The 55,712-nt window shown below is 74.5% G+C and carries 50 protein-coding genes; 22 read left to right on the top strand and 28 right to left on the bottom strand.

Features of this window, described 5'->3' with window-relative positions; translation table 11 throughout:
• Nucleotides 1-125 precede the first annotated feature (125 nt).
• The 3 genes from ACFWPT_RS28170 to ACFWPT_RS28160 form a co-directional block, all read right to left on the bottom strand.
• Nucleotides 126-800 carry a nitroreductase family protein gene (locus tag ACFWPT_RS28170; RefSeq protein ID WP_380346220.1) on the bottom strand — a complete coding sequence of 225 codons (675 nt, stop codon included), beginning with the start codon at nt 798-800 and terminating at the stop codon, nt 126-128.
• A 134-nt stretch (nt 801-934) separates the two neighbouring features.
• Nucleotides 935-2,572 (bottom strand): ABC-F family ATP-binding cassette domain-containing protein, encoded by a 1,638-nt coding sequence (locus ACFWPT_RS28165; RefSeq protein WP_380485167.1) that lies wholly within the window; start codon nt 2,570-2,572, stop codon nt 935-937.
• Nucleotides 2,573-2,765: 193 nt separating this feature from the next.
• The gene (locus ACFWPT_RS28160) at nt 2,766-3,998 is read right to left on the bottom strand and encodes a trypsin-like serine peptidase (RefSeq protein WP_380485165.1); all 1,233 of its coding nucleotides are present in this window, start codon (nt 3,996-3,998) and stop codon (nt 2,766-2,768) included.
• Nucleotides 3,999-4,527: 529 nt separating this feature from the next.
• Here ACFWPT_RS28160 and ACFWPT_RS28155 point away from each other — a divergent pair.
• Entirely contained in the window at nt 4,528-6,135 is a 1,608-nt protein-coding gene (locus ACFWPT_RS28155; protein ID WP_380374748.1) for an ABC-F family ATP-binding cassette domain-containing protein, read from the top strand.
• A gap of 38 nt (nt 6,136-6,173) precedes the next feature.
• On the opposite strand, the gene ACFWPT_RS28150 is transcribed toward ACFWPT_RS28155, so the two are convergent.
• Nucleotides 6,174-7,592: a S41 family peptidase gene (locus ACFWPT_RS28150; RefSeq protein WP_380485163.1), complete on the bottom strand. Its 1,419-nt coding sequence runs from the start codon at nt 7,590-7,592 to the stop codon at nt 6,174-6,176.
• Nucleotides 7,593-7,927: 335 nt separating this feature from the next.
• Between ACFWPT_RS28150 and ACFWPT_RS28145 the strand changes: the two genes are divergently transcribed.
• Nucleotides 7,928-8,140, top strand: coding sequence for a hypothetical protein (locus ACFWPT_RS28145; protein WP_063351004.1), 213 nt, complete (start codon nt 7,928-7,930; stop codon nt 8,138-8,140).
• 25 nt (nt 8,141-8,165) lie between these two features.
• A complete protein-coding gene (locus ACFWPT_RS28140) occupies nt 8,166-8,537 on the top strand; it encodes a toxin Doc (RefSeq protein WP_363371486.1) in 372 nt (123 codons plus the stop codon).
• Between the two features lie 116 nt (nt 8,538-8,653).
• Here ACFWPT_RS28140 and ACFWPT_RS28135 read toward each other — a convergent pair whose 3' ends face one another.
• The 3 genes from ACFWPT_RS28135 to ACFWPT_RS28125 form a co-directional block, all read right to left on the bottom strand.
• Complete coding sequence (locus ACFWPT_RS28135) at nt 8,654-9,301, bottom strand: Pr6Pr family membrane protein (RefSeq protein ID WP_363371201.1); 648 nt, start codon at nt 9,299-9,301, stop codon at nt 8,654-8,656.
• Between the two features lie 133 nt (nt 9,302-9,434).
• Nucleotides 9,435-9,980 (bottom strand): GNAT family N-acetyltransferase, encoded by a 546-nt coding sequence (locus ACFWPT_RS28130; RefSeq protein WP_380485161.1) that lies wholly within the window; start codon nt 9,978-9,980, stop codon nt 9,435-9,437.
• Nucleotides 9,981-10,071: 91 nt separating this feature from the next.
• Entirely contained in the window at nt 10,072-10,227 is a 156-nt protein-coding gene (locus ACFWPT_RS28125; protein WP_380374751.1) for a hypothetical protein, read from the bottom strand.
• A gap of 48 nt (nt 10,228-10,275) precedes the next feature.
• Between ACFWPT_RS28125 and ACFWPT_RS28120 the strand changes: the two genes are divergently transcribed.
• The 4 genes from ACFWPT_RS28120 to ACFWPT_RS28105 are packed head-to-tail and all read left to right on the top strand — an operon-like array spanning nt 10,276 to nt 16,094.
• Nucleotides 10,276-11,448 (top strand): CaiB/BaiF CoA transferase family protein, encoded by a 1,173-nt coding sequence (locus ACFWPT_RS28120; protein WP_380485159.1) that lies wholly within the window; start codon nt 10,276-10,278, stop codon nt 11,446-11,448.
• Nucleotides 11,449-11,450: 2 nt separating this feature from the next.
• The gene (locus tag ACFWPT_RS28115) at nt 11,451-12,593 is read left to right on the top strand and encodes an acyl-CoA dehydrogenase family protein (protein ID WP_380485157.1); all 1,143 of its coding nucleotides are present in this window, start codon (nt 11,451-11,453) and stop codon (nt 12,591-12,593) included.
• Between the two features lie 40 nt (nt 12,594-12,633).
• Nucleotides 12,634-13,848, top strand: coding sequence for an acetyl-CoA C-acetyltransferase (locus tag ACFWPT_RS28110; RefSeq protein WP_380485155.1), 1,215 nt, complete (start codon nt 12,634-12,636; stop codon nt 13,846-13,848).
• A gap of 38 nt (nt 13,849-13,886) precedes the next feature.
• Nucleotides 13,887-16,094 (top strand): 3-hydroxyacyl-CoA dehydrogenase NAD-binding domain-containing protein, encoded by a 2,208-nt coding sequence (locus tag ACFWPT_RS28105; RefSeq protein ID WP_380485153.1) that lies wholly within the window; start codon nt 13,887-13,889, stop codon nt 16,092-16,094.
• Nucleotides 16,095-16,200: 106 nt separating this feature from the next.
• Here ACFWPT_RS28105 and ACFWPT_RS28100 read toward each other — a convergent pair whose 3' ends face one another.
• The 4 genes from ACFWPT_RS28100 to ACFWPT_RS28085 form a co-directional block, all read right to left on the bottom strand.
• On the bottom strand, nt 16,201-16,956 hold the full coding sequence (locus tag ACFWPT_RS28100) for a MerR family transcriptional regulator (protein ID WP_063347004.1): 756 nt from the start codon (nt 16,954-16,956) through the stop codon (nt 16,201-16,203).
• A gap of 283 nt (nt 16,957-17,239) precedes the next feature.
• On the bottom strand, nt 17,240-18,271 hold the full coding sequence (locus ACFWPT_RS28095) for an isopenicillin N synthase family dioxygenase (protein WP_380485151.1): 1,032 nt from the start codon (nt 18,269-18,271) through the stop codon (nt 17,240-17,242).
• Nucleotides 18,272-18,616: 345 nt separating this feature from the next.
• Nucleotides 18,617-19,264 carry a response regulator transcription factor gene (locus ACFWPT_RS28090; protein WP_063347002.1) on the bottom strand — a complete coding sequence of 216 codons (648 nt, stop codon included), beginning with the start codon at nt 19,262-19,264 and terminating at the stop codon, nt 18,617-18,619.
• Nucleotides 19,216-20,667, bottom strand: a complete 1,452-nt coding sequence (locus ACFWPT_RS28085; RefSeq protein ID WP_380485149.1) for a sensor domain-containing protein — start codon at nt 20,665-20,667, stop codon at nt 19,216-19,218. The genes ACFWPT_RS28090 and ACFWPT_RS28085 overlap by 49 nt, the downstream gene beginning before the upstream one ends.
• Before the next feature lie 233 nt (nt 20,668-20,900).
• Between ACFWPT_RS28085 and ACFWPT_RS28080 the strand changes: the two genes are divergently transcribed.
• Nucleotides 20,901-21,614: an ABC transporter ATP-binding protein gene (locus tag ACFWPT_RS28080; protein ID WP_244293320.1), complete on the top strand. Its 714-nt coding sequence runs from the start codon at nt 20,901-20,903 to the stop codon at nt 21,612-21,614.
• A gap of 118 nt (nt 21,615-21,732) precedes the next feature.
• Complete coding sequence (locus ACFWPT_RS28075; protein WP_380485147.1) at nt 21,733-24,198, top strand: FtsX-like permease family protein; 2,466 nt, start codon at nt 21,733-21,735, stop codon at nt 24,196-24,198.
• A gap of 87 nt (nt 24,199-24,285) precedes the next feature.
• On the opposite strand, the gene ACFWPT_RS28070 is transcribed toward ACFWPT_RS28075, so the two are convergent.
• The 3 genes from ACFWPT_RS28070 to ACFWPT_RS28060 form a co-directional block, all read right to left on the bottom strand.
• Entirely contained in the window at nt 24,286-25,053 is a 768-nt protein-coding gene (locus ACFWPT_RS28070; RefSeq protein WP_380485145.1) for a MerR family transcriptional regulator, read from the bottom strand.
• 88 nt (nt 25,054-25,141) lie between these two features.
• Nucleotides 25,142-26,182 carry a DUF2332 domain-containing protein gene (locus ACFWPT_RS28065; protein WP_380485143.1) on the bottom strand — a complete coding sequence of 347 codons (1,041 nt, stop codon included), beginning with the start codon at nt 26,180-26,182 and terminating at the stop codon, nt 25,142-25,144.
• Nucleotides 26,183-26,361: 179 nt separating this feature from the next.
• Nucleotides 26,362-27,234 carry a LysR family transcriptional regulator gene (locus tag ACFWPT_RS28060; RefSeq protein ID WP_380485192.1) on the bottom strand — a complete coding sequence of 291 codons (873 nt, stop codon included), beginning with the start codon at nt 27,232-27,234 and terminating at the stop codon, nt 26,362-26,364.
• A 259-nt stretch (nt 27,235-27,493) separates the two neighbouring features.
• On the opposite strand from ACFWPT_RS28060, the gene ACFWPT_RS28055 reads away from it, so the two are divergent.
• The gene (locus ACFWPT_RS28055) at nt 27,494-28,411 is read left to right on the top strand and encodes a DMT family transporter (RefSeq protein ID WP_380485190.1); all 918 of its coding nucleotides are present in this window, start codon (nt 27,494-27,496) and stop codon (nt 28,409-28,411) included.
• A gap of 7 nt (nt 28,412-28,418) precedes the next feature.
• On the top strand, nt 28,419-29,756 hold the full coding sequence (locus ACFWPT_RS28050; RefSeq protein WP_380485141.1) for an MFS transporter: 1,338 nt from the start codon (nt 28,419-28,421) through the stop codon (nt 29,754-29,756).
• A 4-nt stretch (nt 29,757-29,760) separates the two neighbouring features.
• On the opposite strand, the gene ACFWPT_RS28045 is transcribed toward ACFWPT_RS28050, so the two are convergent.
• From ACFWPT_RS28045 to ACFWPT_RS28035, 3 genes are all read right to left on the bottom strand, one after another.
• Entirely contained in the window at nt 29,761-30,135 is a 375-nt protein-coding gene (locus ACFWPT_RS28045) for a hypothetical protein (protein WP_159398386.1), read from the bottom strand.
• A gap of 41 nt (nt 30,136-30,176) precedes the next feature.
• Entirely contained in the window at nt 30,177-31,340 is a 1,164-nt protein-coding gene (locus tag ACFWPT_RS28040; RefSeq protein ID WP_380485139.1) for an SUKH-4 family immunity protein, read from the bottom strand.
• 115 nt (nt 31,341-31,455) lie between these two features.
• Nucleotides 31,456-32,058, bottom strand: a complete 603-nt coding sequence (locus tag ACFWPT_RS28035) for a DinB family protein (protein WP_380485137.1) — start codon at nt 32,056-32,058, stop codon at nt 31,456-31,458.
• A 201-nt stretch (nt 32,059-32,259) separates the two neighbouring features.
• Between ACFWPT_RS28035 and ACFWPT_RS28030 the strand changes: the two genes are divergently transcribed.
• From ACFWPT_RS28030 to ACFWPT_RS28020, 3 genes are all read left to right on the top strand, one after another.
• Nucleotides 32,260-33,000: a hypothetical protein gene (locus ACFWPT_RS28030; RefSeq protein WP_380485134.1), complete on the top strand. Its 741-nt coding sequence runs from the start codon at nt 32,260-32,262 to the stop codon at nt 32,998-33,000.
• A gap of 3 nt (nt 33,001-33,003) precedes the next feature.
• Nucleotides 33,004-34,662: a DNA polymerase Y family protein gene (locus tag ACFWPT_RS28025; protein ID WP_380485132.1), complete on the top strand. Its 1,659-nt coding sequence runs from the start codon at nt 33,004-33,006 to the stop codon at nt 34,660-34,662.
• 80 nt (nt 34,663-34,742) lie between these two features.
• The gene (locus ACFWPT_RS28020; protein ID WP_380485130.1) at nt 34,743-37,985 is read left to right on the top strand and encodes an error-prone DNA polymerase; all 3,243 of its coding nucleotides are present in this window, start codon (nt 34,743-34,745) and stop codon (nt 37,983-37,985) included.
• 66 nt (nt 37,986-38,051) lie between these two features.
• On the opposite strand, the gene ACFWPT_RS28015 is transcribed toward ACFWPT_RS28020, so the two are convergent.
• Nucleotides 38,052-38,879 carry a TIGR03084 family metal-binding protein gene (locus ACFWPT_RS28015; RefSeq protein WP_380485128.1) on the bottom strand — a complete coding sequence of 276 codons (828 nt, stop codon included), beginning with the start codon at nt 38,877-38,879 and terminating at the stop codon, nt 38,052-38,054.
• Between the two features lie 159 nt (nt 38,880-39,038).
• Here ACFWPT_RS28015 and ACFWPT_RS28010 point away from each other — a divergent pair, with 159 nt between their 5' ends.
• Nucleotides 39,039-39,821, top strand: a complete 783-nt coding sequence (locus ACFWPT_RS28010) for a LuxR C-terminal-related transcriptional regulator (protein ID WP_363371233.1) — start codon at nt 39,039-39,041, stop codon at nt 39,819-39,821.
• 51 nt (nt 39,822-39,872) lie between these two features.
• Here the strand turns inward: ACFWPT_RS28010 and ACFWPT_RS28005 are convergent, their stop codons facing one another.
• The gene (locus tag ACFWPT_RS28005) at nt 39,873-41,408 is read right to left on the bottom strand and encodes an AMP-binding protein (RefSeq protein WP_380485127.1); all 1,536 of its coding nucleotides are present in this window, start codon (nt 41,406-41,408) and stop codon (nt 39,873-39,875) included.
• Between the two features lie 241 nt (nt 41,409-41,649).
• On the opposite strand from ACFWPT_RS28005, the gene ACFWPT_RS28000 reads away from it, so the two are divergent.
• The 3 genes from ACFWPT_RS28000 (at nt 41,650) to ACFWPT_RS27990 (ending at nt 43,209) form a co-directional block, all read left to right on the top strand.
• On the top strand, nt 41,650-42,216 hold the full coding sequence (locus tag ACFWPT_RS28000; RefSeq protein ID WP_380485125.1) for a GNAT family N-acetyltransferase: 567 nt from the start codon (nt 41,650-41,652) through the stop codon (nt 42,214-42,216).
• 4 nt (nt 42,217-42,220) lie between these two features.
• Nucleotides 42,221-42,340, top strand: coding sequence for a VOC family protein (locus ACFWPT_RS27995; protein WP_380374777.1), 120 nt, complete (start codon nt 42,221-42,223; stop codon nt 42,338-42,340).
• Nucleotides 42,341-42,561: 221 nt separating this feature from the next.
• Complete coding sequence (locus ACFWPT_RS27990; protein WP_380374779.1) at nt 42,562-43,209, top strand: NAD(P)-dependent oxidoreductase; 648 nt, start codon at nt 42,562-42,564, stop codon at nt 43,207-43,209.
• 22 nt (nt 43,210-43,231) lie between these two features.
• Here ACFWPT_RS27990 and ACFWPT_RS27985 read toward each other — a convergent pair whose 3' ends face one another.
• The gene (locus tag ACFWPT_RS27985) at nt 43,232-44,014 is read right to left on the bottom strand and encodes a dioxygenase (RefSeq protein WP_380485123.1); all 783 of its coding nucleotides are present in this window, start codon (nt 44,012-44,014) and stop codon (nt 43,232-43,234) included.
• Between the two features lie 129 nt (nt 44,015-44,143).
• On the opposite strand from ACFWPT_RS27985, the gene ACFWPT_RS27980 reads away from it, so the two are divergent.
• Entirely contained in the window at nt 44,144-44,611 is a 468-nt protein-coding gene (locus ACFWPT_RS27980; protein WP_380374797.1) for a MarR family winged helix-turn-helix transcriptional regulator, read from the top strand.
• 55 nt (nt 44,612-44,666) lie between these two features.
• Here ACFWPT_RS27980 and ACFWPT_RS27975 read toward each other — a convergent pair whose 3' ends face one another.
• Nucleotides 44,667-46,268, bottom strand: coding sequence for a PucR family transcriptional regulator (locus tag ACFWPT_RS27975; protein ID WP_380485121.1), 1,602 nt, complete (start codon nt 46,266-46,268; stop codon nt 44,667-44,669).
• 419 nt (nt 46,269-46,687) lie between these two features.
• Here ACFWPT_RS27975 and ACFWPT_RS27970 point away from each other — a divergent pair, with 419 nt between their 5' ends.
• Nucleotides 46,688-47,140 (top strand): molybdopterin-dependent oxidoreductase, encoded by a 453-nt coding sequence (locus ACFWPT_RS27970; protein WP_063346982.1) that lies wholly within the window; start codon nt 46,688-46,690, stop codon nt 47,138-47,140.
• Nucleotides 47,141-47,298: 158 nt separating this feature from the next.
• Complete coding sequence (locus tag ACFWPT_RS27965) at nt 47,299-47,811, top strand: GNAT family N-acetyltransferase (RefSeq protein ID WP_079135490.1); 513 nt, start codon at nt 47,299-47,301, stop codon at nt 47,809-47,811.
• A gap of 91 nt (nt 47,812-47,902) precedes the next feature.
• Here ACFWPT_RS27965 and ACFWPT_RS27960 read toward each other — a convergent pair whose 3' ends face one another.
• Nucleotides 47,903-48,949 carry a LacI family DNA-binding transcriptional regulator gene (locus ACFWPT_RS27960; RefSeq protein ID WP_380374783.1) on the bottom strand — a complete coding sequence of 349 codons (1,047 nt, stop codon included), beginning with the start codon at nt 48,947-48,949 and terminating at the stop codon, nt 47,903-47,905.
• A gap of 66 nt (nt 48,950-49,015) precedes the next feature.
• A complete protein-coding gene (locus ACFWPT_RS27955; protein WP_063346979.1) occupies nt 49,016-49,885 on the bottom strand; it encodes a MurR/RpiR family transcriptional regulator in 870 nt (289 codons plus the stop codon).
• A gap of 74 nt (nt 49,886-49,959) precedes the next feature.
• On the opposite strand from ACFWPT_RS27955, the gene ACFWPT_RS27950 reads away from it, so the two are divergent.
• Nucleotides 49,960-50,817 (top strand): EamA family transporter, encoded by an 858-nt coding sequence (locus ACFWPT_RS27950; RefSeq protein WP_380485118.1) that lies wholly within the window; start codon nt 49,960-49,962, stop codon nt 50,815-50,817.
• 71 nt (nt 50,818-50,888) lie between these two features.
• On the opposite strand, the gene ACFWPT_RS27945 is transcribed toward ACFWPT_RS27950, so the two are convergent.
• The 5 genes from ACFWPT_RS27945 to ACFWPT_RS27925 form a co-directional block, all read right to left on the bottom strand.
• A complete protein-coding gene (locus ACFWPT_RS27945) occupies nt 50,889-51,650 on the bottom strand; it encodes a GNAT family N-acetyltransferase (protein WP_380485116.1) in 762 nt (253 codons plus the stop codon).
• 73 nt (nt 51,651-51,723) lie between these two features.
• Nucleotides 51,724-52,818: a WD40/YVTN/BNR-like repeat-containing protein gene (locus ACFWPT_RS27940; protein ID WP_380485113.1), complete on the bottom strand. Its 1,095-nt coding sequence runs from the start codon at nt 52,816-52,818 to the stop codon at nt 51,724-51,726.
• A gap of 138 nt (nt 52,819-52,956) precedes the next feature.
• Nucleotides 52,957-54,399 carry a dihydrolipoyl dehydrogenase family protein gene (locus ACFWPT_RS27935; RefSeq protein ID WP_380485111.1) on the bottom strand — a complete coding sequence of 481 codons (1,443 nt, stop codon included), beginning with the start codon at nt 54,397-54,399 and terminating at the stop codon, nt 52,957-52,959.
• Nucleotides 54,396-54,626 (bottom strand): hypothetical protein, encoded by a 231-nt coding sequence (locus ACFWPT_RS27930; RefSeq protein ID WP_380485109.1) that lies wholly within the window; start codon nt 54,624-54,626, stop codon nt 54,396-54,398. Before ACFWPT_RS27930 ends, ACFWPT_RS27935 begins: the two co-directional genes overlap by 4 nt.
• 152 nt (nt 54,627-54,778) lie before the next feature.
• Nucleotides 54,779-55,513, bottom strand: a complete 735-nt coding sequence (locus ACFWPT_RS27925) for an alpha/beta fold hydrolase (RefSeq protein ID WP_380374792.1) — start codon at nt 55,511-55,513, stop codon at nt 54,779-54,781.
• Nucleotides 55,514-55,712 lie beyond the last annotated feature (199 nt).

The raw sequence follows: 55,712 nt of genomic DNA, 5'->3' as shown, positions 1-55,712 counted from the left end.
CTTGGCCGGGACCTGTCACCAATGAATTCCGGACGGCCTCCCACCAGGCCTCTCGCCAGTCCCCGCCACACCCCGGCGCGCCCGGCCGCACTCCCGGCGCACCGGGGCTCGCACACGCCCGGCGGTCAGAGCCTGATCAGCACCTCGTCCAGCTCCTTGCGCCGCAGATCCGGCACCCGCGCCCCCTCGGCCGGGTAGCCGACCGGGATGACGTACGCGGCGCGCTCCTCCAACGGGCGCTCGCAGACCTCGTTGAGGAACTTCATCGGGCTCGGCGTGTGGGTCAGCGTCGCCAGCCCGGCCTGGTGCAGCGAGGCCAGCAGCAGTCCGACCGCGATCCCCACCGACTCCTTGGTGTAGTAAGGGCGCGGCGAATCGGGCCCCTTGTGCACCTCGAACACCACGATCACCGCCGGCGCGTCCTCCAGGAACGGCTTGCGCCAGTCGGTGCCGATCGGCGCCAGCGCGGCCAGCCATTCCTCCGACGCCCGGTGCGCGTAGAACTCGCGCTCCTCGGCCTCGGCGGCCTCGCGCAGCCGCCGCTTGCGCTCCGGGTCGGTGATCACCACGAACCGCCAGGGTTGGACGTGCGCGCCGCTGGGCGCGGTGTTGGCGGTCCGGATCGCCCACTCGACGACCCCGTCCGGGATCGGGCGGGTCGCGTAGTCGCGGACGGTCCGGCGCTGCGCCATCACGTCGTGGAAGGACCTGCTGCGGGCCTCGGCCTCGTGGGCCGGCACCGTCATCGGGGTGAGGGGGACGGTCGGGTAGGGCGTCCCTGCCACTGCACTGTCAACCATGGCCGACAGCACAGCACATGACGGCCGCGCCGGGAAGAGGTCGAGACCAATCCGCAGATCAGGTCCATCCGGCAGGGCCGCCCGGCGGGTCCATCCGGCAGGGCCGCCCGGCAGGGCCGCCCTGCCGGACGGGACTACAGCTCGTGCACCCGCCCGTCCCGGACCTCGATCCGCCGGTTCACCGTGACGGTGTCCAGCATCCGCCGGTCGTGGGTGACCAGCAGCAGGGTCCCGGTGTACGAGCCGAGCGCCGCCTCCAGCTGCTCGATCGCCGGCAGGTCCAGGTGGTTGGTGGGCTCGTCCAGCACCAGCAGGTTGACCCCGCGCGCCTGGAGCAGCGCCAGCGCGGCCCGGGTGCGCTCGCCGGGGGAGAGGGTGCCGGCCGGGCGCTTCACGTGCACCGCCTTGAGGCCGAACTTGGCCAGCAGGGTGCGCACCTCCTCCGGCGTGAACTCCGGGACGGCGGCGGCGAAGGCGTCCGCCAGCGGCTCGCCGCCGAGGAACAGCCCGCGCGCCTGGTCCACCTCGCCGACCACCACGCCGGAGCCCAACGAGGCGCTGCCGCCGTCGAGTTCGAGCCGGCCGAGCAGGGCGGCCAGCAGCGTCGACTTGCCCGCGCCGTTGGCGCCGGTGATGGCGACCCGGTCCGCCCAGTCGATCTGGAGGTCCACCGGGCCGAAGGAGAAGTCGCCGCGGCGGGCGACGGCCGCGCGCAGGGTGGCGACCACCGAGCCGGAGCGCGGCGCGGTGGCGATCTCCATCCGCAGCTCCCACTCCTTGCGCGGCTCCTCGACCACGTCCAGCCGCTCGATCATCCGCTGGGTCTGCCGGGCCTTGGAGGCCTGCTTCTCGGTGGACTCGGCGCGCTGCGCCTTTCCGATCTTGTCGTTGTCGGAGGACTTGCGGCGGGCGTTGCGCACGCCGTGCTCCATCCAGCCGCGCTGCATCCGGGCCCGGGCCTCCAGCCCGGACTTGGTGTCGGCGTACTCGTCGTACTCCTCGCGGGCGTGCCGGCGGGCCACCGCGCGCTCCTCCAGGTACGCCTCGTAGCCGCCGCCGTACAGGTTGACCTGCTGCTGGTGCAGGTCCAGCTCCAGCACCTTGGTGACGGTGCGGGCCAGGAACTCGCGGTCGTGGCTGATCAGCACGGTGCCCGCGCGCAGGCCCTTGACGAAGGCCTCCAGCCGCTCCAGGCCGTCGAGGTCGAGGTCGTTGGTGGGCTCGTCGAGCAGGAAGACGTCGTAGCGGGAGAGCAGCAGCGAGGCGAGGCCGGCCCGGGCGGCCTGGCCGCCGGACAGCGCCGTCATCGGCAGGTCGAGCGAGACCTTCAGACCGAGCGAGTCGGCGACCTCCTCGGCGCGCTCCTCCAGGTCGGCGCCGCCCAGCTCCAGCCAGCGGTCCAGGCTCGCCGCGTACGCGTCGTCGGCGCCCGGGCGGCCCTCGACCAGGCCCTCGGTGGCCTCGTCCAGCGCGGTCTGCGCGGACGCCACGCCGGTGCGGCGGGCCAGGAAGTCGCGCACCGACTCGCCTTCGCGCCGCTCCGGCTCCTGTGGCAGGTGGCCGATGTTGGCGGTCGCCGGGCTGAGCCGCAGCGAACCGCCCTCGGGGGTGTCCAGCCCGGCCAGCAGCCGCAGCAGCGTCGACTTGCCGGCGCCGTTCACGCCGACCAGGCCGATCACGTCACCGGGGGCGACGACCAGGTCCAGGCCGGAGAAGAGGGTGCGTTCGCCGTGACCGGCGGCGAGGTCCTTGACTACGAGTGTGGCGCTCATGATGAGCCCGATTGTAGGAGGAGCGGGCCGGGTGGCGGAAAAGCCCGGGGCCGCGGCGCGGCTGCCGCGGCCCCGGGGACCGGCCACGCGGGCCGGTCAGGACCTACCGGACCCGGGAGGTCACCCGGGCCTCGGCGGTGCTCCGGGCCTCAGTGGGGCCCCGGGCCTCAGTGGTGCCCCGGGGCCTCGGTGGTCACTTCGACTTCTTCGAGAAGTAGTCGAACATCCGGGCCGCCACGTCGTCCAGGTACGGGCCGGCCTCCCAGGTGCTGGCGCCGTTGCCGATCGAGGTGTCGCTGACCAGGGCCGGCTTGCCGTCCTTGGTCGCGACCCAGCCGCCGCCGCTGCTGCCGCCGGTCATGTTGCAGCCGATCATCAGCATCGCCGGGCGGCTCGGGTCGCCGGTCTTCTTCACCGGCTTCCCGCTGTCGCAGTGGTCCAGCTCGACGCCGTCGAACGGCTTGCCGGCCGGGTAGCCGTAGGCGCTGACGCTGTTGAACTGCTCACGCGGGGCGTTGAACCAGATCGGCACGGAGCCGCCGACGGTCTCCTCCAGCGACTTGCCGTTGCCGCTCGGGTTGGCGACCTTGATGATCCCGAAGTCGTACTGGCTCCACGGGCCGCCGTGCTCCGGGTCGGCCTCGGCCGACCACTGCGGCGAGACCATGCCGGCGGTCGCGCCCCACTCGCCGTACGGCTCGGCGTCGGTCTCGTTGGCCTGCTTGCCGCCGCTCAGCAGGCCGTTGCTGTTGTAGGCCGGGGCGAAGGAGATGTTGGTGTAGTACTGGCCGCCCTTGCCGCCGTTCAGGCAGTGGCTGGCGGTCCAGACCAGGTTGCTCTTGCCGGGGTTGGCCGGGTCGGAGACGACGGTGCCGGAGCACACGTAGTCCTCGTTCCCGTCCTTGAAGAAGAGCTTGCCGTTGACGTGCAGGTTCTTCGCGAACGGGTGCTGGGTCGGCTTGGCCTCGATGACGGTGGGCAGCGCGTCGCCGGTGCTCGGGGGCTGGGCGGTGGTGGGCTGCGCCGGGACCGGGGTGGCCGGCTTCGAGGTCGGCTGGGCCGGGGCCGCGCCGGTCGGCTGGGCCGGCGGCTGCGTCGGGTCGGGCTGCGGCTGCGGCATCGGCTTGGGCTTGGCGTTCAGGATCCGCTGCAGGGTCCAGTAGCCCTTGACCGCCGGAGTGATCACGTTCTGCTGGGCCCACTTGTCCCAGTCCTCGAACTTCCAGGTCTTCAGCTCTTCGGCGGTCGGCAGCTTGATCGGTGCTGCGCCCGGCTTGCCGGTGGCGCCGGCCGCGACCGTCGGAGCCGTGGTCCGGGCCACGACCGGGTCGCTGTTGTCCGGGCCGCACGCGGTCGCGGCCAGCACGGTCAGCGCGGCGACGGAGGCGCCCAGGACGGCACGGTTCGGCCGGTACATCGGTGACATGAGTTCAAATCCCCCTGTGAATAACCGCCATGCGACCCCTTCCTCGGGTACGGCTCCGGGGAGCCGCAGGCATGGCAGGGGAGGAGTCTGCCATGCGGATAAAGGCCTCCTTGCGTACACCCCCGGACTGGGGCGGGGTCGTCACCGGATGGGCACCGGACCGGCACCCGCCCTCCTCCGGGCGCCCGGAATCCGGTCGGGCGGCCGCTTCCCGGTGCGTGTCCAGGGGTGCTTCCCGGTGTGCCGAAATTCGGTTGTCCGCGTCCGGCGCCGTGCGTAGCGTGGACGGAGTCACCAGCCAGACAAGGAGAAGGCCGTTGCTCTACTGAGGTCCCGAGACACCGCCCCCGCCGCGCAGGCCCTTCGCCGCGCGGTGTGCGAGTGTGCGACCTCAGTCACGGCCCCGTGGCGAGCCCGATCCGGCTGATCCGGATCCGCCCCGCCCTCCCCCCGGCCGTACCGGCCCGCACCCGCGGTGTCTCCCCGTGTTGCTCATCGTTCCCTTCGGCAACCACCCGGGAGGCCCTCCATGGCACAACCCACCACCGCCGTCCTCTGCACCGATCTCACCTTCGAGTGGCCCGACGGCAAGCCCGTCCTGGACGGCTTCCACCTCGCCGTCGGCCCCGGCCGCACCGGCCTGATCGGGCTCAACGGCGCCGGCAAGTCCACCCTGCTGCGGCTGATCGCCGGCGAGCTGACCCCGACCGGCGGCACCGTCCGGGTCGACGGCGAACTCGGATACCTGCCCCAGGGGTTGACGCTGGACACCACCGTGCGGGTGGACGAGGCGCTCGGCATCCGGGCCACCCGCGAGGCCCTGCACGCCATCGAGTCAGGGGACTCCGACCAGCGCCACTTCGATGCCGTCGGCGACGACTGGGACGTCGAGGAGCGCGCCCGCGCCACCCTCGACCGGCTCGGCCTGCACCGCCTCGGCCTCGACCGCACCACCGGGGAGCTCTCCGGCGGCGAGGCCGTCCTGCTGCGCCTCGCCGCCCTGCTGCTGCGCCGCCCCGACGTCCTGCTGCTCGACGAGCCCACCAACAACCTGGACCGGACGGCCCGGGAGCGGCTCTACGAGACGGTCGCCGGCTGGCACGGCGTCATGCTGATCGTCAGCCACGACCGCGAACTGCTCCAGCACGTCGACCAGATCGCCGACCTGCGGGACGGCGCGGTCACCTGGTACGGCGGCAACTTCGCCGAGTACGAGCGCACCCTCGCCGCCCAGCAGGAGACCGCCGAGCGGCTTCTGCGCAACGCCGAGGCCGACGTCGAGCGCCAGAAACGGGACTTGACCGAGGCCCGCACCCGGCTGGACCGCAGCGCCAGCTACGGCAAGAAGCGCTCGGTCACCCGCAACGACCCGCACATCTTCGCGGGCAAGCTCAAACGCCAGGGCCAGGAGACGGCCGGGCGGCTCCAGGGCATGCACACCGAGCGGCTGGAGGAGGCCCGGCAGCGGCTCACCGCCGCCGAGGAGGCGGTGCGCGACGATGCCGAGATCCGGATCGACCTGCCGCGCACGGCCGTCCCGGTCGGGCGCACCGTGCTCACCCTGCAGAAGGTCCGGCTGCCCTACGGCACCACCGCCGACCTCGACCTGCGCGGCCCCGAGCGGATCGCCCTGGTCGGCCGCAACGGCTCCGGCAAGACCACCCTGCTGCGCACCATCGCGGGCGAACTCGCCCCGCTGGAGGGCGAGGTCAGCACCCCGGTGCCGTTGCGCCACCTGCCGCAGCGGCTCGACCTGCTGGACGACAAGCTGACCGTGGCGGAGAACGTCAAGCTGTTCGCCCCCGCCGCCGGGGACAACGCGATCCGTGCCCGGCTGGCCCGCTTCCTGTTCCGCGGCGGCCGGGCCGACCAGACCGCCGCGACCCTCTCCGGCGGCGAGCGGTTCCGGGCCACCCTGGCCGCGCTGCTGCTGGCCGACCCGCCGCCGCAGCTGCTGCTGCTCGACGAGCCGACCAACAATCTGGACCTCGCCAGCGTCCGCCAGCTCACCCAGGCGCTCGCCGCCTACCAGGGCGCGCTGATCGTGGCCAGCCACGACGTGCCGTTCCTGCGCGGTCTGGGCCTCACCCGGTGGCTGGAGCTGGACGGCGAACTGCGGGGGGTGGATCCGATGTAGCCGGTACGGCGCGGGCGGCCTCGCCCGCGATGCGGCCGCTACTGCTCGCCGAGGACGCGGCGGGCCGTGCTCAGGGCGGAGTCCTTGAGCCCGGCCGGCTCGTCGTCGGTGAACACCGGCGTGCGGATGTCCGGCGGGATGCCGGGGCCGTCGAAGGTGCTGCCGTCGGGCGTGAGGTACTTCTCGTTCGGCAGCACCACCATGAAGTCCGGCGAGAGGGTCTTGATCAGCACGTCGGAGAAGACGCCCTGGGTGTTCTCGCCGATCCGGACGACGTGCGGGGAGCGGCCCATCAGGGTCTGGGTGAAGGTCTCGGCGGCGCTGATCGACAGCGAGGAGGTGAGCAGGGCGACGGGGCCGGTGAAGTGCTCGGTGTGCGCGGGCCGCACCACGACCGGCTGCGGCCGGGTGAACTTCGTGGGGTCGGCCGGGTCGTCGCGGGCCACCTTGCGGTAGGCGACGTACGGGCGGTCGGTGAGCCGGGCGGCGATCTGCTGCCCGAGCGCGTCCGAGCCGCCGCCGTTCAGCCGGACGTCGATCACCAGGCCGTTGAGCCGGTCGGGGTCGGCGAGCAGGGCGTCCAGCGCCCGGTCGAGCTCCTTGGCCTGGGCGGCGAACCCGCCGGTCGCGTAGCCGTCGAAGCCGCTCACCCGCAGGTAGCCGACGCCGTCCGGGAGCCGGCCCACGCCCAGCCGGCTCACCCCCTGCTCGTTGACGGCGAACTCCTGTTCAGGGCCGATCAGTTGTGCGTCGACGGCCTTGCGGGCCGTGTCCCGCAGGGCGGGCGTCGACTTCAACGAGCCGTCGCGCCGGCCGGAGTAGACGCCGGTCGGGCCGGTGCCGGTCACCCGGGCCAGACCGGTGTGCGCGTCCTTGAGCGGGGTCAGCAGGTCGATGAAGATCTGCTGGAGCTGGTCGGTGGTGGTCGCCGGAGTGATCTTCGCGCGCTGCTCGTCGCGGGCCGCGTGCCAGTCGATCCCCTTGGCGGCGAAGAAGGGGTAGTTCTCCTCGAAGGTCTCCCAGAACCGGTCGAAGACCGCGAGCGGGTCGTTGGGGGCGGGCCGGGTGCACAGCGCCGGCAGCGCGTCCAGGCGGCGCAGCGTCTTGGTGCCCGTCCCGCCCTCCTCGGCGTCGATCGCCCGGCGCCCGCCCGGCTGCGGGGTGAGGGTGAGGGCGTTGTCGCCCAGGACGTACCGGATGGTGCCGTCCCGGCCGGGGGCGCCGTCCTGCGTCCCGGTGACCCACCCCGGCATGCAGCTGTGCGTCGTCACGTCGTAGGTGACCAGGCTGCTCCCGGAGACCACGGCCACCAGGCCGTACCCGTCCATCTGCCAGACCCCCTGGAGGGACCTGCCCCGTCTGTCCTGGCCGTCGGCCTGCGTCGCGGCCACCCCCGGCGCCGCCACCGCGACCGTCGTCGCGAGCGCCACCGCCGTGGCCGCCACCGTCCTGCCCACTGCCGCTCTGCCCACTGCCGCCCCGCTCGCCGCAGTCCTGCTCGCCGCGGCCCTGCCCACTGCGGTCCTGCCCACTGCCCTGCGCGTCATCTCCGGCCTCCGCCGAACCGCCCGGCCTCCCCCGCGGAACCGCTCCGCCGCCTTGCCCCCGACGCTACGGCGGCCCCCACCGCCCCGGCGTCATCCCGCGCGCCCGACCCCCGCCCGACTTGGGGGCTACCCGCGGCTGCGCCGAAACCACTCCGCGGGGGTATCGACAGCAAACCCTTTTGACGGCGGGTGAAAATCCTCCGTTGATGGTCCCAACTCCGGTGCGCTCCAGTACCATCGGCGCCATGCCTGCGCTCAACATCGAGTACACGGAGCACGAGCTCGCCGCGATCCGCGAGGCCGCCGCCGCGGACGGCAAGAGCATCAAGGCGTACATCCACGACCTGAGCGTGCGGGAGCAGCAGCGGCGGGTGTTCGTGGACCACGCGGTGGCGTTCTGGAAGTCGCACCGGGCGGAGTTCGACGCCGCGTTCCCGGAGGACGCGCCGGCGGCGTGAACGGCGCGGCGGGGGTGCGGGGATGATGCTGTTCCACGTCGACCTGCGCTGGCTGCTCGACGTGCAGGAACTGGCCTCGCCGGAGGACCTCAGCGTGCGGGACTACTCCGCGCTCCAGGCCGCCGTCGCCCGGCACCGGGTGAACACCGCGCAACTCGGCCACGACGCCGACGCCGCCTGGTGCGCGGCCACCCTGATGCACACCATCGTGCTGCTGCGCCCCTTGCCGGTGCGCAACAACCTGTACGCCTGCATGACGACGGCCGCGTACATGCACGCGGCCAAGGAGGGCGTCGACCCGCCGTACGGGGCGCTGGTCGAGCTGGCCCGCGACATCGCGGCGGGCGGGGCGGACGTGTTCGCGGCGGCCGACCGGATCCGCTCCTGGCGGATCTGAGGCCGGCCGCCGCGCGGACGGTCACCCGGGAAAGGGCGTCCCCGGAAAGCGCCTCTGTGAAAGGGCGCCCTGGGGAAGAGGCGCCCCCGGGGAGGCCGTCATCCGTGCCCGGGCATTCAGGACTTGGCGGACCTCAGCTTGCCCGCGACCAGCGTTCCCAGCCGGTCCAGCCCGACCACGGCGGCGGCCAGCACCACGAACTCGACCGTCAGCAGGGCTATCTGGCCCCAGACGTAGCCGTAGCCCTTGGTGGTGGGGTCGAAGAAGAAGTAGGGGTAGGGCGTCGGGTAGTCGTCGAACAGCGCGTTCCGGGCGAGCACGATCGCCGCGTAGCCGAGCGGGAAGGCCAGCCAGAGCGGGATGTCCTTCCAGGCCGCCGCGTTGCGCGGCTTCAGCACCAGCCAGTCGGCGATCACCATCACCGGCGTCACGTAGTGCAGGAAGAACGACGACCAGTGCGCGAGCTTGTCCGGCCCGCTGACCAGCCCGGGCAGCGGGTTGGCGCCGTGCTGGAGCAGGACGTGCGAGACCAGACCGGTGATCAGGATGTACAGGGTGGCGGCGCCGCGCAGCCGGGGTGCGGGCGCGTCCACGGTGTCGCGCTTGAGCATCCAGTACACGGCGCCGATGAAGTAGCCGAGCACGATGACGTTGCTCTGCACGGTGAAGAACACCAGCGGCGCGGTTCCGAGGGTCAGGCCGAGGCCCGCCGAGAGCACGATGCCCATGCGCCACCACAGCGCGGGGCGGGTCCGGACTGTCATGCGGCCACCAGTTCGTTTCAGGCGATACGGGAGGTATCGGACGGCTAAGGGGGAACGTCGCACTCTACTCGCAGGTAGCAGCGGGACGGAAGAAACGGTCCTGCTCAGGGCGGTGGCCAGGTCGGCCCCCGGCTCAGGCCATCCGGTGGATCAGCCGGTCCTCGTCGTCGGTGCGGCCGTCCGGGTCCGGGAGCAGCCCGAGCCGCTCGGCGAGCCGGCGGGACGGCACGTTGTCCGGGTGGATCAGGGCGACCACCGGCACGCCGGGGAAGCGCGGCAGCGCCTCCGCCATCGCCGCCCGGGCCGCCTCGGCGGCGTAGCCCAGGCCCCAGGCGGACGGCCGGAAGCGGTAGTAGAGGTTGAACACCCGCTCGCCGTCCAGCGTGTGCAGGTAGAGCCCGGAGAACCCGATGACCACCTCCGGCTCCTCCCGGGTGGACACGGTGCAGTACCCCACCCCGTCCCGCGCCCAGTCGGCGACGAAGCCGTCCAGCATCTCCCGGCTCGCCGCCCGGTCGCGGTGGGGCCCGTTGGGGTTGTACCGGTTGGTCTCCGGATCCCCGTGGATCGCGAACACCGCCTCCACGTCCCCCTCCTGGGGCCGTCCGAGCACCAGCCGCTCGGAGGCGGTGACGATCGTGCGGGTGGCGTGTCCGGTGGCGTGTCCGGTGGTGGTCATGGCGCTTCCCCCGTGTCGTTCGTAATAGGTCTACCGCACCATAGGCCATTACCCTGACAGTCGCCCGACCATTTCCGCCCACCCGCCCCGGCTACGGGATCGGCTCACGCTCGATCGCCTTGCCCCCGGCGGTGAGGAACCGGCGCAGTCGCTCGGGCGGCAGGCGGCAGGCGGCGGCGAAGTCCTCGGCGGCGGTGTTCATGGTGGGGGAGGAGGTCTTGTTACCGGCGGGTCGCTTCTCTATCATCGCGGGTGTTACAGCTTTACTGTCAAACCCAGAAGGGTTCTGCAGCCAGTGCGTGACACGAGCAGTCCGCCGGGCGCCACAGCCACCGGCCCCGGCCCGTTGGCGGGGGTGCGGGTGGTCGAGCTCGCGGGGATCGGGCCGGGGCCGTTCGCGGCGATGCTGCTGGCCGACCTGGGCGCCGACGTGGTGCGGGTGGACCGGCCGGATCCGTCGCCGCTGGGCATCGATCCGGCGTACGACGTGACCAACCGGAACAAGCGGTCGGTGCTGGTCGACCTCAAGTCCCCGGCGGGGCCCGGCCTGGTGCTGGACCTGGTCGAGCGGGCGGACCTGCTGATCGAGGGCTACCGGCCCGGGGTCGCGGAGCGGCTCGGGGTCGGGCCGCAGGACTGCCTGGCCCGCAACCCGGCGCTGGTGTACGGGCGGATGACCGGGTGGGGGCAGCAGGGGCCGCGCGCCGCCAGTGCCGGGCACGACCTCGGGTACGCGGCGGTGGCCGGGGTGCTCGGCCTGGTCGCGGGGCCGGGCGGGCCCGAGGAGGCGCCCGGCATCCCGGCCAACCTGCTGGGCGACTACGCGGGCGGCTCGCTCTACCTGGTCGTCGGCCTGCTCGCCGGGCTGCACCACGCCAGGAGCACCGGCGCCGGCCAGGTCGTCGACGCCGCGATCGTGGACGGCGCGGCGCACCTGTCCAGCATGCTGTGGGGACTGCTCGCGGCCGGCCACTGGCAGGACCGCCGGGGCGCCAACCTGCTGGACGGCGGCGCGCCGTTCTACGCGGTCTACCGGGCGGCCGACGGCGGACACCTGGCCGTGGGGGCGCTGGAGCCGCAGTTCTACGCCGAGTTCGCCCGGCTGCTGGAACTCGGCCCGCAGGCGCCCGGGCAGTACGACCTGGCCCGCTGGCCCGAACTGCGGGCCCTGATCGCCGACCGCTTCGCCACCCGGACCAGGGCCGATTGGGAGGCCGTCTTCGCCGGTTCCGACGCCTGCGTGGAGCCCGTGCTGACGATGCATCAGGCGGCCCGGGAGGAGCACCTGTTGGCGCGCGGCACCTACGTCGAGGCGGGCGGCTTCACCCAGCCCGCCCCCGCCCCGCGCTTCTCCGCCACCCCCGGCGCGCTGCGCCGCCCGCCGGCCCGGCCGGGTGCGGACACCGTCGAGGTGGCCCGCGACTGGGCCGTTCCGTCCCTCAACTCCGATGCAGGACAAGGAGCGTAGCGTTGCAGCGCGAGATCTTCACCGAGCAGCACGAGGACTTCCGGGCCGCCGTGCGGGCCTTCCTCGCCAAGGAGGTGCTGCCGCACTACGACCGCTGGGAGAAGGCCGGCATCGTCGACCGATCCGCCTGGCTGGCGGCCGGCCGCCAGGGCCTGCTCGGGATGGCCGTCCCCGAGGAGTACGGCGGCGGGGGCGCCCCGGACTTCCGCTACGCCGCCGTGCTGGCCGAGGAGTTCGCCCGGGCCGGCGCCTCCGGGCTGGCGATCGGCCTGCACAACGACATCATCGGCCCCTACCTCACCTCGCTCGCCACCGAGGAGCAGAAGCGCCGCTGGCTGCCCGGCTTCTGCAGCGGCGAGCTGATCACCGCGATCGCGATGACCGAGCCCGGCACCGGCTCCGACCTCCAGGGCATCCGCACCCAGGCCGTCGACCGGGGCGACCACTACCTGCTCAACGGCGCCAAGACCTTCATCTCCAACGGCATCCTCGCCGACCTGGTGGTCGTGGTCGCCCGCACCACCCCCGAGGGCGGCGCGCACGGGCTGAGCCTGCTGGTGGTCGAGCGCGGCGCGCCCGGCTTCGAGCGCGGCCGCAACCTGGACAAGATCGGCCAGAAGGCCCAGGACACCGCCGAGTTGTTCTTCGAGGACGTCCGGGTGCCGAAGGCGAACCTGCTCGGCGAGCTCAACGGCGGCTTCGTCCACCTGATGCAGAACCTCGCCCAGGAGCGGCTGACCATCGCGGCCGCGGCGATCGCCGGCGCCGAGTACCTGGTCGAGATCACCACCGACTACGTCAAGCAGCGCGAGGCCTTCGGCCGCCCGCTGGCCAAGCTCCAGCACGTGCGCTTCGAGATCGCCGAACTCGCCACCGAGTGCGCCGTCACCCGGGCCTTCGTCGACCGCTGCATCACCGAGCACAACCGCTACGCGCTCACCCCGGCGGACGCCTCGATGGCCAAGTGGTGGGCCACCGAACTACAGAAGCGCACCGCCGACCGCTGCCTCCAACTGCACGGCGGCTACGGGTACATGAGCGAGTTCCCGGTCGCCCGGGCGTTCACCGACGGCCGGATCCAGACCATCTACGGCGGCACCACCGAGATCATGAAGGAGATCGTCGGCCGGTCCGTCCTCGGCTGAGGCCTCCCGCGAAACCCCCTGCCCCGAAAGGCGTTTGACCGTGACCACCGAAGCGTACGTCTACGACGCGATCCGCACCCCGCGCGGCCGGGGCAAGGCCACCGGCTCGCTGCACGGCACCAAGCCGATCGACCTCGTCGTCGGCCTGATCCACGAACTGCGCAACCGGCACCCCGAGCTGGACCCGGCGGCGATCGACGACATCGTGCTCGGCGTGGTCAGCCCGGTCGGCGACCAGGGCTCCGACATCGCCCGGATCGCGGCCATCGCGGCCGGCCTGCCCGACACGGTGGCCGGCGTCCAGGAGAACCGCTTCTGCGCCTCCGGGCTGGAGGCCGTCAACCTGGCCGCCGCCAAGGTCCGTTCGGGCTGGGAGGACCTCATCCTGGCCGGCGGCGTCGAGTCGATGTCCCGGGTCAAGATGGCCTCCGACGGCGGCGCCTGGTTCTCGGACCCGATGACCGCGTACGAGACCAACTTCGTCCCGCAGGGCATCGGCGCCGACCTGATCGCCACCATCGAGGGCCTCTCCCGCACCGACGTGGACGCCTTCGCCGCCGAATCCCAGGCCCGCGCCGCCAAGGCGCAGGCGGACGGCCTGTTCGACCGCTCGGTGGTCCCGGTCCGCGACCGCAACGGCCTGGTCGTGCTGGAGCGCGACGAGTTCATCCGCCCCGGCACCACCGTCGAGACCCTGGCCGGCCTCAAGCCCTCCTTCGCCGGCATCGGCGAGGCCGGCGGCTTCGACGCCGTCGCCCTGCAGAAGTACCACTGGGTCGAGGCCATCGACCACGTCCACCACGCCGGCAACTCCTCCGGCATCGTCGACGGCGCCGCGCTCGTCGCCATCGGCAGCCGGGAGATCGGCGAGCGGTACGGGCTGCGCCCTCGCGCCCGGATCGTCTCCGCCGCCGTCTCCGGCTCCGAGCCCACCATCATGCTCACCGGCCCCGCCCCGGCCACCCGCAAGGCGCTCGCCAAGGCCGGGCTCACCGCCGCCGACATCGACCTGGTCGAGATCAACGAGGCCTTCGCGGCGGTCGCCCTGCGCTTCATCCGCGAACTGGGCTTCCGGCCCGAGCAGGTCAACGTCAACGGCGGCGCGATCGCCCTCGGCCACCCGCTCGGCGCCACCGGCGCGATGCTGCTCGGCACCGTGATCGACGAGTTGGAGCGGCGCGACCTGCGCTACGGCCTGATCACCCTGTGCGTGGGCGGCGGCATGGGCGTCGCCACCATCGTCGAGCGCATCTGACCCACTGTCCCTCGGATCCCCTCGGAGACCCTGAACTCATGAGCGACACCACCACCATCCGCTGGGAGCAGGACCAGGACGGCGTGGTCACCCTCGTCCTCGACGACCCGACCCAGTCCGTCAACACCATGAACGAGGCCTTCACCGCCGACCTCGACGCCGTCGTCGACCGGCTGGCCGGCCTCGCCGCCGCCGACGGGCTGCGCGGCGTGATCGTCACCTCCGGGAAGAAGACCTTCTTCGCCGGGGGAGACCTCCGGCTGCTCTCCGCCGCCCGCCCCGAGGACGCCGCCGCCGTCTTCGAGAAGTCCCAGCGGATCAAGCGCGCGCTGCGCAGGCTGGAGACCCTCGGCAAGCCGGTCGTCGCCGCCGTCAACGGCAGCGCGCTCGGCGGCGGCCTGGAGATCGCCCTCGCCTGCCACCACCGGATCGCCCTGGACAACCCCGCCAGCCGGCTCGGCCTGCCCGAGGTCACCCTCGGCCTGCTGCCGGGCGGCGGCGGAGTGGTCCGCACCGTACGGCTGTTCGGCATCACCGATGCCCTGCTGAAGTTCCTCCTGGAGGGCCGCCAGTACCGCCCGGCGCAGGCCCTGGAACACGGACTCGTCCACGAACTCGTCGCCACCCCGGAGGAGTTGACCGCCCGGGCGCGGGCCTGGATCGAGGCCGACCCGGCCGCCGTCCAGCCCTGGGACGTCAAGGGCCACAAGATCCCCGGTGGCACCCCCGCGACCCCGGCGTTCGCCGCCAACCTGCCCGCCTTCCCGGCCAACCTGCGCAAGCAGCTGAACGGCGCGCCCTACCCGGCCCCGCGCAACATCCTGGCCGCCGCCGTGGAGAGCGCCCAGGTCGACATCGACACCGCGATGGCGATCGAGGCCCGCTACTTCACCGAGCTCGCCTGCGGACAGACCAGCAAGAACATGATCCAGGCGCTGTTCTTCGACCTCCAGGCGGTCAACTCCGGCGCCGGCCGCCCCCAGGGCGTCGAGAAGCGACTCGTCCGCAAGGTCGCCGTGCTCGGCGCCGGGATGATGGGCGCGGGCATCGCCTACACCTGCGCCAAGGCCGGCATCGAGGTCGTGCTCAAGGACGTGAGCATGGCCGCCGCCGAACGCGGCAAGGCCTACTCCGCCGGGCTGCTGGACAAGGCGATCGCCCGCGGCCGCTCCACCGAGGCCAAGCGGGACGCGCTGCTCGCCCGGATCACCCCCACCGCCGAGGCCGCGGACCTGGCCGGCTGCGACGCGGTGATCGAGGCCGTCTTCGAGAACACCGAGCTCAAGCACAAGGTGTTCCAGGAGGTCGAGGGCGTCCTCGCCCCCGACGCGCTGCTCTGCTCCAACACCTCCACCCTGCCGATCGGGCTGCTCGCCGAAGGCGTCGAGCGCACCGCGGACTTCATCGGACTGCACTTCTTCTCCCCGGTCGACAAGATGCGCCTGGTCGAGATCATCCGCGGCCCGCAGACCGGCGACGAGGCCCTCGCCCGCGCCTTCGACCTGGTCCGGCAGATCGACCGGACCCCGATCGTGGTCAACGACTCGCGCGGCTTCTTCACCTCGCGGGTCATCGGCCAGTTCCTCAACGAGGGCGTCGCCATGGTCGGCGAGGGCGTCCCCCCGGCCAGCATCGAGCAGGCCGCCGCCCAGGCCGGCTACCCCGCCAAGGTGCTCTCGCTGATGGACGAGCTCACCCTCACCCTGCCGCGCAAGATCCGCGACGAGTACCGGCGCGCGGTCGAGGCCGCCGGCGGCAGCTGGACGCCCCACCCGGCCGACGCGGTGGTCGACCGGATGGTCGACGAGTTCGGCCGTCCCGGGCGCAGCGGCGGCGCCGGCTTCTACGAGTACGGCGAGGACGGCAAGCGCGGGCGGCTCTGGCCGGGGCTGCGCGAGCACTTCGGCGAGCCGGCCGCGGACGTCCCCTCCGAGGACCTCCCCTTCGAGGGCCTCCCCTTCGAGGACCTCAAGGAGCGGATGCTGTTCAGCGAGGTGCTGGACTCGGTGCGCTGCCTGGAGGAGGGCGTGCTGACCTCGGTCGCCGACGCCAACGTGGGCTCCATCCTCGGCATCGGCTTCCCGGCCTGGACGGGCGGCGTGTTCCAGTACATCAACGGGTACGAGGGCGGCCCGGCCGGCTTCGCGGCCCGGGCCCGCGAACTCGCCGCCGCCTACGGCGAACGGTTCGCGCCGCCGGCGCTGCTGGAGCGGATCGCGGCGGAGGGGCGCACCTTCACCGACTGACCGTCAGTCCTGAGCGGGTGGGGGCCGGGTGCCGGACGGCCCCCACCCGGCTCCTCCTGCGATTCCCTGCCCAGGTCCCTGCCCAGGTCCTCGCCGAGCTCTCCGTTCAGCTCCCCGCCGAGTCCTCCCGTAGTTCCTCGCCGAGTTCCTCCCGCAGCGAGCGCTGGAACGCCGTGACCAGTGCCTGCGCCACCATCGGCTGGATGTGGTCCGTCAGCGCCCTCATCAGGGCCAGCTCGTCCGGCGCCGGCTCGCTCTCCCGGTAGGGCCGCCACACCGTCTCCCGGAACAGCCGCTGCAACTCCCGGGCCGTCGCCCGGCTGTGCTCCAGCACCACCGCCCGCGCGGCCAGCAGCGTCTCCAACGGGATCGGCACGTCCAGGATCCGCACCCCCAGCGGCAGCAGGCCCGGATCCACCCGGAACAGCTCCGGATCGGCCGTCCGCTCCAACGCCCCCATCGCGACCAGGCGTTCCACCTGTTCCTCCGACAGCCCCCGCCCGGCCCGCCGCTCCAACTGCGCCCGGCCCAGTTCCTCCGCCGCCTCGGGCGTCCAGGACGCCACCAGCGCCCGGTGGATCGCCAGGTCCAGCGGCGTGCTGTCCTCCGGCAGCCGGGCCAGGTACCGCTCGATCGCGGCCAATGTCAGCCCCTGGCGCTGCAACTCCTCGATCAGCTCCAGCCGGTCCAGGTGCGCCGCCCCGTACAGCCCGACCCGGCGCGGCCCCAACTCCGGCGGTGGCAGCAGGCCCTTCGTCCCGTAGAACCGCACCGTCCGGACCGTCACCCCGGCCCGCGCCGCCAGTTCGTCGACCGTCAGCCGCACCCCGCCCCCGTCTCCCACGGCCCCGAGCTCCCCCATCTGCCGCCTCCTGCACTGGCACACTTCCACTGTGACAGCAGCAGTGTGACAGTGCCCGTCCCCCTGGTCCACCGGCTGCTCCACCGGCTGCTCCACCGGCGACGGTGGCCCGCCGCACACGTGAGTCCGCCCCCGCCGCTGGGGAGCGGCGGGGGCGGACTCGGGGTGCTGGTGCCTCTGGCCGGAGCCTGTTCTGGCCCGCGCTGTTTCTGGCCGGGGCCGGCTCTGGCCGGTGCTGCTTCTGTGCTGCGGCGCGACTGGTCTCGGTCTCCGGGGCGTGGGGCTACCGGGAGGCGGCGTCGGCCAGGTCGGCGTGGTGGCGGCGGGTGACCTCGGGGTGGGCCCGGGTGTAGCCCTTCCACTCGTTGAGGCCGAACTCGGCGAACAGCGGGTTGTCCGGATCCTCGGTGGCGCCGGGGGCGTGCCGGGCGAGCGGGAAGTCCAGCGGCTCGATGTGGGCGTCGAGGCGGGGGTTGTAGAAGAACGGGACGGAGAAGCGCTCGCGGGCGCCGACCGGGCTGACCACGCGGTGGTTGGTGGCCTTGAGGTAGCCGTCGGTGGCCACCTCCAGCAGTTCGCCGAGGTTGACGACGAAGGCGCCCGGCATTGGCGGGACCTCCAGGAAGGTGCCGTCCGGGCGCTCGACCTGGAGGCCGCCGACGGTGTCCTGGAGCAGCAGCGTGATGAAGCCGTAGTCCTTGTGGGCGCCGACGCCCTGGCCGGCGCCGTCCGGAGCGGTGCCGGGGTAGCGGACCAGCTTGAGCCGCAGGTGGGGGTGGCCGGCGAAGGCCTCGTCGTAGAAGTCGGGGCGGGCGCCGATCGCGGTGAGGAGCTCGTGCAGCAGCCGGCGGGCGGTGTCGCTGAGGTGGTCGATCCAGCCGAGCGCGGCGGTGCGCAGCTCGGGGAGCGCCGCGGGCCACTGGTTGGGGCCCTCCAGCCACCAGTACGGGGGCTCGCCGGTGCCGGGCACGTGCGGGGGCAGCTCGGCGCCGATGTCCAGCTGGTCGCGCCAGTCCTGGCTGCCGCCGGTGCGCTCGTCGCCGGTGCGGGTGTAGCCGCGGTAGTGGGGGGAGTTGAGGTTGCTCACGGCGAGCCGGTCGGCCTCGGGGAGGTCGAAGAAGGCGCGCATCGCGTCGGTGAGCGCGGCCGTCTCCTCCGGGGTGATGCCGTGGCCGACGAGCTGGAAGAACCCGACGTCGGTGGCTGCGGCACGGAGTTCGTCGTGCAGTCGGCGGCGGTCGTCCGGGCCGCCGTCGGCGAGCGAGAGGTTGATCACCGGGAGGGAGTCGGATATGGGGGTGTACTGCTGCGACATGTGTGACATCCGCTGGTCTCGTCCCGGCCTGTCCCGGTGATCGACCGGGGGATGGCCGGAGTGGCCGCCTGGTGCGGCGGGTGCTCCGGGAGCCGGGAGGTGGAGGCGGCCGGGTGGAGGCTGCCCTTGAGGGTGGGTGGCGCGAGGTTCAGCTGGAGCGTCGACAGGACATGCTTGTCACGCGGAGCAGGTCCACGTGGCGACGGCGAACAAGGATGAGCACGTCACCAGCGTAGATGACCTTGACCGGAGCGGGCGAGCCCCCTGCAGCGGAGGGCGGTCTCTCACTTGGCGGTGGCCCTTCAAGGGGTGGGAGGGGTGGAAAGCCTTGGTGCGTCGCCCCTCTCAGCCGTTGTTGAGGTAGGCCAGTACGGCCAGGACGCGGCGGTTGTCGTCGTCGGAGGGCTGGAGGTCGAGTCGGACGAAGATCGACGCGGTGTGCTTGGCGACAGCCCGCTCGGTGATCACCAACTGCTGGGCGATCGCCGCGTTGGAGCGCCCCTCGGCCATCAGCGCCAGCACCTGCCGCTCGCGCGGGGAGAGGGTGGAGACCGGGCCGGCCGAGGAGTTGTGGGTGAGCAGCCGGCTGATCACCTCCGGGTCCATCACGGTGCCGCCCCGGGAGACCCGCTGCACCGCGTCGATGAACTGGGCGCCGTCCAGCACCCGGTCCTTCAGCAGGTAGCCGATCCCGCCGGTGCTGCCGGCCAGCAGCTCGCGCGCGTACAACTGCTCCACGAACTGCGACAGCACCAGGACGGGCAGCCCTGGGTGCGCCTGGCGGGCGGCCAGCGCCGCCCGCAGCCCCTCGTCGGTGAAGCCGGGCGGCAGCCGGACGTCGACCACGGCGATGTCCGGCCGGTCGGCGGCCACTGCGGCGAGCAGTTCGTCGCCGGTCTCGACCGCCGCGGTGACCTCCATGCCGCTGGCCTCCAGCAGCCGGGTCAGGCCGTCCCGGAGGAGGAAGAGGTCTTCGGCGATGACAACGCGCACGGGATCTCCAGGTTCACAATGGTCGGGCCACCGGAGGGGCTGCTGATCGCGAGCACCCCGTCGAAGGCGGCCAGTCGGCGTTCGGTTCCGCTGAGGCCGGTCCCCCGGGACGGGTTGGCGCCACCGCGCCCGTCATCGGTGACCGATATCCGCAGCAGCCCGTCACTGTGCCCTATCTCGATCCACACGTGCGAGGCGCCGGCGTGTTTCACCACGTTGGCCAGCAGCTCGCTCACCGCGAAGTAGACGGCGGACTCCACCGGGGCGGGCGCCCGGCCGGGCAGCCCGCCGGTGAAGGTGACCGGCAGCGGGAGGTCCAGCGCGGTCGCCTCGACCGCGTCGGCCAGGCCGCGGTCGGCGAGCACCGGCGGATGGATGCCCCGGACCAGGTCGCGCAGCTCGCTCAGGGCCTTGACCGAGGACATCCGGGCCTCGACCAGCAGGGGTTGCAGGGCCTTCGGGTCGTCCTTCACCTGCTCGGCCACGGTCAGCAGCATGCCCAGGGCGACCAGCCGGGCCTGCGCCCCGTCGTGCAGGTCCCGCTCGATCCGGCGCAGCTCGGCCGCCCCGGCGTCGATGGTGTCCGCCCTGGTCCGGGCCAGATGACTGACCTGGCGGGCGAGTTCGCTCCGCCGGGACGGGCCGAGCAGGGCTCGGGCTGCCCGCTCATGCACCCGCAGGATCGGCGGCGCGGCCCACAGGGCGGCCAGCGGGGAGATGTAGAGCCCCATCATGTAGACGGGCCCCAGCGGGAGGAACGGCCCGTTCCGGCCGAGCACCTGGAGGGCGATCGGGGTCAGCACGACGATCACGGCGGTGATCGGGATGGCGCAGCCGGAGACGAGCACCCAGAGGAGGTCCCGCCAGGTCGCCGGATCGGCCAACCAGCCGCCGGCGCGCAGCCGCTGCCACGGCCCGGCGTCGACGCGGTGGTACGGCACCGGGATCGGTCGGTCGCTCCACCGGCCGACGATCCGCCGGTTCTCCGTCGCGATCCAGCGCGTGCCGAGCAGGCCGAGCACCAGCATCGCCGGCCCCAGGCAGAACGATCCGGACCGACCGCCGGGCGGGGCGCCGCCGTAGAGGTCGGTGGCCATCAGCGCGAGCGCGCCCGGCGCGAACAGGACGGCCCCGGCCGCCCGGCCGCCGCCCCCGGTGGCCCAGCAGAGCGCCCAGAGGGCGACCGGCGTCAGCGGCACCAGCAGGATCAGCGGCCCGCCCGGACCGTGGGCGAACGGCTCGGCGTCGTCGGGGCCGAGCAGGGCGGCGGCCAGCAGGACCGGCCCGGCCAGCAGCGCCATCAGCCCCGTGACGGCCAACGTGACCATGTAGAGCGCCCGCACGCCGGCCACGACGGCACCCTCCAGCTGCGCGACGGCCCTGGACACTGCGCTCGTCCTCATCCCGCGCCTCCCCTCCGGTCGGTGGCCCCGCGGCCCCGGTTGATCATCCGGCGTCAGTCTGCCGCGCCGTGACGTGCAGCGCTCTAGGTCTGCGCCCCCAATCCGGGGTGTACCTGGATACACCCCCGAGAGGCCGTCCAGACGGCTGTCCGCGCCCCGCCCCGAATTCGTAGCGTCATGTCCCGTCAGCCGGCCCGGACTTCCGGTGCCGGACCTCGAATCGTGGAGGGCCCGTGAACGCGCCGATCATCCGGATCCGCGGCGTCAGCAAGACGTACGACCGATCCGACGCCGCCCACCCCGCGCTGGCCGGGCTCGACCTGGAGGTCCGGGCCGGCGAGGCGCTGGCCGTGCTCGGCCGCTCGGGCAGCGGCAAGTCCACCCTGCTGAACCTGGTCGCCGGCCTCGACCGCCCGAGCGAGGGCACCGTCGAGGTGGACGGCGTGGCCGTCCACGAGCTCGGCGAGGCCGCCCTGGCCGAGTACCGGCGGAAGCGGATCGGCATGGTGTTCCAGTTCTTCAACCTGCTGGACGACCTGAACGTCGAGGACAACGTGCTGCTCCCGGCCCAGCTCGCCGGGATGCGGCGGGAGCAGGCCCGGGCCCGGGCCGGCGAGCTGCTGGAGCGGCTCGGGGTCGCCCGGCACGCCAAGGCCTTCCCCGGTCGACTCTCCGGCGGCGAGCGCCAACGCGTCGCGGTGGCACGGGCCTTGATGAACCGCCCGCCGCTGCTGCTCGCCGACGAGCCGACCGGGGCGCTGGACACCGCCTCGGCCGCCGACGTCCGCGACCTGCTCCGGGGACTCAACGCGGAGGGCCAGACGATCCTGCTGGTCACCCACGACACCGCGCTCGCCGAGGCCTGCGCCGACCGGACCATCGAGCTGCTCGACGGCCGGCTGGTCCGGGACACCGCGGCCGTGCCGGCCCCCGGCGGTGTGCGATGAGCGAGCGCTGTGCGATGAGCGAGCGGTGGGGCTGCCCCCGGCCGGAGGCCGGGGGAGAGCGGATCACAGGAGGGCGCGTGCGGGCGAACGCCCCAGCCGGGCGAAGGGAGGCGGGCGCATGAGCGTACTGGGCAAGGTGGTTCGCGCCGGGGTCGGCCGCAAGCGGGTGCAGACCCTGGTCATGGTGCTCACCACGATGGCGGCCGTGACGGCGTGCATCCTCGCCACGGGCCTGCTGGCCGCCTCCCAGGGCCCGTACCAGCGCACCTTCGCCGACCAGCGCGGCGCGCACCTCAACGTGCTGTACGACCCGGCCAGGGCGAGCCCCGCCCAACTCGCCGCGACCGCGCACGCCCCCGGCGTGACGGCCTCGGCCGGCCCCTACCCGGCGCTCACCGTCCAGCCGCGCGTCGGCGACGAGCTCCGGATCCCGCCGGCCGGCAGCCTGCTCCCGCCGGTGACGCTGGTCGGCCGGGCGAAGGACGGCCCGCTGGACGGCCTGCGGATCACCATGGGCCGCTGGCTCTCCGGCCCCGGCGAGGTGGTGTTCCTGGACGGCCACTCGCCGCTGGGCGTCGGCGACAGCATGCAGTTCCCCGACCTCCCCGGGCACCCGGTCCTCAAGGTCGTCGGCCTGGCCGCCTCCCCCTCCTGGAGCGCGGACGGCTGGATCGCCCCCGAACAGGTCGCCGGGCTCACCGCGCCCGGTACGGCGCCCGCCGCCCAGTACCTCTACCGCTTCGCCCACGCCGACACCGACGCCGAGGTGGAGACCGACCGTGCGGCGCTCGCCGCCGCGGTGCCGGGCGGCGCCCTCGCCAGGGCCACCTCGTACCGGCCGGCCCAGACGGAGGCCAACCGGACGGCCGCCACCTTCGTCCCGTTCGTGACGGCCTTCGGGGTACTCGGCCTGGCCATGTCGGTGCTGATCATCGGCGTCGTGGTCAGCGGCGCCGTCAGCGCCGCCACCCGGCGGATCGGCATCCTCAAATCGCTCGGCTTCACCCCGTCCCAGGTGGCGCGCGCCTACGTCGGCCAGGCACTGATCCCGGCCGGGGTCGGCACGGCGCTCGGCGTGCTCGGCGGGAACCTGCTGTCCGTACCCGTCCTCGGGGTGGCGCACAAGGCCCTGCGCGGCGGCCTGCTCGGCATCCCGCTCTGGGTGGACGTCGCCGTTTCGGCGGTGGCCCTGGCAGCCGTGGCGGGCACCGCCCTGGTGCCTGCGCTGCGGGCCGGCCGGCTGCGCACGGTGGAGGCGCTCGCGGTCGGCCGGACGGCGCCGGGCGCCCGGCGGGCAGCCTCCCGCGGCGGCCCGGGCCGGGCGGGGGCTTCCGGCCAGGCGAGTGCGTCTGGTCGGGTCGACACGTCGGGCCCGGCCGGGGCGTCGAGTCCGGCCGGGGCGTCCGGTCCGGTCGCCAGGGTCCGGCAGTTCATCGGCCGCCTACCGGTGCCGCGCGCCCTGAGCCTCGGGCTGGCGACCCCGCTCACCCGGCCGGGCCGCTCGGCGACCACGGCCGCCGCGGTGGTGCTCGGCACGGCCGGAGTCACCCTGTGCGTCGGCCTGACGCTCTCGCTCGGCTCCTTCCAGGACGGCCTCCAGGCCGGGCGCTCCGGCAAGGTCGTGGTCCAGACCCCGATCGAGAGCTCGACGAAGGCCCCCGACCACGTGGACGAGGCCGCCGCGGCCAGGGCGATCGCCGACCGCCCCGGTACCCGGGCCTGGTACAGCACCGCTCCGACACCGGTCGCCGTGGCCGGGAACACCGGGCGCACCGCGGTGATCGCCTTCACCGGGGACGCCTCCTGGGGCGGCTACCAGCTGATCTCCGGCCGATGGTTCCAGGGCCCCGGCGAGGTGGTCGTCGCCACCGCCTTCCTGCGCGCCAACCAGGTGCGCGTCGGCGACACCGTCACCCTCACCGACCACGGGCGCAGCACCCCGGTGCGGATCAGCGGCGAGGTCCTGACCACCAACGACCAGGTGTTCGTCGACCGGGCCGCACTGGCCCCGCTCGGCACCGCCGTCCAGGCCGACACGGTCGCCTTCCAGATCGACCTCACCCCGGGCACGGACGCGCAGGCGTACGCGGACGGGCTCGACGACGCCGTCCGGCCGCTGGGCCTGAGCGCCGAAGCGGGCCGGCAGCAGATCAGCATCGTGATGCTGGCCATGAACACCCTCGCCGGGACGCTCACCCTGCTGCTGGCCGTGGTGGCCGGCCTGGGCGTGCTCAACACGGTGCTGCTGGACACCCGGGAGCGGGTGCACGACCTCGGGGTGCTCAAGGCGCTGGGGATGTCGCCCCGGCAGACGGTCGGCATGGTGCTCACCTCGGTCTGCGGCAGCGGGCTGGTGGCCGGGCTGATCGGGGTCCCGATCGGGATCCTGCTGCACCACCAGGTGATGCCGGCGATGGCCCGCGCCGCCGGGGTCGGGGTGCCGGAGGCGGACCTCACCGTGTTCCACCCCTCGGTGGTGGGGCCGCTGATACTCGGCGGCCTGGTACTGGCGCTGCTCGGCGCCCTCCTCCCCGCCGCCTGGACCGCCCGCACCCGGACGGTCACGGCGCTGCGCACCGAGTGACGGCGGGGCGAGGCGGGGCGGGCCCTCCCTGCCACCCCGACTGGGGCGGCAGAGGGCCGGGCCCTGCCGCCCCGCCCCGCCGGTGGCTCAGGCCAGCCGCGCCTCCGCGTACGCCTCCATGGCGGCCCGCTGGTACGCGGCCAGGCCCGGGGTGATGGCCTCGTACGCGGCGCTCCACTGGGCGTTCTCCGTGCAGGAGCGCGCGATCGCGCGGAACTCCTCGACGGAGACCGTCCGGAGGGCGGTGAGCGCCAGGTACTCGGCGTCGATGTGGCTCTGCACGGGCTCGGCGTCCGCCGGGTGGCCGGCCGCCAGCAGTTCCGCCAGGCGGATCATCCGCGCCGTCCGCTCGCGCTGTCCGGCCTCGACGTCGGCCTGGCTCATCGCGGCGGTGGCGCGCCGCGCCGCCTCGGCGTGCTCGGGGAAGTCCCGCAGGCTCTCCTCGACGTCGCCGGGCTCGATGCCCTCGAACAGGTTCTCCGGGCGGTTGATGCTGGTCATGGGTGTGCCGTCCTTTCGGGAACGTTCCAGGTCGGCGATCGTGCGGGAGACGGTGGCGGCCAGGGTGTCCAGCCGGTCGCGCTCGGCGAGCAGCCGGTGCCGGTGGTCCCGCAGGGCCTCCAGCTCGTCCACCTGGTCGCCCAGGATCCGGGCGATCCCGGTCAGCCCGACCCCCAGCGCCCGCAGCACGAGGATCTGTTGCAGCTGGAGCAACTGCCGCTCCTCGTAGTAGCGGTGGCCGTTCGAGCCGATCCAGGCCGGGGGCAGCAGGCCGATCTCGTCGTAGTGCCGCAGGGTCCGGGCGGTCACGCCCGACATCCGGACGACTTCCGCGATCGGCCAAGCCGTTGCCATGCGCCGTCTCCCTCGTTCACGTTCGCTTGGACCAGGGCCGGTTCCTCCGGCCCCGGTCACGACGGTAGAAGCTGCCGCTGCGGCAGCTTCAAGCCCCGAGACCGTCCCGGGACCGGAACCAGTGGAGGGACTGCCCGTGCGGTCCGGTGAAGGCCACCGGCCGCTCGTCCAGAGCGAGCGCGAACAGCCCGGATCCGGCGGGCGCCGGGCGGGGGAGGCGCCGCTCGACGGCCGGCAGCACCGAGACGGCCTCGTTGGAGATCCAGTGCCCGGGCAGGCCGCGCATGGTCACCGCGAACTCCTCCCGCGTCTCCGGGGACAGATAGGCGAGCACCGCGCTGTGGAACACCACCGGCGTGGCACCGGCAGGCACCTGCGCCACCAACTCCCGTACCGTCGCGTTGAGATCGCCGCGCACCAGGTGCGGCGGCTCGGCCCGGGCGACCTGGACGGCGCCGCGCAGCCGCTCCAGCCGGTGGGCCTGCTCGGGCCAGACCAGCGACTCCAGCCAGCGCACGTCCTCCTCGTCCCGGACGTCCAGCGGGTTGAGGTCGATCCCGGCGCGCCAGACCACTTCGGGCAGCCGCTCCCGCAGCGACGCCGGCAGCGGTACCGGCCCGCGCACCGCGCACTCCAGCGTCACCGGGCTCTCCTGGGCGCCGAACTCGACTGCCGGGTCGCCCGCTTCGCGCACGTCGCCCACGTCGCCCACGTCAACCGTGTACCGGTACCGGTACCGGTCGGGGTAGAGGCAGAGCCCCGCCGAGGCCCCCACCTCGATCAGCGCGAGCGGCTGCGGCAGCGCCGACAGCAGCGGCAGCAGGGTGGCGCACCGGCCGGCCTCGTTGGTCTGCGTCCGCCGTCGCAGCATCGTCGCCGTGACCTCGTCCCAGTGCGCCGATACCCAGGTGCGGAAGGCCGGATAGCCGGCCGTCACCGGTCCGCCGAGGTGGCGGACCGAACCGAACAGCAGGTTCGGCTGCCGCTTCGCGACCGGCAGTCCGTCCAGCAGGGCGCACAACTCCTCGTCTCCGGCGACGCGTTCGGCGAGGTCCTGGTAGCTCGCCGAGTTGCCGCGGGCCTCCCGCTCTGCGAAGGCCCGGTAGAGGTCCCCGGTAGCACTGTCCACGTTCCGTACTTCCTTTCTCTTCAGCTCTCTTCGACTCTCTTCAACGAATTGGCGCAGCCTTGTCCGTGCCCTGCCCGTGCCCTGTCCGTGCCTTTGCCGTCCGCTGTACGGGCGCTAACCGGGCCCCCGCGAGAGTGAGATCACACCGCCACCGCCCGGAGGCGGCCGGGCCGGTGGTACTACGGCTGCGCCGCCGCCCGCAGCGCGGAGACCAGCGCGCCGAGCACCGGCTGTCCCCAGGCGCCCTCGCGTACTGCGGCGTGCAGTGCACGGACCGGCTCCGGGCCGCGGAGCCGGCGCACGGTGACGCCCGGGTGGCGCTGGGCGAGTCCCAGGGCGGGGACCAGGGCGACGCCCAGTCCGGCCGCGACGAAGCCCTGCGCCGTCGCGTAGTCGGCGCTGTCCACCGCGACGGACGGCCCGAACCCGGCCGCGTCGCAGGCCCCCCGGACGACCTCCCGGCACGGGCCGGGCGGCTCGGCCCCCACCCAGGGCTCGTCCGCGAGCTCGGCGAGGTCCAGGACGCGCTTCGCGGCGAGCCGGTGGCCCCTGGGCAGCACCGCCCGGTACGGGTCGTCGCGCAGGTGGACCAGCCGCAGGCCGGGGTGCGCGGCGCCGTCGGACCGGACCGCCACCGCGAGGTCGGCCCGGCCGTCCAGCACCTCGGTGAGCGGGTCCTCCGGGTCGGTCATGCCGAGGTCGAGCCGTACGCCCGGGTGTGTTCGGCGGAACGCGGCCACCGCCGGGGCCACCAACGCGGCGCCGGCCGTGGCGAAGTAGCGCACGGTCAGGCTGCCGCTGCGCCCGGCCCGCAGGTCGGCCAGCGCCGCGCCGGCCTCCGCGACCTGCCGCTCGATGACGGCGGCGTGCCCGGCGAGCAGCAGTCCGGCGGCGGTCGGCCGCACGCCGCGCCCGACGCGTTCCAGCAGGGCCGTCCCGGTCTCCCGCTCCAGCACCGCCACCTGCTGGCTGACGGCGGACGGGGTGTAGCCGAGCGCGCCGGCCGCCGCGCTCACCGAGCCGTGGTCGACCACGGCCCGCAGGACCTGCATCCGTCGGACGTCGAGTACCTCAGTCATGTAGCTCAGCTTAAAGGTGGTGAAGAACATTTCGCTTGTGCTACCGGGTCCCGTCGCGGGACCGTCGTCGAACACCCCGACACCTCCCTGGCACCCGACACCGCCCCCGGGCACCTGCCCCCGGGCACCCGACCCCGACACACCCGACCCCGACACACCCGACCCCGACACACCCGACCCCGACACACCCGACACCGTCACCTCGACAGAAGGAGCACCGCCCGTGCTGCGGATGGCCGTTCTCGCCCTGTTCTGGGGCTCGGGCTTCCTCTGGATCCGGCTCGCGCTCCAGCACGGGCTCACCCCCGTGCAGATCACCGTGCTCCGCTCGGTCCTCGGCGCCGTAGTCCTGCTGCTGCTCGCCCGTTCCGCCCGGCAGCGCCTGCCGCGCGGCGCCGCCGTCTGGCGCCGGCTCACGCTGGCGGCGCTGCTCTGCAACGCGCTGCCGTTCCTGCTGACCGCGTACGGCGAGCGCGGCGTCGGTTCCGGTCTGGCCGGGGTGCTGCACGCGACCACCCCGCTCTGGTCCCTGCTGGTCGGCCTCGCCCTCGGCACCGAACGGGCCCTCGGCACCGAACGGGCCCGCGGCCCGCTGCGGTTGGGCGGTCTGGTGCTCGGCTTCGCGGGCGTGCTGCTGATCTTCTCCCCGTGGCGGGACGGCGGCGGCCTCCCGGCCCTGCCCGCGCTCGCCCTGCTCGGCGCGGCGGCCAGTTACGCGATCGCCTTCGCCTACATGGCCCGTGCCCTCACCGGCACGGGAACGGGCCCGTTGGCGCTCTCCGCCGCCCAGCTCACGGCCGCGGCCGGGCTGAGCACGCTCGCGCTCCCGGTCAGCGGCTCGCTCGACCCGGTCGCGGGCGCCGATCCGCTGGGACTCGTCGCCGTCGCCGTTCTCGGCGTCGCCTGCACCGGGCTCACCTTCCACCTCAACTACCGTCTCATCGCCACGGAAGGCCCCACGAGTGCGGCGACCGTCGGCTATCTGCTGCCGGTGGTCTCCACGGCGCTCGGCGCGCTCGTCCTCGGCGAGGAGCTGACGATCCGGACCGTCGCCGGAATGATCGTCGTACTCGCCGGTGTTTTTCTGACGAAACATCACCGGGCCCAGGCCCCCGCCCCCATACCGACCCCCACCGCTTCACGCGACTGAACGGACCATGCACCCCCACTCCCTCTGGCGAACCGCCGACTTCCGCACCCTCTTCACCGCGACCGCCCTCGCCCAACTCGGCACCAACGTCGGCTACGTCGCCGTCCCGCTGATCGCCGTCGAGGCGCTCGACGCGGGCCCGGGGCAGGTCGGCGTCCTCGCCACCCTGAGCACCCTCGCCTTCCTGCTCATCGGCCTGCCCGCCGGCGCCTGGGTGGACCGGATGCGCCACCGCCGCGTGCTGATCGTCGCCGACCTGGTGAAGGCCGCGTTGTACGCCTCGATCCCGTTCACCTGGTGGCTGGGCGGGCTCACCCTCTGGCAGCTGTACGCGGTCGCGCTGCTCACCGGCTGCGCGACGGTCTTCTTCGACGTCGGCTCGCAGAGCGTGCTGCCCCGGTTGGTCGGCCGCGGGCACCTGGTGCAGGCGAACGCCGCCGTCGTCGGCCTGATGGCGGTCGGCAACGTCGCCGGGCGCGGCGCGGGCGGCCTGCTGGTCCAACTGCTCACCGCGCCGTTCGCGATCGTCGCGACCGCGCTCAGCCACCTCGGCTCGGCGCTTCGCCTGATCGGGCTGCGCCGCACCCCCGCCTCCACCTCCGAGCCGATCGCCGACGAGGGCGGGGGCGGGGGCGGCGGCGATCGGCCCGGGGGCGGCGGGCTCGGAGCACAGATCGCCGAGGGGCTGCGGCACGTCCTCGGCAACCGGGAACTGCGCGCGCTCGCTCTCACCGGGGCCCTCACCAACCTGGGCTTCCAACTCGTCAACACCCTGCTACCGGTGCTGTTCGTGCGGGAACTGGGCCTTCCCGCCGGGGCGTTGGGCCTGTTCTGGGCGGTCGGCGGGGTCGGCACCCTGCTCGGCTCGCGCTGCGCCCGCCCGATCGCCGCCCGACTCGGCTACGGACGCACGCTCGGCCTGGCCGGCGTCTGCGTGGCGCCCGCCGGGCTGCTGGTGCCGCTGATCGGGCACGGCCCCTGGCTGTTCGCGGCGGGGGCGGGCTGGCTGCTGGTCTCGCTCAAGACCGGGATGGACAACGTCCTCGGGGTGAGCCTGCGCCAGCGGATGACCCCGGACGCGCTCCTCGGCCGGATGAACGCCACCTTCCGCTTCCTGCTCACCGGCGCGCTCGCGATCGGCTCCGCGCTGTCCGGGCTGCTCGGTGAACTCGTCGGCCTGCGGGCCACCCTCTGGTTCGGCGGAGCCGTCCTCGCGGTGGCCTTCCTGCCGGTCTTCCTCTCCCCGATCCGCACCCGCCGCCGGCTCCCCGAAGCCGAAACCGAAGCCGAAGCCTCCGAAGGCCCCGTCCCCACCCAGCTCCCCGCGCAGCCCCGACAGGCCTGAAGGCCTACCAGCCCGGCCCGTGCCCCGGCTGCCAGTCCAGCCCCAGGTGCGGGCGCGGGCGGTGGATCCGCAGCAGCGCGGTCACCGACCAGACGACCAGGGTCAGCAGGGCGTAGAACAGCAGCAGCGCCCAGAACGGCGTGGTGGACATGCTCCCGTCCTCGAACCGGCACCACGCGTCCGGCGGCAGCCAGGACGCGCCCGTCTCCAGCAGCCGTCCGCCGCCGGGCACCAGGCCCTGCTCGCAGCGCTCGCCGAAGTCCAGTGACCGCACGTACAGCAGCCCGTACAGCGAGCCCGCCGCCGCGAGGGACAGGACGGCGCCGAAGGTGAGCAGCACCGCCCGCCGTCGCCCGGTCGCCGTACGGATGTTCGTCACCGGGGCAGCGTACCGGCGCACTGTCCGGGGCGCCGCCGGGATCACCCGAGCAGGCCGCCCATGTGCGCGTCCTCGGCGAGCAGCCGCCACGAGCACCCGGGCGAGGCGAACGCCTCCGGGTCGACGGCCTCCACGAGCCGGTCCACCACGGTGCTCAGCAGCGACTGCGGGTCGAACACCGCCCAGGTGTCCCGGCCCCGCCCGCAGTCCCAGCGTTCCCACTCGGCGCGCAGCCGCTCGTACGTCCACAGCGCGTACAGCAGGGCGGACAGGTCGCGGTTGAGGTAGGCCTCCGGCTGGCCGTCGTCGTACCAGTCCGGCAGTTCCAGGCGGCCGGTGATGCCGTCCAGGGCGATCGTCAGATCGGTCGGCCAGTCCCCGAGCGCCAGGAACTCCCGCTGGTACGGGCGTTCCTCCTCGCCGTCGAAGTACTCCGGGTACGCCTCCGCCATCGTGACCAGCGGCTCCTCGCAGACCCCGAACATCGCCCCGCCCAGCGGCAGTCCGATCTCGGTCAGCAGCCGCCGGGTCGGCTCGTGCACCAGCCCGTCGGGCAGTTCCTCCGCCCGGTAGCGGTGCACCAGGCCCGCGCCGCCCTCCTCGCCCGTCAGCGCGGCGAGCTCCGCCACCAGCTCCGGGCCGACCTCGTACGCCGGACCGTCCGGACCGCCGGGCAGCGCGCCCCAGCCCAGCGTCCGCACGAGCAGTGCCGTGCCCCAGTGCGCGGGCGGCGTCGCGGACCGCCCGAACAGCCCGGGGTCGATCTCCCGCATCCGCCGTTCGGCCCCGGCCGTCACCTCGGCGACCGCCGCGGGGCCGCGCCGCCCGTTCAGCGCGTCCGCCCGCCGGGCCGCCTCGGCGACCGCCTCCACCTCCCGCACCAATCCGGCCAGCGCGGGCAGGCCGGAGGCCAGCAGGTCCCGCCGCGGGCCCGGTTCGCCGAGGAACACCTCGCCGGTCGTTCCGTCGAGCAGCACCAGGCCGCCGGCCGCGGCGAACGGCGCGCAGTACTCCGTCTCGCCCAGGACGAACAGCCGCTCCGCCTCGGGCAGTGCCGCCAACGCCCCGTCGCCGAGCACCCCGAAGTCCAGGAACGCCCCCGAGAGCGGCAGCCCCTCCCGGATCAGGAACTCCCGGCTCCCCGGATGCACCACCCCACTCGGCAACCCGTCCGCCGCCACCCGCGCACACCCCACGTCCCCCATGCCCCCCACGTCCCCCGACTTCCACCGCCCCGACCCTTGACCCCCAGACCCTAGCCGCCCCATCCGACACCAGCGCGGACAAGCCACCGCAGGGCTCCAGCCTGTACCGGGCGGGTCAGACGAGCCCGCCGGCCTCCCGGGCGGCCCGCTCCACGCGGGCGTGGTGGGCCTGCCACCAGGCCGCGTCGCCGGGGGCGGTGTTGATCCCGTCGGGGCGCTGGCCGGTGGTGCCGTCGACGAGTTCGCGGAGCAGGTCGGCGTGGCCGGCGTGGCGGTGGGTCTCGGCGATCATGTGGACGAGGATCCGGTGCAGGGTCTGCTCGGCCCGCCGGCCGAACGGTATCCGGCCGATCGCGTCCAGCGGCAGCGCCTCGATGGTGGCGTCGGTGTGCGCCCAGACCCGGCGGTAGCGCCCGGTGATCTCTTCCGTCGTCTCGTCCGCCCGTGCCCACAGGTCGGCGTTCGGCTCGGTGTCGCCGGTGAACCACAGCGGCGTCGGTTCGGGGAACGGCCGCCCGAAGGTGTCGCCGAAGTACATCGCCTCGGCCCCGGTGACGTGCTTGACCAGCCCCAGCAGGTTGGTTCCGGTCGGGGTCAGCGGGCGCCGGAGGTCGTACTCGGAGAGGCCGTCGAGCTTCCACAGCAGGACGTTGCGGGCGTCCTGGAGGTAGATCCGGAGGTCGGTTTTGGGATCGGTCTTGGGGCTGGTTGCCGTCATGGCATCAGTCTGTTGATCGCGTCGGACCTGTCCATCGATTTCCGTGCACCCAGGGGTTGGCAAGGGGGAACTACGGAGTGTGACGGGCGGGGCGGGGAGGGTGTGGACTTGAATCTTTACGAACGAATGTTCGATCCTGGGGTTGTGTCCGTTTTCGAACCTGTTTTCGATTCCATCGCCGAGCGACCGACGCTCCGGCCGGTGGCGCCGGCCGCCGTGCCGGCGGACGGGCAGGCCGGGCAGGACAAGCAGGACAAGCAGGACAAGCAGGACGGGCAGGGCGTGCTGCCGGTGGTGCCGGCGCTGCGGGAGGTGCTGCCGGACGGCGGGCTGCGGCGGGGGACTGCGGTGTCGGTGGCGGGTGGGGACACCGGGCTGCTGCTGGCGCTGGCGGCCGGGGTGAAGGAGACCGAGGGCGGCTGGGCGGCGGCCGTCGGGCTGCCGGACCTGGGGCTGGCCGCGGCCGAGGGGTACGGGCTGGACCTGCGGCGGCTGCTGGTCGCGGACGACCCGGGGCCGCACTGGGCCGAGGTGGTGTCGGTGCTGGCCGGCGCGGTCGAACTGGTCATGCTGCGCCCGGACGGCCCAGTGCCGCCGAAGCTGGCCACCCGGCTGGCGGCGGTGCTGCGGCGCAGCGGCTGCGTGCTGCTGGTGGCCGGGCCGTGGCCGGGGGCGGCCCTGCGGCTGGGGGTGCGGTCCGGGCGCTGGTTCGGACTGGGGGACGGTTACGGGCAGCTCGCCGGGCGGCAGGTGGAGGTGGTGGCCGAGGGGCGCGGTTCGGCGGTGCGCGGGCGGGCCGCCCGGCTCTGGCTGCCGGACGAGCACGGCGCGGTACGGCCGGTCCTGGACCGGCCGGCCCTGGCGCGCCCCGTCCTGGAGCGTCCCGTTCCGGGGCGGCCCGGGGCCGTCGAGCAGCCGCTCGAACGGGTAGCGGTGGTGTGAGCGATGGCGGACGACAGGACACCGCGGGTGCTGGTGGTCTGGTGCCCGGACTGGCCGGTGGCGGCCGTCACCGGCGACGACCCGGTGGCGGTGACCGAGGGCGGGCGGATCCTCGCCTGCTCGGCGGGTGCCCGGGCGGCCGGGGTGCGGCAGGGGCAGCGGCTCAAGCTGGCCCAGCGGCTCTGCCCGGCGCTGGAGCTGCGCGACCGCGACCCGGAGGCGGAGACCGGCCGCTTCGAGCCGGTGGTCGCGGCGGTGGAGGCGTTCACGCCCCGGGTGGAGGTGGTCCGCCCGGGCCTGTGCGCGATCCCGGTGAAGGGGCCGGGCCGCTACTTCGGCGGCGAGGAGGCGCTGGCGGCCAAGGTCCGGACGGCGGTGGCGGACGTGTTGGCCCGGGAGCCGGTCCCGGACGCTGCCCCCGGCGCGGTCGCCGTGCCCGGTACGGATACCACCCCTGCGACGGAGCACCCCCCGCCCCCGCCCGCCCAGGTCGGCGTCGCCGACGGCCTGTTCGCCGCCGTGCTCGCCGCCCGCGCCGGAGTGCTGGTGCCGGCCGGGCGGACGGCGGAGTTCCTCGCGCCGTACCCGGTGGGCGTGCTCGGCGACGAGGCGCTGGCGGAGGTGCTGGGGCGGCTCGGCCTGCCGACCGTCGGGGCGTTCGCCGCGCTGCCGCCCGAGGCGGTCGCGGACCGCTTCGGCCCGGCGGGGGCGGTGGCGCACCGGCTGGCCCGGGGCTTGCAGCCGCGCCCGCTGGTGCCGCGCGACCAGGAGCCGGACCTCGCCGTCGAGCAGCGCTTCGACCCGCCCGAGCCGCTGGCGGAGCCGTTGGTGTTCGTCGCCCGCACGCTGGCCGAGCAGCTGCACCAGCGGCTGGCCGGGGCCGGGCTGACCTGCCGCCGGGTGGCCGTCGAGGTGGCCTGCGCGGACGGGCGGACGGCCTCGCGGCTGTGGCGGCACGAGGGCGGGCTGTCGGCGACGGCGCTGGCCGAGCGGGTCCGCTGGCAACTCCAGGCCTGGCAGGGCGCGGGCACGTTCGCCGCGTCCGGGGAGGCGTCCGGGGAGGCGCCCGACGTCGGGTTCGCCCTGCTCCGGCTGGCCCCCGACGGCCTCTCCCCGGACCAGGGGCGCCAGTTGGCGCTGTGGGGCCAGGCGGTCGCGGACGACCGGGTGGAGCGCGCGGTGGCCCGGGTGCAGGCGGTGCTCGGGCATGCCGGGCTGCGCCGGATCGAGCCGGCCGGCGGGCGCGGTCCGGGCGAGCAGGCGGTCAAGGTGCCGTGGGGCGAACCGTACGAGGCGGCGGGGTCGGTCGGCGCGCCCTGGCCCGGGCGGCTGCCGGACGTGTGGCCGGCGGTGGTGCTGCGGGAGCCGGTGCCGGTGCGGGTGCTGGACGAGGCCGGGCTGCCGGTCACGGTGGACGGCCGGGCGGGGGTGTCGGCCCGCCCGGCCCTGGTGGTGTTCCACGATGGCCCGTCGGGCAGGGAGGGGCAGGGGCGACAGGAGCGGGTGGACGGCTGGACCGGCCCCTGGCCGGCGGTCGAGTACTGGTGGGACCAGTCGCTCGCCCGCCGCCGGGCCCGGTTCCAGGTGGTGCTGGGCGGTGGCCGGGCGCTGCTGCTCACGGTGGAGGGGGGTGCGTGGTACCTGGAGGCCGGCTACGACTGACGGCCACCGGCCCGAGGGGGGAGATCCGAGGGGGCCGAGGGGGGAGAGGTGACGAACCGCGAGAACGAAGGCGACCCCCGATGGGCTTCACCAGCCACCCCACCCTCCCCTGGAGCGAGCTGCACCGCCGCCTGACCGGCGCCGCGCCGGACCGTACGGTCGTCCCCCTGCACCGCCCCGCCCAGGAGGAGCCCGCCCCCGGAGCCCCCGGAGCCCCCGCCCCCGGAGCCCCCGGCGACGGCGGCGAGCCCTGGGCCGAACTGCACGTCCACTCCGCCTTCAGCTTCCTGGACGGCGCCAGCGACCCGGAGGACCTGGTCGCCGAGGCGGCCCGGCTGGGCGTGGAGACGCTGGCGATCACCGACCACGACGGCCTGTACGGCGCGGTCCGGCTGGCCGAGGCGGCCCGGGGGACGGGCGTGGCCACCGCGTTCGGCGCCGAACTGACGATCCGTCACAACAGCGCAGAGGTGGAACACTTGCTGGTCCTGGCCCGAGACCCGACCGGCTACCGCCGACTGTCCGCCGCGATCGCCGCCGCCCAGCTGGCCGGCGGCGCGAAGGGCCGCCCGGCGTACGACCTCGCGGCACTGGCCGGGGCGCACGGCGGCCACTGGGCGGTGCTCACCGGCTGCCGCCTCGGCCGCGTCCCGGCAAAGCTGGACGACGGCACGGCCGGGCACCAACTCCACACCCTGACCGAGGCGTTCGGTCGCGACAACGTCCACGTGGAGCTGATCGACCAGTGGCTTCCCGGCGACGACCGGCGCAATGACGCCCTCGCCGCGCTCGCCGCCGAGCAGGGCCTCCCGGTGGTCGCCTCCACCAACGCCCACCACGCCGGCCCGGCCCAGGGCCGGCTGGCGCAGAGCCTGGCCGCGCTGCACGGGCGCCGCACCCTCCAGGACGCGGTCGGCTGGACGCGGGCCGCGGGCACCGCGCACCTGCGCTCCGGCCGGGAGATGGCCGCCCGGCTGGCCCGCTTCCCGGGGGTGCGGCGGGCGACCGCCGAACTCGGCCGTTCCTGCGCCTTCGACTTCACCAGGCTGGACCCGGAGCTCCCGGGCTTCCCCGTCCCGGAGGGCGAGAGCGAGATCAGCCACCTGCGCGCCCTGGTCGCCGCCGGGGGCCCGGCCCGCTTCGGGCCCGGCAACGCGGCCGCCCGGCGCCAGCTCGCCCTGGAGCTGGACGTCATCGAGGACCTCGACCTGGCCGGTTACTTCCTGATCGTGCACGACATCGTCGACTTCTGCCGGGGCCAGGACATCTGGTGCCAGGGCCGCGGCTCGGCCGCCAACTCGGCGGTCTGCTACGCCCTGGGGATCACCGCCGTCGACCCGGTCCACTACAAGCTGCTGTTCGAACGCTTTCTGTCCACCGCCCGGGACGGGCCGCCCGACATCGACCTGGACATCGAGAACCGCCGCCGCGAGGAGGTCATCCAGTACGTCTACCGCCGCTACGGCCGCGAGCACGCCGCGCAGGTCGCCAACGTGATCACCTACCGGCCCCGGCTGGCGATCCGCGACGCGGCCAGGGTGCTCGGCTACCCGCAGGGCCAGGTGGACGCGTTCAGTCGGCAGACCGACTTCCGCTCCGCGCCCGGCGCGGACGCCGTGATCCCCGCCGACGTGCTCTCGCTCGCCGCCCAACTCCACGGCCTGCCGCGCCACCTGGGCATCCACTCGGGCGGCATGGTGCTCACCAGGGAGCCGATCGGCGAGATCTGCCCGACCGAGTGGGCCCGGATGCCCGGGCGCTCGGTGCTGCAGTGGGACAAGGAGTCCACCGCCGGCGCCGGGCTGGTGAAGATCGACCTGCTCGGCCTCGGCATGCTCGCCGCGCTGCACGACGCCTGCGACCTGGTCGCCGAGCACCACGGCCTGCGCTACGACCTGGCCACCATCCCGGACGGCGACGCGGGCGTGTACGCGATGCTGCGCCGGGCGGACACCGTCGGCGTGTTCCAGGTCGAGTCGCGGGCCCAGATGGCGACGCTGCCCCGGCTCAAGCCGGACCACTTCTACGACCTGGTGGTCGAGGTCGCGCTGATCCGGCCCGGCCCGATCCAGGGCGGCTCCGTGCACCCGTACCTGCGCCGCCGGGCGGGCGCCGAACCGGCCGGCTGCCCGCACCCGCTGATGGAGAACGCGCTCGGCAAGACCCTCGGGGTGCCGCTGTTCCAGGAGCAGATGATGCAACTCGCCATCGACTGCGCCGGGTTCACGCCCGCCGAGGCGGACCGGCTGCGGCAGGCGATGGGCGCCAAGCGCTCGCACGAGCGGGTCGCCCGGCTGCGCGAGCGGCTGCTCGGCGGGATGGCCGAGCGCGGCATCCCCGAGGAGGTCGCCGAGGACGTCTACGGCAAGATCGAGGCGTTCTCCAACTACGGCTTCCCGGAGAGCCACGCGATCAGCTTCGCCTACCTGGTGTACGCCAGCGCCTGGCTCAAGTACCACTTCCCGGCGGCCTTCACCTGCGCCCTGCTGGCCAACCAGCCGATGGGCTTCTACTCGCCGCTGAGCCTGGTCGCGGACGCCCGGCGGCACGGCGTGCGGGTGCGCGGGGTGGACGTCAACGCCAGCGCGCCGCGCCCCACCCTGGAGCCGCACCGGGGGGCGACGCCGGAGCCGCCGCTGACCGCGGGCCGCCCGCAGCCGGCGATCCGGCTGGGCCTGGAGACGGTGCGCGGCATCGGCGCCCCGCAGGCCGCGGCGATCGCGGCCGGGCAGCCGTACGCCGACCTGGAGGACTTCGCGCGCCGCACCGGTCTGCCCGCGCCGGCGCTGGAGGCGCTGGCGGCGGCGGGCGCCTTCGATTGCTTCGGACTGACTAGACGTCAGGCGCTGTGGGCGGCAGGGGTGTTCGCCGGGATCTCGGCCGCGCTGATCCCGGGGACCACGCCCGGGACGGAGGCGCCGCCGCTGCCCGGCATGAGCCCGGTCGAGGAGACCATCGCCGACCTGTGGGCCACCGGAACCTCCGCCACCAGCCACCCGCTCCAGCACCTGCGCGCCCGCCTGGAGCGCGGCGGCGCCCTGTCCGCCGCCGAACTCCCCGACGCGGCGCCGGGATCGGAGGTGGTGGTCGGCGGCCTGGTCACCCACCGGCAGCGGCCGCCGACGGCCGGCGGGGTGCTCTTCCTCAGCCTGGAGGACGAGACCGGCCTGATCAACGTGGTCTGCAACCGCCCGGTCTGGGAGTCCCAGCGCCGCACCGCCCTCGACCGGGCCGGCCTGCTGGTCCACGGCCGCATCGAGCGCGACCGCGGCGCCACCAACCTGATCGCCACCCGGCTCACCCCGCTGCGGATCGGACTCTGAGCGGGGTGAGCCGAGGGCGGGATCCTGGACCGCCCTCCACGCCAGGGGATGTGACGATCAGTCAGCTCAGGCGGGCGGCCGCCCCTTGCCCGGGGCGCCGGCGAAGACCTGGGCGATGGGGAGCCAGGCGGTCGCGGTGGGGCCGGTGGCGGTGAGGGCGAGGTCGTCGCGGTGGCGGCGCTGCGTCACCAGGAGGCAGAAGTCCAGGGCCGGGCCGGTCACCCGGTCCGTGGCGCCGTCCGGTCCGAAGGTCCACAGGCCGCCGTCGGGCGCGGTCAGTTCGAGCCGGACGGGCGATTCGGGGGCGGGCAGCCCGTGCAGGGTGAACGCGAAGCCGAGGGTGCGCAGCCCCAGGTGGGCGATGTGCCGCAGCCGGGCGGTGGGCTCGCGGGCGGCGCCGAGCGCGTCGGCGACGTCCTGGCCGTGCGCCCAGGTCTCCATCAGTCGGGCGGTGGCCATCGAGGCGGGCTTCATCGGCGGGCCGAACCACGGCAGCCGGGTGCCGGCCGGGGTGGCGGCCAGTGCGGCCGACACCTCCTCCCGGCCGGCGCGCCAGCGGGCGAGCAGGTCCGCGGGTGCGGCGGCCGCGCCGCTGGCCGCGCCCTCGTCCACCGGGTCGACGCCGGCGGCCGGCAGCGTGCCGAAGCGCTCGTCGAGGGTGGCGGCGAAGCCGTCCGCGTCGCGCGCGGCCAGCGCCGTCCAGTCGTCGGTCCAGGCCAGGTGGGCGATCTGGTGCGCGATCGTCCAGCCCTCGGCGGGCGTCGGGCGCGCCCAGCCGACCGGGTCCAGTCCGGCCACCAGGGCGTCCAGCGCCGCGCTCTCGGCCCGCAGGTCGTCCAGCAGCGCGGCCGGGACGTCCGCCGCGGGCGTCGTCGGGGTGTTCGGGTCCGTCATCGGTTTCCCTCCTTCCGGGTCCGGCGCACTACCCGCCGGTACGTCACGGCCGCACCCTACGCCCGGCCCGGCCGCCGTGCCCGCCACTGCGTCGAAGACGCGGGGAACGCCCATGTCAGCACTCTCGCCAGCGGCCGTGCCGCGTGTGACAATCTCGCGATGACAAGGGCGAAGACGGGCCCCGGGGCCGCGGACACCCTCACCACCCCGGCGCACTCGGACGATCCCGGGCTCGCCGCCCGCGCCGCCGAGTTGGTGCGGGACGCCGTGCTCGGCGACCTCGCGCGGCGGGTGGTGGCCGAGTGCGGGGCCGACGTCGGACTGGTCGGCGTGCCGCAGCCGCCGGCCGGGCCCCGGGGGCGCGACGCGGGCATGGTGCTGCGCCACTGGGCCGGCACCCGGGCCGACCTGCTGCACGACCGGGCCGTCCCGACCGGCACCGGCCTGGGCGGGCGGGCGCTGGCCGAGCGGGCGCCCAGCTGGGTGCCCGACTACCGTGCCGCCACCACGATCTCGCACGACCACGACGCCGCCGTCAGCGCCGAGGACCTGTACGCGATGCTCACCGTGCCGCTGCTGCACGGCGACACCGTGTACGGCGTGGTGTACGCGTCGCTGCGTGCCGTCGTCCCGTTCGGGGACGTGCGGATCGCCGCCGTCGGCGAACTGGCCGCGACGGCGACCCGGGCCCTGGCCGGGGCGGCCGCCTGGCGGTCCGCGCCGCCCCGACGGGCCGCCCCCGTACGGCCGTTGACCCCGCGCGAGCACGAGGTGCTGCGCTGGGCGGCGACCGGCCGGACCAATCCGGAGATCGCCGCCCGGCTGGGCCTCACCTGCAACACCGTGACGGGCTACCTGAAGTCCGCGATGCACAAGCTCGGCGTCCGCAACCGCACCGAACTCGCCCTGGCGGCACGCGAGTCCGGCCTGGTCGACCGGTGAACATGCTTGGTCGACCGGTGAACGTGCCTGGTCGGGGCCAGTGGGTGCGTCTCAGCCGACCTGCCGCTCCCGCCCCGCCCAGTACGGCTCGCGCAGCCGGAACTTCTGCAGCTTCCCGGTGGCGGTCCGCGGCAGGGCCGCCCGGAACTCCACCGAGGTGGGTGACTTGTAGCCGGCCAGCCGCTGCTTGCAGTGCGCGATCAACTCGGCCTCGGTGACGGGCCCCTGGCCCTCCCGGAGGACCACCAGCGCCTTGACGGTCTCGCCCCACTTCTCGTGCGGCACTCCGATCACCGCGGCTTCGGCGACCGCCGGGTGGCCGTACAGGCAGTCCTCCACCTCGATCGAGGAGACGTTCTCCCCGCCGCTGATGATGACGTCCTTCTTCCGGTCCGAGATGGTCAGTTGGCCGTGGCCGAGGACGCCGCCGTCGCCGGTGTGGAACCAGCCGTCCCGCAGGGCGTCCGCGGTGGCCGCGGGCTGCTGCCAGTAGCCGTCCAGCACGGTGTTGGAGCGCACCAGGACCTCGCCGGAGGCGTCGACCCGCAGCCGGGTGCCGAGCGCGGGGGCGCCCGCCTGCACCAGCTTCTCGGCCCGTTCGGCGGCGGGCAGGGCGTCCCACTCGGCGCGCGAGCGGTTGACCGTGACCACCGGGGAGGTCTCGGTCAGGCCGTAGAGCTGCATGAACTCCCAGCCCAGCTCGGACTCGACCTGCTGCACCACCGAGGTCGGCGGCGGCGCGCCGGCCACCACGATCCGCACCCGGTCCCGGCCGGGCACCGGGCCGTCCCACTCGGCGGCCGCGTCCAGCACCATCTGGACCACGGCGGGCGCGCCGCTGAGGAAGGTCACCCCGTGCCGCTCGACCCGGCGCAGGATCTCCGCGCCGTCGACCTTGCGCAGCACGATGTGCCGGGCGCCGAGCCCGGTGAGGGCGAACGGCAGGCCCCAGCCGTTGGCGTGGAACATCGGCAGGGTGTGCAGGTAGACGTCCCGGTCGCCGGCGCCGTAGTGCAGGCCCATCAGTACCGCGTTCAGCCAGATGTTGCGGTGGGTGAGCTGAACGCCCTTGGGGCGGGCGGTGGTTCCGCTGGTGTAGTTGATCGTGGCGGTGTCGTTCTCGGCGATCTCGTACCGCCGGGGGGAGTTGTCGAAGTCGTGGAGCAGCGCGTCGCTCTCCGCGCCGAGCACGAACTTGTGCTTGGCCGTCACCCCGCCCAGCGCGTCGGTGAGTTCGGGGTCGACCAGCAGGACGGACGCGCCGCTCTGCTCGACGATGTACGCCACCTCCTCGGCCTTCAGCCGGAAGTTCACCGGGACCAGCACCCGCCCGTACCCGCTCACCCCGAACAGGGAGGTCAGCAGCCGGGCCGAGTTGTGCGACACGACGGCGACCCGCTCGCCCGGCCCGACGCCCAGCCGGTCCAGCCCGGCCGCTTGCGCCCGGGCCAGTTCGGCGACCCGGCGGTAGCTCAGCTCGCCCCAGGATTCGGCCGGCTGCACCGGCTCGTCGACGATGCCGACCCGGTCGCCGTAGACCAGCTCGGCCCGGTCGAGGAAGTCCATCACGGAGAGTGGAATCTGCATGCGCCCACTGTCCTCTCCCACCCGTCCGCCGGACACCCCCGATCGGGGGTGTCCGGCGGTGGGAGCAGAGTGGAAGGAGCGGATTCCGTTTGCTGAGCCCGTCGCGAACAGACGGGCGACCGATGCGCCGGGCCGGCCGGCCACCTGCTAGGAAGATCGCAGCGAACGGCCATGCACCCACGGGGAGAAGCACCATGATCGACCGACGACCGGGCACCCGCCACGAGGCCGGGGGACTGCGGTGACCGCCCCCGTCACCGAGCACCCGAGGGCCGCGGGCCTGCTGCTGCGCCCCTTCGAGGACGCGGACGCGCCGGCCCTGATCGAGGCGTACCGGGACGAGACGCTGCGCCGCTTCACCCGCACCCCGGTGGGGAACGCCGAGGAGGCCGCGCACTGGCTCGGGCTGCAGTACCGGGGCCGGGCGGAGGGCCGCCGGTACAGTTTCGCGGTGCTGGAGCCCGGCACGGGCGAACTGCTCGGCAACGTCGCGCTCAAGCGCGGCACCCCGGGCGGGGAGGCGGCCGAGGTGGGCTACTGGACGGCGGCCGCGGCCCGCGGCCGGGGGGTGGCCCCGCGCGCGGTGGTGGCGCTCACCGCCTGGGCCTTCGAGGTGCTCGCCGACGACGGCCTGGTCCGGATCGACCTGCTGCACCAGGTGGACAACGCGGCCTCCTGCCGGGTCGCGGAGAAGAGCGGCTACGCCTTCCAGGAGGTGCTGACGGCCTTGCCGCCGGAGTTCCCGTTGGACGGTCACCGGCACTCCAGGAAACGGCTGGACGGGGCCGAACACGGCAGGTCAGAGTAGCCGGATGGGATCTCTGGTACGACACGTGACGATCGACTGCGCCGACCCGCACGGCCTCGCGCAGTTCTGGGCCCAGGCGCTGGACGGCACCCTGGCCGAGCGCATCGCCACCGGCAACGCCTGAGCCAACGTTTGGGCCACCGCCTGAGCCACCGCCTGAACGACCGGCCGCCGAGTCCACGAGGACTTGGCGGCCGTTCGGTTCTCCCCGCCCGGCGCACCCGTCACACGACAGGCCGACGTCTCGGGCCGTCGCAGTGGAACCGTCCGATAATCGAACCTGGCTGATGCCACGTCGCGGCGAGCTTCCCCGACCCCACCACCCGAGAGACAGGCAGGTACCCCATGGCCAGAATCGCCGTGATCGGCGCCAACGGCACCATCGGCAGTGCCATCGTCGCGGAGGCGGCCGCGCGCGGGCACGAAGTCACCGCGGTGGTCCGCGACCCGGACCGCTACCAGGGCGGGGCGGCCTTCGTCGAACGCGCGGACGTCCTGGACCCGGCCCAGGTGGCCCGGGTGGCGGCCGGCCAGGACGTCCTGGTGAGCGCGGTCGGCGGCGGCGACGGCCCGGGCCACCTGGCACTGATCGGGCCGGCCGCCCGTTCGCTGGTGGAGGGCCTGCGCTCGCTCGGCGACGCCGCGCCCCGGCTGATCGCGGTCGGCGGCGCGGGCAGCCTGGAGACCGCGCCGGGGGTGCGGGTCTGGGACGCGCCGGGGCTGCCGGAGCCGGTGCTGGAGATCATGCACGCGCACGGCGCGGCGCTGGACTTCTACCGGGCGGTCTCCGACGTCCGCTGGACGGTGCTCAGCCCGGCCGCCGAGATCGGCCCGGGGGAGCGGACCGGCCGCTACCGGACGGGCCTGGAGCAGCTGCTCACGGATGCTGCCGGGCGCAGCCGGATCTCGGTGCCGGACTACGCGGTCGCCCTGGTCGACGAGGCCGAGCAGCCCGAGCACATCGGCGAGCGCTTCACCTGCTGCGCGCTGTAACCCTCAGTTACGGTGCGCCCGGTCAGCCGAGCTGGATCGACCGCTTGGCGAGCCCCATCCAGAACCCGTCTATGACGCTGCGCTGGCTGCCGAGGTCGGCCTCGCCGGCGCCGAGGGTGACGAACAGCGGGGCGAAGTGCTCGGTGCGCGGGTGGGCGAGCCGCCCGGCGGGGGCCTTGCGCTCGAAGTCGAGCAGCGCGTCCAGGTCGTGGGCGTCCAGGGCGCGCCGGCCCCAGTCGTCGAACTCGGCCATCACCGAGCTGATCCGGCCGTCGTTGCTGAGCGCCCGCAGGTTGTGGGTGAAGAAGCCGCTGCCGACGATCAGCACGCCCTCGTCGCGCAGCGGGGCGAGCCGGCGGCCGATCTCCAGCAGCCGCTGTGGGTCGAGCGTGGGCATGGAGATCTGGAGGACGGGGATGTCGGCCTCCGGGAACATCTCCACCAGCGGGACGTACGCGCCGTGGTCGAGGCCGCGGTCGGGGATGTCCTGGACGGACGTGCCGGGGGCGCGCAGCAGCTTGCGGACGCGGTCGGCGAGCGCCGGTGCGCCGGGGGCGGCGTACTGGACCTGGTAGTAGTGCTCGGGGAAGCCCCAGAAGTCGTACACCAGCGGCACGGTGGTGACGGCGCCGAGGGCGAGCGGTGCCTCCTCCCAGTGGGCGGAGACCATCAGGACGGCCTTGGGCCGGGGCAGGTCGGCGGACCAGGCGGCCAGTTCACCGGGCCAGACCGGGTCGTCGGCGAGCGGCGGCGCGCCGTGCGAGAGGTACAGGGCGGGCATACGCTCGGGGGCCGCGGTGCTCATGGCGTCCTCCTCCTGGGTCGAACGGGACTGGTGGCTCGGCAGAGTAGTTCAAATTTGAACCTCTACTCGCTGACCGTACACCTTCGTTCGAATTTGAACAACAGGAGTAGGCTTCACCACATGTCCACACTGAACGAACCCCGCTGGCTGGACCAGGACGAGATGGCTGCCTGGCGGGGCTTCGTCGTCGCGAGCAACCTGCTCAACCGCCGACTGGAGCGCCAGCTCAAGGAGGACTCCGGCCTCTCGCACCAGCAGTACGAGATCCTGGTCCACCTGTCCGCCGCCCCGGCCCACGCGCTGCGGATGACCGAACTCGCCGACAAGCTGGTCACCTCCAAGAGCGGCCTCACCTACCAGGTCACCCAACTGGAGCGGATGGGCCTGGTCGCCCGCCGCTCCTGCCCCAGCGACGTGCGCGGCGTCATCGCCGAACTCACCGACCAGGGGCGGGAGTCACTGCGGCAGGCCGCACCCGGGCACGTCGCCCTGGTCCGCGAGCTGCTGATCGACGTGCTCACCCGCGAGCAGCTGGCCGTGCTCGCCGAAGGCCTCGGCGAGGTCAGCGCCCGGCTGCGCCTCGACGACACACCCTGAAGCCCTGGGCCCCTCAGTCAGTCCCCCCGCAGCAGCCGCCGCTCCCGTCGGCGGTCTACCGAGCCTGAGCCGGAGCCTGAGCCCGGACCGGCTGCGGGGCGCAGAGCAGGGCGGTCCGCAGGTCGAGCCGGTCCCGCAGTCGGGCCAGGCTGCGGCCGGTCAGCTCCTCGATCCGGCGGATCCGGTAGTGCACGGTGTTGACGTGGATGCACAGCGCCTCGGCCGTCCGCGCCCACGAGCCGTCGTGGTCCAGGAAGACCGCCAGGGTGCCCAGCAGCGAGACGCTGTTCTCCCGGTCGTGGGCGGCCAGCGGGGCCAGCAACCGGGTGTGGAAGGCGGCCGTCACCTCCGGCGGGATGCCGCGCAGCAGTCCGTCCAGCGAGTCCAGTTCGGCGGCGCTGCCGACCGGGCCGGCCGAGCCCTCCAGTACGTAGCGGGCCTGCACCAGCGCCGCCCGCAGCGCGGCGGGGGCGGGCGGGGCGGCCGGGCCGACGCCCACCCGCAGGGTGCACCGGCCGGTCAGCCGGCTCTGCAGCGCGGGCCGGGCCCGGCGCAGCCGTTCGGCGACCTGCTCGACCGGCGCGGCCACCAGCGCGGCGGACCGCCCGCCGCGGTCGGTCCCGGCGGCGTATGGCGCGCCGAGCGGGTGCAGCGCCTCCGCCAGCGCGTACGCCGCCCAGGCGGCGGGCGGGCCGTCGCCCGGTGCGGCACCCGCCTCGCCCGCCAGGCCGCCGTCGATCCGCGCGGTGACCGCCACCAGCGACTCGGCCCCGTCCAGCCCGCAGGCCGCGAGCGGCTCGGCGAGCCCGGCCTCCCCGGCGAGCGCGTCCAGTAGCCGCCCGGCGGCCCGGCGCCGCGCGCCCGCGTCGGCGTGGGCGCGGGCGGCGAGCGGGGCGAGCAGTTCGGCCAGGGCCTGGAGTGCCGGTTCGGCCGCCGCCGAGCGCAGGTGCGGGCGCAGCCGCCAGCCGTCGAACGGCGAGCCGTCCTGGGGCCCGACGGGCAGCCCGGTGTCGCCGCGCCCGGTGGGCGGGACGGGTGCGGCAGTGGCGGGTGCGGCGGTGACGGCAGCGGCGGTGACGGCAGCGGCGGTGACGGCAGCGGCGGTGGCGGCGACGGCCCGGCCGCCGGCGGTGGTGATCGAGCAGTCCGGCACCCCGAGCCGGCCGACCGCGTGGGCCAGCACCTCGCCGGCCCCGGCGTCCGCGTGCAGCAGGTCGAGCAGTTCGTGCCGGACGGTCTCCGGGATCGCCGCGGTGTCCTGGGCGCCGGCCCGCAGGTCCCCCCAGAGCCGCAGGTAGACGCGGTCGGTGACGGCACGGAAGCTGACTCCGGCGGGCACCGCCAGCAGCGGGATGCCGTGGGTGCGGCAGGCGTCGGCGAGGCTGTCCGGGACGCTGCCGTGGGTGCCCTCGCCGGCCAGCAGCGCCGCCACGCCCGCGCTGCGCAGGGCGGTGGCGAAGCGCAGCGCGCCGGAGGCGTCGGCGGGCTGCCACCAGACCAGGCCGGTGAGGACGAGTTCGCCGGGTTGGAGGTAGCGGGCCGGGTCCTGGAGGTCGGTGGAGCTGAGCCCGGTGACCGGGCGGTCGAGCAGGTCCGGGGTGCCCCAGGCCAGGCGGATGTCCAGGTCGTCGAGGTGCAGCAGGTCGCCGACGATCATCTCTCGCTCATCTCGCTCTCGCTCTCGCCTTTGTGCGCCGCGCACGGCTGTGCCTCGCAAGTGCAAGGTTCAGGTGCGCATGGGCATCGTAAATGCAAGTCATGCGGCGGTGATTCTTCTTGTCGGATCATCCAGTGCGGGCCCCTCGGCGGGTGTGCGGAACCAGCCGTCCGCCCGATTGCGGTGCCGCTTCCATCGGCTTTCGCGGCTTCCATCGGCTTCCACCGGTGCGGGGCGCGCCGAGCCGCCTCCTCGGACATGCCCGCCCCTGTCTCCGCAGTTACCAGCTGAAAGCGCTCTGCCCCATCGCAGATGCCGCTGAAATCATCCTTTCAGCGCCGCAGCTGCGAATGCCCGAGCCCTCCCTCGGGTAACCCCCTCCCGGGTCGCAGCGGCGCGGCCCGGGAGGAGGGAGCACCATGACCCCGTCGAGCCCCACCGTCCGGCTGCACGGCCACTTCGACCGGCCCGCCGAGCTGTCGGTCGACCAGCTGCGCGCCCTCCCCGCGCACCGCGTCGAGGTCAGCTTCGACTGCCTGGCCGAGGGCGAGCAGCGGCACGACTACGAGGGGCCCGCGCTCTGGGACGTGCTGTGCGCGGCCCGGCCCCGGATCGACTTCTCCGGCCGCAAGCAGCGGCTGCGCTTCCTGCTGTCGGTCAGCGGCGCGGACGGCCACCGGGCCGTCGTCTCCTGGGCCGAGATCGACCCCGACTTCGGCGGCCAGCGGATCCTGCTGGCCACCAGCATGGACGGCGCCCCGCTGGACGCCGCCGGCCCGCAGCTCGTCGTCCCCGACGACCACTGCGGCGCCCGCTACGTCAGCGGGGTCACCGCCGTGTGGCTCGGCCCGCTGGGTGAACCGGCGGCCTGAGCCCCGGCCGCGGGCGGGCCTTGACCCCGCCCCGGGGCCCGCTCTCGCCGAGTGCTTCGCGGTGGAGCATCGTCGCTGCTCGGAGGGGGTGCGGGCGATCGCGGGGAATACCGAAAAACAGCTCGCCGGATGCCTGTTTCCGTGCCAACATGCCCCATATGGGGACGATTCTGCACGGCACCCTGGTGACCCTCCGCACCGCCGGCACCGACGACATCCCGGCGCTCGCGGCCATCCGCGGCACGCCCGAGGTGTTCGCCCGCTGGCGGGGCGGTGACGACCTCGCCGACGCCGTCGCCAGCGACCTGGAGGAGCCCGACACCGAGACCCTCGCCGTCGAGGTGGGCGGGAAGATCGTCGGCGCCATCCAGTGGTACGCCAACAACGACGACGAGTACCGGCACGCCGGCATCGACATCTACCTCGACCCGGAGGTCCACGGCGTCGGCCTCGGCGCGGACGCCGTCCGCACGCTGGCCCGCCACCTCGTCGACCACCACCACTACCACCGGCTGATCATCGACCCGGCGGCCGACAACACGGCCGCGATCCGCTGCTACGCGAAGGTCGGCTTCCGCTCCGTCGGCACCATGCGCCAGTACGAGCGCGGCCCGGACGGCACCTGGCACGACAACCTGCTGATGGACCTCCTCGCGGACGAACTCCGCTGACCGGCGCGCGAACTCCGCTGACCGGCGCGCCCGTGCGGCGGTAGGCGGCCCGGCAGCGGCCCGACCGGTCCGGAGCGCGCGTGGCGCGGAGTCAGATCGCGGCTGCGCCTGCTGCCGCCCGCTCCGGCGCCGGGCAGCCGCAGGTGCGCCGCAGCACCAGCCGGGCCGGGAAGGTCCGCGCGCCGGTGGAGCGCCGCTCGGCCCCGCCGAGGACCAGGTCGACCGCGGCGCGGGCCATCTCGTCCTGCGCGGTCGCGACGGTGGTCAGCGCCGGGCCGGCGATCACCGCCTCGGCGATGTCGTCGAAACCGGCCACCGCGAGCTGCTCCGGCACCCGGATGCCCAGGTCGTCGGCGGCCCGCAGCAGGCCGATCGCCTGGTCGTCGGTCGTGCAGAACACGGCGGACGGCCGGTCGGGCCGGGCCAGCAGGGCGAGCGCTTCGGCGTGCGCCCGGACGCGGTCGAACGGCGCCGGCACCAGCCGCCCCTCGGTCGCCAGCCCGGCCTCGGCCAGCGCGGCGGCCCAGCCGGCCGTCCGCCCGGTGACCGGGTCGTGCGGGCTGAGCGCGAGGGTGCCGCCGAAGCAGTGCACCTCGGCGTGGCCGTGCCCGAGCAGGTGCCGGACCACCTCGCGGGCGCCGCCCTCGTCGTCCGCCACCACCGCGACGCCGTCGGCGGTCTCCGCCCGGTGGTGCAGCAGCACGACCGAGGTGCCGTCGCCCACGTCGAAGCCGGTGAGCCCGGGGGTGGCCGGGTCCTGGGTGACGAGGATCAGCCCGTCGACCTGCATGCCGAGGAACGCGCGGATGTAGTGCGCCTCGCGCTCGTCCACGTAGTCGGAGTTGCCGATCAGCAGGAGCCGGCCGTGGTCGGCGGCGGCCTGCTCGACGGCGTGCGCGAGCCCGGCGAAGAACGGCTGGCGGGCGTCCGGCACGACCATGCCGAGCAGGTTGGTCCGCCGCCGTGCCATCGCCTGGGCGACCCGGTTGGGGCGGTAGCCGAGCTCCTCGACCGCCGCGAGCACCCGCGCCCGGGTCGCGGGCGCCACCGGCCGCGGCCCGTCGTTGATCACATAACTCACGACCGCCGTGGACGTCCCCGCCACCCGCGCCACATCGTCCCGTGTCACCCTCGCCATGCCCGCGAGCCTACACAGCGCCTCCGACAGCTCCGGGCTGCCGTCGCCGCCGGGCGCCCGCCGCGGTCAGTACGTGTGGTCCGCGGTGATGTCCGCCGAGAGGCCGAGGGCCTGTTCGGCGGGTCGCCCGCGCAGCGCCAGCAGGGTCTGGGCGAGCGCGTCGACGGCGGCCAGGTGGGCGAGCCGGCTGGCCGTGGTCTCCAGGCCGAAGACCAGGTCCTGCCCGCCCGCGACCAGGGTGTGGGTGGCCGTCTCGGTGAGCGGCGAGCGGGCGTAGCTGGTGAGCGCGACCACGGCCGCCCCGGCCGCCCGGGCCCGGCGCGCGGCGTCGATCACCAGCGGGGTGGCGCCGCCGTGGCTGACCGCGAAGCAGACGCCGTCGGGCGGGAGCTGGGCGGCGGCCAGCTGGGCGGTGAGCGGGTCGGCGGGGGCGTCGACGCGCAGGCCGAGCGCGCGCAGCCGGTAGGCGAGGTCGAGCACCACCGCGCCGGACAGCCCGGAACCGACCAGCACCACCTGGCCGGCGCCGGCCAGCACGTCGGCGGCCGCCCGCAGGTCGTCGGCGGTGAGCGTGGCGGTGATCCCGTCCAGGGCCGCGCGGGCGGCCCGCAGGGTGTCGGCGAGGGCCCGGGCGGCCGGGTCGCGTGCGTCGTCGTCGGCGGGGGCCGGGGCCGTGGCGGGGGAGTGCCGGGCGGCGGCGATCTTCAGCTCCTGGTAGCCGCGGAAGCCGAGCCGCTGGCAGGCCCGGACCACGGAGGAGGGGGCGGTGCCGGCCAGTGCGGCGACGTCGCTGACGCTCAGGTGCACCAGGCCGGCGCCCCGGTCGAGCACCACCTCGGCCACCCGCGCCTCGGCGCCGCGCAGGTCGCCGAGCCGGGCCCGGATCCGCGCGGCGAGCTGGGACTCCAGGGGCGTCATGTCGGAATGTCCTTCCATGACGCTAGGGTAGCGTGGAATTCGGTTCCAGGCCGTGCCGGGTCGCCGGAAGGCCGTCGGAGGGGAGCTTCGCCATGCCCGAGATCGTGCCGGCCGTGCCGGTGGCCGTGCTCGCCGCGGCCGTGCTGCACGCCGTCTGGAACGGCCTGGCGCACCGGATTCCGGACAAGCTGGTCGGCTTCGCGCTGATCAACCTGACCTACACCGCGTGCGCGCTGGTCCTGGTGCTGCTCAACCCGCTGCCGGCGGCCTCGTCCTGGCCGTACCTGCTGGCCTCGGTCGCCGTCCAGACGACGTCGACGGTCCTGCTGCTACGGGCCTACCAGCTGGGCGACTTCGGGCAGATGTACCCGATCGCGCGCGGCTCGGCGCCGCTGCTGGTGGCCCTGCTGTCGGCCACCGTGCTCGGCCAGCACCCGGGCGCGGGCGAGCTGTTGGGCGTCGTGGTGATCTCCTGCGGCCTGATCGGGCTGGCCTTCGCCAAGGGCGTCCCGGGGCGGGCGCAACTGCCCGCGCTCGGGGCCGCCGCCGGGACGGGCGTGATGATCGCCGTCTACACGGTGCTGGACGGCAGCGGCGTCCGGCACGCCGGGACGGTCGGCGGCTACGTGGCCTGGCTGTTCCTGTTGCAGGGGCCGACGCTCGCGCTGATCGCCTGGGCCCGGCGCGGCCGTTCGCTGCTGGCCGGGGTCGGCAAGGTGGTGCCGGTGGGGATCGCGGGAGGCGTGCTCTCGCTGACGGCCTACGGCCTGGTGGTGTGGGCGCAGTCCCGGGGAGACTTGGCGACGATCGCGGCGCTGCGCGAGACGAGCATCGTGATCGCCGCCCTGATCGCCACCGTGGTGTTCCGGGAGCGGCTCGGCCGGCTGCGGCTGAGCGCCAGCCTCATCGTGCTGGCCGGGATAGCCGTCCTGGAGCTGGCCCGGTCGTAGGGCGTGCCCTGGCCGGTCCGGCCGGTCTCGGGCTGATCCACCGAGACCGGCCGGACAGGATTCGGTGGCCGTCAGCCCTTTTCCGGCACGATCACGGTCAGCGAGGTGCTCAGCACCTCGAAGCCCAGGGACTCGTAGAGCCGACGGGCCGGGTTGCTGTCGGTGACGGCCAACTGCACCTCGACGAGCCCGCGTTCGGCGGCGTCGGCGACGGCGCGGCGCAGCAGGTCCGCGCCGAGGCCCCGGTAGCCGAGCTCCGGGTGCCGGAAGACGTCGGCGATCCACGGCAGGCCGCCGCGGTCGGTGAGGACGAGCCCGGCCACCACCCGGTCCTGCGCGTCCACGGCGAGCAGGCTGGACGGCAGCACCGGCCCGATGACCTCGCCGGCGAGCAGCGGGGCGATCCGCTGCGCCAGGGCCTGCCGGTCGTCGCCCGCGAAGTGGTCCGGGTGCCCCGGGGCGAACGCGGCCCGCCAGGCCTCGAACAGGTCCTCGGGCGCGCGGTCGCAGGGCACGGCCCGCAGGCCGCCGCGCAGCGGGGCCCCGGCCCAGTCGGCGGGCGGCGGGTCGGCGACCAGGTCGCGCCGCATGGCGTGGGAGTGCCGGAGCACGGTGGCGCCGTGCTCCAGCAGGGCGAGGCCGAATTCGGGGGTCCCGGAGACCACCCACCCGGCCAGCTCGGTGCGGACGAACTCCACCGGGTCGGTGCCGCCGCTCCCGTCCACCACCTCCAGCAGGTCGGCCCAGGGCCGCCCCTCCCGCTCGCCCGGGAGGTAGCGCACCACCGGTACGCCCTCGCCGTTCCGCCCGATCACCCAGTTCGTTTCGGTCACACCCAGCCCCATTCGCACGGTCGTTCGTCCGCCGTCATGGTCGACGAGAGCGCGCCCGGGGGCAACCGAATTGTCAGGCCACCACCGCGGCCCGGACGCAGAGCACGTCCGGCAGGTGGGAGAGCAGCGGTGACCAGCTCTCGCCCTCGTCGTGGCTGCCGTAGACGTCGCCGGTCCGGTTGCCGAAGTAGATCCCGGCCGGTTCGGCGTCGTCGGTGCGCAGCGCGTCGCGCAGCACGATGCCGTAGTGGTCCTCGCCGGGCAGGCCGTCGGCGAGCGGCTGCCAGCTGGTGCCGCCGTCGGTGGTGCGAAAGACCCGGCACCGGCGGCCGGGCGGGATGCGGTCGTCCCCGCCGCCGAGCGGGAACAGGTAGGCGGTGTCGCCCCGGCGCGGGTGGGCGGCGACGGCGAAGCCGAACGCGGCGGGCAGCCCGTCGGCGACGGAGCGCCAGCTCGCGCCCCAGTCGTCGCTGCGGTAGACGCCGCCGTGGTTCTGCAGGTACAGCCGGTCGGGGTCGACGGGGTCGGGGGCGATCTTGTGCACGCACTGGCCGAACTCGGGGTACTGGCCCTCCTCCGGGAGGAACTCGGCGCGCAGGCCGGTGTTGGCGGGCTCCCAGCTGTCGCCGCCGTCCTTGCTGCGGTAGACGCCGCCGGTGGAGACGGCGACCAGCAGCCGCTGCGGGTCGCGCGGGTCGGTGACGACGGTGTGCAGGCCCTGGCCGCCGTAGCCGGCGCTCCAGTCGGTCCGGTGCGGGTGGTTCCAGAGCGACTCGACCAGGCGGAAGGTCTCGCCGCCGTCCTCGGAGCGGAACAGCGCGGCGGGCTCGGTGCCGGCGTAGACGACGCCGGGGGCCTCCGGGCCGGCCGGCTGGAGCTGCCAGACCCGGGTGAGCGAGGCGCCGGTGGCTTCGGGGAAGCGGATCGCCGGCTGCGGCGGCTCGTACCAGGTGGCGCCGAGGTCGTCGGAGCGCCAGACGGACGGCCCCCAGTGGCTGCTGTCGGCGCCGACCAGCAGCCGGGTGCGGCCGTCGCGGCGGTCGATGGAGACGGAGTAGACCGCGTTCATCCGGAAGTGCGGCCCGCTGAACTCCCAGTCCAGCCGGTCGCGGCTGCGGCCGAGAAAGAGGCCCTTCTCGGTTCCGACGGCCAACAGCACTTCGGTCATGCCCACACCACCTGGTGACGAGTACGGCCCCCCGGGACGGCCCCCGCCGCCCAGTGTCCCGCCGTCCACCGGCGGCCACATCTCGCCGCGCCCACTCACCCGGAAGGCTCTCTCGTCAGGAAGGCTCACCCGCCCGGCTCACCCCCGGCAGCCCTCCAGCAGCCGCAGCCACACCTCGCTGATCGTCGGGTAGGAGGGCACGGCGTGCCAGAGCCGGTCGATCGGCACCTCGCCGACCACGGCGACGGTCGCCGAGTGCAGCAGTTCGGCGACCCCGGGGCCGACCAGGCAGGCGCCGACCAGCACCTCGCGGTCCAGGTCGAAGACCACCCTGGCCCGGCCGCGGTAGTGGTCGCCGTACAGCGAGGCCCCGGCGACGGCGCCGAAGTCGTGGTCGACGGCCTTGACCCGCAGCCCGGCCCCTTCGGCCGCCGCCAGGGTCAGTCCGACGGCGGCGACCTCCGGATGGGTGAACACGACCTGCGGCGCGCCCGCGCTGTCGGCCGACGCGGCGTGCGCGCCCCAGCGGGAGGTGTCCAGCGCACGCCCCTGGGCGCGGGCCACGATCGCCGAGCCCGTGATCCGGGCCTGGTACTTGCCCTGGTGGGTGAGCAGCGCCCGGTGGTTGACGTCCCCGGCGGCGTACAGCCACTCGCCGTCGACGCCGAGCACGGTGCAGCTGTCGTCCACCTCCAGCCAGCCGCCCGGCTTCAGCCCGACCTGCTCCAGCCCGACGTCGGCGGTGCGCGGGGCCCGTCCGGTCGCGTACAGCACCTCGTCCACGGTCAGCCGCTCGCCGCCACCGAGCGTCAGGACCACCGGCCCGGCGCCGTCCGCCCGCTCCAGCGCGGTGGCCTCCGTCCCGAACCGGAGGTCCACCCCGGCCTCGCGCAGGCCCTCAGCGACCAGCTCGCCCGCGAACGGCTCCATCCGCGGCAGCAGGTGGTCGCCGCGCACCAGCAGCACCACCTCGGAGCCGAGCGCCCGCCAGGCGGTCGCGAGCTCCACCCCGACCACGCCGCCGCCGACCACCGCCAGCCGCCCGGGCACGGCCGGAGCGGCGGTCGCCTCCCGGTTGGTCCACGGGTGGGCCTCCGCCAGCCCCGGCACGCCCGTGGGCAGCACCGGACGGCTGCCGGTGCACACGGCGACGGCGTGCCGGGCGGTGAGCACCCGCTCGGTGCCGTCCTCGGCCTCCACGGTGACGGTCCGCACGCCCGCCAGCCGGCCGTGGCCGCGCACCAGCTCGATGCCGGCGTCCCGCAGCCACTGCACCTGGCCGTCGTCGTTCCAGTGCGAGGCGAAGGAGTCCCGCCGGGCCAGCACCGCGGCCGGGTCCAGCCGCCGGTCGCCGACCGCCTCCCGGGAGCCGGCCACCGCGCGGGCGTCGGCCAGCGCGGCCACCGGGCGCAGCAGCGCCTTGCTCGGCATGCAGGCCCAGTACGAGCACTCGCCGCCGACCAGTTCGGCCTCCACGATCACCGTGCGCAGCCCGGCGGAGGCCGTCCGGTCGGCGACGTTCTCGCCGGTCGGTCCGCCCCCCAGGACGATGACGTCGTACTCCTCGGCGGTGCTGGTCATACCCGGTCCTCCGTGGTGTCGATGGCCACCCCGGCCCGCAGGGCGAGGGTGACGGGCGTGTGGTCGCGGACGTCGAGCAGCCGGGCGCGCCGGGCGTCGTCCAGCGCGTCGGCGAGGGCGCCGGTGAGGGCGGCCTTCCGGGAGGTCGGCCCGTGGCTGCCGTTCGTCTCGTACCCGAGCCTGACCCGAACGGCCTCCAGCGGCCACTTCTCGCGCTCCGCGTGCATCCGCAGGGGCTCGCTTTCCCGTGGGATCCGGCCCTCGGCCGGACGGGCGCCGGGCCGTGTGCCCGGCGCCGTGCCCATCCTGCGACGTCAACGGGGCTTCGCGCAGACGAACCCGCAGACGAACCCGCGGACGGGTCCGAGCCGAGGGCGGGTCAGAGCGCCGCGAGCCCGGCCAGCACCGCCGCCGTGTCGGCCGGGCGGGAGAACATCGGCCAGTGCCCGGTGGGCAGTTCGCGCAGCTCCCAGTTCGGCCCGTCGAGCCCGGCGAACCACGGGTGGCCGGCCGTGATCATCGCCTGCACCTGGGCGAGCGGGAAGGAACAGGTCACCAGTGCCTGCGGCAGCGCGGCCGAGGCGCCCGTCAGCCGCAGCCGGTCCCGGTACGCCCCGGCCGGTTGCGGGGTGGCCCGCTCGCGGATCCGGGCGAGCGCGGCCTCGTCCAGGCCCTCCACACTGGCGCCGTCGGCGGCGAGGTCGGCCCAGGAGGGCATCGGGAGGCGGCCGTCGACCACCGAGGCGTCGGCCGCCGCGCGGTGGTCGGGCTGCCAGAGGTCGTACAGCGAACCGCCGTCGATCATCGGGCCGCTGTCCAGGTAGACCACCCGGCGGATCCGCTCCGGCATCCGGTCCGCGATGCCGCCGGCTGGGGCGCAGGCGCCGCTGTGCGCGACCAGCACCACCTCCCACAGGTCCTCGCGGACCAGCAGGTCGGCCAGCGCGGCGATGTGCTCCGCCAGCCCGATCGGCTCGGCCTCGCCCGCGCGCTCCGCCAGCCCGGGCAGCGTCACGGGGTGGACGGTGTGCCCGTCGGCGCGCAGCGGCCCGGCGACCTCCTCCCAGGCCCAGGCGCCGAGCCAGAAACCGGGGACCAGTACGAACGTGCTCATGGTGGATCGCTCCTCGCGGTCGGGCGGGATCTCCGTCGCCGACGACCCTAGGGCGTGTCGTCAAACCCCCGCCTGCGCGCCGGCGCTGGGGCACGCACCTCGCCGCGTTGTCGTCGGTCGCCGATGCTCCGCATGGACTCCCTCCTCCGCCTTGCGATGCACGCACCCCAGCGCCGCCACGCCCGCCCTCCGGGCGGAC

It is taken from the genome of Kitasatospora sp. NPDC058478 (assembly GCF_042720345.1).
Lineage (GTDB): Bacteria > Actinomycetota > Actinomycetes > Streptomycetales > Streptomycetaceae > Kitasatospora.
This window is presented reverse-complemented; position numbering and strand designations above follow the sequence as displayed.

Coding starts and splice junctions, on each gene's coding strand:
- ACFWPT_RS28170 (WP_380346220.1), bottom strand. CDS start 800: ATGGTTGACAGTGCAGTGGCAGGGACGCCCTACCCGACCGTCCCCCTC.
- ACFWPT_RS28165 (WP_380485167.1), bottom strand. CDS start 2,572: ATGAGCGCCACACTCGTAGTCAAGGACCTCGCCGCCGGTCACGGCGAA.
- ACFWPT_RS28160 (WP_380485165.1), bottom strand. CDS start 3,998: ATGTCACCGATGTACCGGCCGAACCGTGCCGTCCTGGGCGCCTCCGTC.
- ACFWPT_RS28155 (WP_380374748.1), top strand. CDS start 4,528: ATGGCACAACCCACCACCGCCGTCCTCTGCACCGATCTCACCTTCGAG.
- ACFWPT_RS28145 (WP_063351004.1), top strand. CDS start 7,928: ATGCCTGCGCTCAACATCGAGTACACGGAGCACGAGCTCGCCGCGATC.
- ACFWPT_RS28140 (WP_363371486.1), top strand. CDS start 8,166: ATGCTGTTCCACGTCGACCTGCGCTGGCTGCTCGACGTGCAGGAACTG.
- ACFWPT_RS28135 (WP_363371201.1), bottom strand. CDS start 9,301: ATGACAGTCCGGACCCGCCCCGCGCTGTGGTGGCGCATGGGCATCGTG.
- ACFWPT_RS28130 (WP_380485161.1), bottom strand. CDS start 9,980: ATGACCACCACCGGACACGCCACCGGACACGCCACCCGCACGATCGTC.
- ACFWPT_RS28125 (WP_380374751.1), bottom strand. CDS start 10,227: ATGATAGAGAAGCGACCCGCCGGTAACAAGACCTCCTCCCCCACCATG.
- ACFWPT_RS28105 (WP_380485153.1), top strand. CDS start 13,887: ATGAGCGACACCACCACCATCCGCTGGGAGCAGGACCAGGACGGCGTG.
- ACFWPT_RS28100 (WP_063347004.1), bottom strand. CDS start 16,956: ATGGGGGAGCTCGGGGCCGTGGGAGACGGGGGCGGGGTGCGGCTGACG.
- ACFWPT_RS28095 (WP_380485151.1), bottom strand. CDS start 18,271: ATGTCGCAGCAGTACACCCCCATATCCGACTCCCTCCCGGTGATCAAC.
- ACFWPT_RS28085 (WP_380485149.1), bottom strand. CDS start 20,667: ATGAGGACGAGCGCAGTGTCCAGGGCCGTCGCGCAGCTGGAGGGTGCC.
- ACFWPT_RS28075 (WP_380485147.1), top strand. CDS start 21,733: ATGAGCGTACTGGGCAAGGTGGTTCGCGCCGGGGTCGGCCGCAAGCGG.
- ACFWPT_RS28070 (WP_380485145.1), bottom strand. CDS start 25,053: ATGGCAACGGCTTGGCCGATCGCGGAAGTCGTCCGGATGTCGGGCGTG.
- ACFWPT_RS28060 (WP_380485192.1), bottom strand. CDS start 27,234: ATGCAGGTCCTGCGGGCCGTGGTCGACCACGGCTCGGTGAGCGCGGCG.
- ACFWPT_RS28055 (WP_380485190.1), top strand. CDS start 27,494: ATGGCCGTTCTCGCCCTGTTCTGGGGCTCGGGCTTCCTCTGGATCCGG.
- ACFWPT_RS28050 (WP_380485141.1), top strand. CDS start 28,419: ATGCACCCCCACTCCCTCTGGCGAACCGCCGACTTCCGCACCCTCTTC.
- ACFWPT_RS28040 (WP_380485139.1), bottom strand. CDS start 31,340: ATGGGGGACGTGGGGTGTGCGCGGGTGGCGGCGGACGGGTTGCCGAGT.
- ACFWPT_RS28035 (WP_380485137.1), bottom strand. CDS start 32,058: ATGACGGCAACCAGCCCCAAGACCGATCCCAAAACCGACCTCCGGATC.
- ACFWPT_RS28025 (WP_380485132.1), top strand. CDS start 33,004: ATGGCGGACGACAGGACACCGCGGGTGCTGGTGGTCTGGTGCCCGGAC.
- ACFWPT_RS28020 (WP_380485130.1), top strand. CDS start 34,743: ATGGGCTTCACCAGCCACCCCACCCTCCCCTGGAGCGAGCTGCACCGC.
- ACFWPT_RS28015 (WP_380485128.1), bottom strand. CDS start 38,879: ATGACGGACCCGAACACCCCGACGACGCCCGCGGCGGACGTCCCGGCC.
- ACFWPT_RS28010 (WP_363371233.1), top strand. CDS start 39,039: ATGACAAGGGCGAAGACGGGCCCCGGGGCCGCGGACACCCTCACCACC.
- ACFWPT_RS28005 (WP_380485127.1), bottom strand. CDS start 41,408: ATGCAGATTCCACTCTCCGTGATGGACTTCCTCGACCGGGCCGAGCTG.
- ACFWPT_RS27995 (WP_380374777.1), top strand. CDS start 42,221: ATGGGATCTCTGGTACGACACGTGACGATCGACTGCGCCGACCCGCAC.
- ACFWPT_RS27990 (WP_380374779.1), top strand. CDS start 42,562: ATGGCCAGAATCGCCGTGATCGGCGCCAACGGCACCATCGGCAGTGCC.
- ACFWPT_RS27985 (WP_380485123.1), bottom strand. CDS start 44,014: ATGAGCACCGCGGCCCCCGAGCGTATGCCCGCCCTGTACCTCTCGCAC.
- ACFWPT_RS27975 (WP_380485121.1), bottom strand. CDS start 46,268: ATGATCGTCGGCGACCTGCTGCACCTCGACGACCTGGACATCCGCCTG.
- ACFWPT_RS27970 (WP_063346982.1), top strand. CDS start 46,688: ATGACCCCGTCGAGCCCCACCGTCCGGCTGCACGGCCACTTCGACCGG.
- ACFWPT_RS27965 (WP_079135490.1), top strand. CDS start 47,299: ATGGGGACGATTCTGCACGGCACCCTGGTGACCCTCCGCACCGCCGGC.
- ACFWPT_RS27960 (WP_380374783.1), bottom strand. CDS start 48,949: ATGGCGAGGGTGACACGGGACGATGTGGCGCGGGTGGCGGGGACGTCC.
- ACFWPT_RS27955 (WP_063346979.1), bottom strand. CDS start 49,885: ATGGAAGGACATTCCGACATGACGCCCCTGGAGTCCCAGCTCGCCGCG.
- ACFWPT_RS27950 (WP_380485118.1), top strand. CDS start 49,960: ATGCCCGAGATCGTGCCGGCCGTGCCGGTGGCCGTGCTCGCCGCGGCC.
- ACFWPT_RS27940 (WP_380485113.1), bottom strand. CDS start 52,818: ATGACCGAAGTGCTGTTGGCCGTCGGAACCGAGAAGGGCCTCTTTCTC.
- ACFWPT_RS27935 (WP_380485111.1), bottom strand. CDS start 54,399: ATGACCAGCACCGCCGAGGAGTACGACGTCATCGTCCTGGGGGGCGGA.
- ACFWPT_RS27930 (WP_380485109.1), bottom strand. CDS start 54,626: ATGCACGCGGAGCGCGAGAAGTGGCCGCTGGAGGCCGTTCGGGTCAGG.
- ACFWPT_RS27925 (WP_380374792.1), bottom strand. CDS start 55,513: ATGAGCACGTTCGTACTGGTCCCCGGTTTCTGGCTCGGCGCCTGGGCC.